Raw genomic sequence first — 57,671 nt, forward strand, 5'->3', positions numbered from 1 at the left:
TATTATCCCGGTAAGCAAAGCAATCAGCCGCTCAAGGTATATGTGATTTTTCAGGAGGATGAGGCACGTATTCTACTGGAGAAATTTAAGAAAGAGACCGGTCAGTCCTACGAGGTCATTCGGATGTCGGGTGGAGAGGCGAGTTATCATCTGTTGCAGATGAATAAGACGGGTATTGATGTCGTCCTCGGGGGACCGGCTGACCTTCATGAGCAGCTTAAGAAGAATGGGAAATTAATTCGATATTCATCGCGTATGGTTGATAAGATACCTGGAATATACAAAGATAAGGACGGTTACTGGACCGGAATGTATATGGGTGCACTGGCCATCGGTGTGAACGAGCAAGTATGGAAGCAGGATCCTTTGCTTGCGACTTTAGCGCTGCCGGAGCGATATGAAGACCTGCTAAGGCCAGAGCTCAAGGGGAAAATAGAAATTCCCGATCCCGAAACTTCTGGAACGGGATATACATTACTAGCTTCACTTGCGCAGGAGCGCGGTGAGGAGAAGGCTGTTGAACTTATGCACGCACTAAAGATACAAAGTTCGTCGACGACATTCTCCGGAATTAGCTCTGCACAGCGACTTGCAGTAGGAGAGGTCGCTGCGGTCGTTAGCTTCATGGGAGATCAGCTTCGCTTCACGAATTCAGGATATGCCATTTATTCTTCTATCCCTCCGCAGGCAGGTTGGGAGATTGGGGCTGTATCCATCTTGAAGAGTGGAGATAATAAGGCTGCTGCGAAGCAACTCGTGGATTTCGTGCTGTCGAGCGATGCACAGACAGATTACATGAATTCAGCTTTCTCTTTACCTGTGCTTCCCAACATTAAGGTCCATCCATTGCTTGCTTCTGTTAAGCTGGAAAAGTTGCTGACGACATACCGCTTCGACATCGCTGCTGAGCACCGGGATACCCTGCTCTCAAGGTGGCGCGTCGTGAATGAACATTAGAGCTGCGATTGTAAATGTAAGAGTGATAAGAAGCAAAAACTCCAGTACCCTTTCGGTCTGGAGTTTTTGCTTCTTTCTTATTATAGTGCTTCTTTAATCACTTTCTTGTAATAAAAGACGGATAGTATTCCGAAGATGGAGTACAGTGCTGTATACAGTATCATCACTATTATCATCGGTGTCCACAGCTCATTACCAAATAAGAACCCTCCCGACTGAACTGCAAAGTAACTATGAAGTAACCCAACGACCAACGGAATTCCGAAATTAAAAAGTTGTTTCACTTGGATCCCTTTTAACAAATCGCCTTGCGTGAAACCGAGCTTTCTAAGAATGGTATAGTTGGACTTCTCATCTTCACATTCATCCATTTGTTTGAAGTACAGAATACATCCGGATGTAATTAGAAAGGTTAGTCCCAGGAAAGCCACGATAAACATGATCAGTCCCATGTTTTGTTTCTGTTGGGTCATCATTTCAAGTTGAGAATCATAATCCTTATTCTTACTGAAACCCAGTTCGCGGAAAATGTCATCTGCTTTTTTAATATTAGAGCGATCTTTCAAGTCAATTCCGATATAAATCGAGGACTTTTTTTGAATGGATGGATTGATGTCATTCTTCAATCGTTCGAATACCGTTTTGTCTACAATAGCAACGGGTATGCCGCCATCCGTGAAATACCATGAGACAACCGTATCCTTGTTTAAACCAATAAATTGTTGCGGAATGACCTCGTGTTGACCCTTCAATTCAATGGATCCAGTTTTTTTCAGAGACATAAATTTCTGTAGCATATTACTATATCCCGTAAGGAGGGTTTCGTTCGCAGACACCTGAATACCTTCAACGGAATCTTCACTAATCACAGGCAGAGCCACGCTTTTCGTATCTATATTCAATCCTTCCGTGAGTCTATCTATTACGTTCTCCATATTTACATTGACCTGAATGACATCAATCACTGTTTCGGTATACAACATTTTATTGGCGGTTAAGGCTGCTTTGAATTTCGTTGCATCTTGGATATTGGTCATTGCAAAATCTGCTGGGACAGAGGTTTTGGCTGTTTGTTCTGCAGAGTAGTATGAGATGTAACTTAAGGATAATAAACCAATGGCAAGTGCAGATACGGTCGTAATAATGGTTAGCAATACGGCATTCGATTTCATTCGAAACATAATGGAGGAGAGGGACAATACTTCATTAATGTTTAAGTAACCATTTTTATTTTTTCGTATGATATTAAATACGAAACGGACAGACCCCTTATAGAAAAGATACGTTCCAATGATGACGGATGCCAGAATAACGATCATAGCAACAAATAGTTCGTTCATCTTGGTGAAGTCGCCACTAAATAATTTCGATGAAATATAATAGCCTAGTAGGATCAACAGGATGCCAAGTAAGCCGATGATCATTTCAATAAAGGACACTTTTTTCACTTTGCCTTCGGTCACAGAAGTCACTCTGAACAATGAGAGAATACTCTGCCTTTTGATAAACAAATAATTCATCAACATGATAAAGAGATAGATTACGAAGAATACAATCAGTGTCTGAAAGAGTGCTTCATAAGAAAAATGTAGTCTTGCTATACCTTCGACGCCGATCGTTTTAAATAGAGCCATGATAATTAATTTCGAAACAGAAAATCCGAGAAAGATCCCAACCATCAATGATCCGAAATACAGGATGAAGTTCTCAGCGCTCAGGATTCGAAATATTCTGTTCTTGGTCATCCCAATTAATTGAAATAAGCCAATTTCTTTACTACGTCTCTTAATAAAGATGTTATTTGCATATAAAAGAAAGATAGAAACGATAGCCACAAGTAAGACGGATGCTGCTTTAATCGCAGCGGCTCCTTTTACAGACCCTTTGGTAGCATCCATAGAGGGATCGAATTGCAATGTGACGAATGCGAAGTAGAGGGCGGAGCTAAAGATTAAGGCAAATACATACAGGTAATAATTTTTCAGATTCTTCCTCAGATTACGAAACATGAGTTGATTAATACTCATTCTGCACCCCGCCTAACACACCTTGGGTTTTCATAATGTCCTTAAAGAACGTCTGTCTTGTTTCTTCACCTTTATTTAACTGCGTATAGATTTGTCCATCTTTTATAAAGATCACTCGACTGCAATAACTAGCGGCCACCGGATCATGAGTAACCATAACAATCGTTGCTTTTCGTTTCTGATTGAGTTCACTTAGTTTGTTCAACAGGTCGGAGGCGGATTTAGAATCAAGGGCACCCGTCGGTTCATCGGCAAAAATAATGCTAGGTTCGTGAATAAAAGCTCGTGCAGCTGAGGTGCGTTGTTTCTGACCCCCGGAAATTTCATTTGGATATTTATTCTTCAGATCAGCAATCCCCAGTTCAGTCGCTAGAGTCTGGAATCGTTGATCAGCTTCTTTCTTAGGTGTCTTTGTAATCGATAATGGGAGAAGGATATTTTCCTTAACGGTCAGCGTATCTAATAAGTTATATTCCTGAAAAATAAAACCTAAATGATTCTTACGGAATTCAGCCAATTGCTTTTCCTTCATGCCGGAAATCTCTTTGCCTTCAATCTTAATCGAACCATCGCTGATCTTATCTATCGAGGAAAGGACGTTAAGTAATGTCGTCTTTCCTGAACCAGATGCACCCATGATACTAACAAATTCCCCTTCTTCAATGCTCATATCCAGACCACTTAATACAGATTGTTTGTTGAATTTGTTGCCATAACTCTTATGGATTTTAGTTGCTTCTAGAATAACCATCTTGACACACTCCCTTTTGCTTTCTCAATAACCTTAGTATAAAAGGGTTTGCCTTATCTATCCTGCGATTGAGCGAACAAAACAACGAAGCATGTGACATTGTTGTCACACGCTTGTGATACGTACGAATTCATTTTTTTGTGGAAAAGTTAATGTTACGATCGTACCGATTTCAAGTGCTGATTCCACATGGATATGTATGAGTAATGACTGTGCTGCTTTCTTGGCTAAGTATAGCCCCATGCCTGTTGCAGCAGTGTCTTGATGCATGGTTGTGGATGTAAATCCTCTATCAAAAATACGTGATAGATCCTTGGGGTCAATACCGCGCCCACAATCTTTCACTTCAAGGATAGTCTGATCCTCATGCTGATAACTGCTAATCGTGATATCGGAGGCTTGGCTATATTTCACGGCATTTGTTAAGAGTTGACGTAAGATAAAAGCCAGCCATTTGGCATCACTAAGCACTTCTGCTACTTGTATGTCGATATCAAACCCGATGCCTTTGTGGATACACCATGATTGTAACGTCTTAATTTCATCGAAAATAATCACTTCTAAATCGGTAAGTTCAATATACAAATCATTCTCAATAAAGGGTATACGTCTTTGATGGAGCTGTTGGTCAAGCAGGAGATGGATTCGAAGCCACTCATAGGTTAGATGAGTCTTCATGGTCTCGTCGTCTATGCGGTCAATCATTAAATGCATGGCTGTAAGTGGCGTTTTCACTTCATGAATCCAAGCGAGCAAGTCATCTTTCTCTTGCTCTAACGTCATAAGATTATGTGAAGCCGTCTGTCTTAGCAGTTCGGTTTGGTTCGTCATACTGGTTTCAATGATTTGTTCAAAGGGACTTTCGGGTCCTGCTATACTCGTTAAATCAAGATTGTTATCCCGTGCTTCTAGACTTCTATAAAATTTCGTCTCTTTACTGTAGCGAATAACGAAGAAGATCGAAAAAAGGATCATCGATAAAAAGACTAAATAGAGCATGGACTCTAGGGGGATCGTCGGATCAACGAAAGTGACAAATAGGATCAATAGTTGCTGTGCTATAAATAGCATGATCCAGCTGCGTCTTTCCGTGACATACTTTTTAATCATATCCATTTGCCTCTTCGAAAGCCATATAACCTTGTCCAACTTTCGTTTCAATGAAAGATCCTAATCCAATCTCATCAAGTCTCTTTCGTAGACGATTAACGTTGACGGTGAGGGTATTATCACTAACAAAACGTTTGTCATCCCACAAGCTATTGATTAACTCCTCACGGCTTACGATCTTATTTTTCTGCTCGATGAGCATTTTTAATACGAAAATTTCATTCTTCGTCAGTTCAATCGATCCAGTGTCATTGGTGACTATATTTCGTTCATAATCGACCGTTGCACCGCACCATGTCTTGAGCTCGATGACGTCCGTATTGTAATTGTATACGCGTCGAAGTGTCGCTTGTACTTTGGCAATGAGTACATCGAAATGAAAAGGCTTCTGGATATAATCATCTGCCCCAAGCTGCATAGCCATGACGATATCTGTCGGGTGATCACGAGAGGATAAGAATATAATTGGAATGTTTGAATGAGACCGGATCATTCTACACCAATGAAAGCCATCGAATTTAGGCAACTGAATGTCTATAACGACTAAGTCAGGTTTGATTTCTGTGAATTCTTGAATCACTTTACTGAAATCGGAAATCCCATACACATCATAGGACCATTGCGATAATCTATCTTTGATCTCATGAAATAACGTAGTGTCATCTTCAACTAATAGGAGTTTAAACAATTGGGTTCACCACACTTTTAGATTATTTTACAATAATTGTATAGGAAAACCTGTGTGTAAGCTAGGTAAGGTATTGAGAATATGAGAAGAAGTCCATGACTGTCAATTATTAGCGGATATGATCGTTATGATTGTCGAATTGTTGAGAAATTGTATAGAACGTTCTGCTTTAATGGATAAGTATGGAAAAGTCAGAAGGGTTTGTACAAAAGTGATGTTTCATGTTGTTCAATAAAGTGAATTAAAGGGGAGTAAGTGATGAGGAATCAAGATGTAGGTATACAAGTTAGAAGACAAGATTGGGGTAAGAAATTGACCATGCTTATGTTGGCTCTTCTCATAGCTACAGGGCAATGGATGATCGGGTTATCTCCAGCAGAGGCGGCAGTTGAGGCAAGTGGATCCACTTACTTTACCGACACGGATAATTGGGGCGGTGGCGCCGGATCATCCACAGCTGACGATGATATGGATATCAGTATTAAAAATCAAAATAAAACGACAGCGGATAATTACGCCAAGTATCCTGTCGAATTCAAAATCACGAATGTGGATAGGCTTCCGACAAAGAGCGCACAGTTGTTGATTCGTGCGAATGATGTGGATGAGTATATTGAAAAGGTACCGGGGAATGGAGAATGGGATCGTGTCTATTTCTCCTCGAATCCTTCTGATATAGCACTCGGCGCATCGTATACGCCTTGGCAGACAACTTCTACATGGACTAAGAATATTCAAGATTCGAAGGTTGGCGTTAATGGCCAAGATTATATGAAGGAGATTACCGAAGGGGCTTATCTTGGTGCACTCTCGGGTCAGGACTCAAGTTGGAACACGTCCGTTCTGACATTCAAACCAGACGAATGGAAGCGAATTGCATTAGGAGATAATTATGTCGGTGTGTCAATTCATCACTATTATCAAGATACACGCACAGGAACTGGATCCGCTCTAGCAAATACCAATTGGACTATGAAAGTGGACTGGGGCCAGCTTGTAATAGATGGTGGGATTCGCAAGACGGGTGAAATCACCGAAGCGGGCTTGAAGGTTGAGAATGGCAAAGTGACGATCGATACAAGCTTCATTCCTAAAGTGGCGGGTAACAACTTCGCTATGGAAGTAAACGTCATTGAGAAGACGCTTGTGAACGGACAAGTTGTGGAAAGAAACGTCGGTCTGGACAAGAAGTTTTTTGACAAGCCTACAGAAGGCCAAGAGGTAGATTGGAATAAGATTGTCCTTACCGACTCAGGTATCAATCCTTCTAAGGAATATGTAGTTAATATTATTTTGTTTGACGATCGTGGCAACGGGGTGGAACTTGAAAAATATACAAATCCCGGAGAAGCGCAGCATGTTGTTACATTCTCTACGCATGACCCGATTGTAAAGGACATCAGTAAGTCAGGACTGCGTTCAGATCCGACTGAGTTTACTGCGAAGGACTTCAAGGATAAATACTTGATGGTTAATGGGAATGCAGCTAATGGAGATAATCTCGAATCGGTGAAGATCATCACACTTCCTGATCCAACCAAAGGGGTATTGGAGCTTGATGGCAGTCTTGTTACTGCAGGTCAGAAGATCCCGGTTGGCGAGCTAGGTAAATTGGCCTTCGTTCCTGTAACTGGAGGGTTCGATGGTACAATCGATTTCTTATGGAATGGATATAACGGAACGATATTTGCACCAGCAGATGCGAAGGTTACGGTGAATAGTTCCCCAGAAGTGAAGGATATTAGCGTGTTTATGAAGATTGGGGATCCACTGTTCCCATTTACAGGCACGAATGACTTCATACCGAATTATGTAGATCCTGGTAGCGAACCTTTAGCCACCGTGAAGATTGTGACGTTGCCTGATCCGTTAAAGGGTAAGCTAGTCCTTGATGATGGCGCGGGTGGAGTAACAGATGTCACCGTGAATCAATTGATCGACGTTAGTGACCTAACGCACCTGAAATTCATCCCTATTCCAGGTGTAACGGGCGAAGTGACGTTCGAATGGAATGGTTCAGATGGCTTACAGTATGCAGTTAAAGATAAGACGATTACGATTACAATTAATACACCGCCTGTTGTAGGTATTGTCATGAAATCTGGTGTGGAAGGGTCAGCGATCGGATTCGCGGCTAATAATTTTGCGTTGGCGCCAGCCTATACAGACACAGATCTAGATGAACTGACCGAAGTAAGAATCGATCTACCATCAGACTTTGCGCTTAGCGGTAAGCTGGGGTATGCAACGGTAACCGGCACGGTTTATTACAAGCCGGGCGAATCAGTTACACTTAAAGTAGCAGAACTGAATAACTTAGTCTTCGAACCAGCGCTGGGATTGACCCCAGGAATCAATGTAGAATTCCCTTGGGTTGGATCCGACGGTATGCATTTCTCGGACAATCTAGGTAAGGTCATCATTTCATACAAAAAGCTACCGATCGCCGAGCCAAATGTATATAACGAAGAAGAAGGCGTATCATCCATTCTTATCGTTCTTGAAGGAAATAGCAGTGGCACCGTCACTGGGGTGACGTATGATAGCATCGTTACGGACCCGCTGAAGGGTGTTTTAACTCAAGATCCTACGGATCCCAATGGACTAACATGGACTTATATACCTAACATCGACTTTCAATTAGGAACGGACAGCTTCACATATACGGTACGAGACGAGAAGGGTAATGTTAGCGCACCCGTTGAAATTACTATTCACATTAATAAGGCGCTAGATGGATGGGTGGGTAACAAGGGACAAGGTGATCCTACGATTGTGAAAGCCATCCCAGGTCAACCCCTTAAGCTCTCCGCATTAAGTACACAATCAGCGGATGGGGTGACAGCGTTAATCTCTGGTGTAGAAGTGCCCTTAATGTTAATGAATTCGTCAACGTGGGCAACAGACGGATATAAGCAATGGGAGAATATGACGTTCATATTGCCATCTAACACGGCAACAGGACAACATACGGTGTCATTCGTTGCTGTAAATGGAACGGGTGACGTTCTACAGACAGAGTCAGCATCTAAGTTAATTGATAACAACTTCCAAGTTACGGGAGCAAGCCTATCACTTACGGCAAATCCAGAGAAAATAGTAGGCGATGGTCATTCAACAACTGATATAAAAGCTTTGCTGCTTGATGAGAATGGTGTTCCAATTGTAGGTGTTGAAGTTGTCTTTACTGCTCCTGAGGGTAGCTTTGTTGGACCGAACCATGCGGTGACGGATGCGGAAGGTAAAGCAACAGTAACGTATCAGTCTGCATCTAATACGGGTGTAAATGAAAAGGATATTATTATCCTAGCTACGGCCAACGATACAAATTTGGGATTAAATGCGCAGGCGGCTGTTAATATTACGTTCATGCCTGCATCGATTCATGGTGTAATCACGAAGGGTGACACCAATGTACCGGTGGCTGGTGTTGTTGTAAGAGTAACACTTGATCTCGATGGTGATGGTTTGATTACACCAGGAATTGACTTTGATGAGACAGTGATTACAAAGACTGACGGATCGTATGATATCGTTGTTCCGAAGGGCGACGCTGTTTATGAACTAGAAGTACAGCAAACGGTAAATATAGGTGGTGTAGACACGATTATTACCTATAAGCAGACGGCTAAGGTTGATAAGGTTTCTGGGGCCGGAGAAGAGGAATTCGATTCCGAGAAGACAATTACCGGTATCGTGTTATTCAAGCAACCGAGTGGTCAGTCTACCCTGCTTAATAACGATATCGTGAGCAAGTCGATTGTCTATTTGAAGAAATCCGATGGCAGTTATGTATCAAGCAATGGCGTACCAACAGCTTATTCACTGAATCAACAAGGTGTATTTCATGCAGATGGATTAGCACTTGGTGAATACGAACTAGAAGTACGCTACGAGATTGAGCTAGGTAAGCAGATCACGTTTAGTCGCAGTAAGGTAAGCGTTAAGGCTTCCGGGGAAATGAATATCACAGCAGCACTTGTTGATCCATATGGCACGATTACAGATGCTGTAACTCATCTGCCAATCGAAGGTGCTAAGGTAGTTCTTCATTATGCGAATACAGCAAGAAATAAAGCTAAAGGGTTGATACTGGGGGCAGCTGTCACATTGCCAGCACTTGTTGGGTTCGAGCCAAATAACAATGCTAGCCCGGATCAGTTGAGTGACATTCATGGTTTCTATGCCTATATGGTGTATCCAGAAACAGATTATTATGTGGTTGTGACGAAGACTGGCTATCATAACTACACGAGTCCGACATTGTCTGTTGAATGGGCTATTGTTAAACATGATGTGGCGTTATTACCAATCCAAACGTCAGTACCAAGTCCACCACACCATACGGAAGTACCAAGTACGTCGAACGAATCGAATATCTCCCTAAATCTTTCTTTGGATAAGAACAAAGTTAAAGAAGGTGGAGATTCTCAAATTACTGTAACCTACAAGAATGATTCTAATCATCCCATTTCGTCAGGAGAAATAAAAGTAACACTTCCTGCAGGCGTGATAGTTGTAGATCCGGCCGGGGGCACCGTTACGGGTAATACCATAGTATGGAAATTATCGAATTTGGCAACTGGACAAGTAGGTAATTACAAGCTAATTGTGAAATGGCCACTGCTGGACGGAGTAGAGAAAATCTATGATATTTCAGGTGTGTTCACCGCAAATAGTGCAAGTACGGGTGTGAGATCATCTGTAAAAATTAATGTGTTCTCAGATCGCTTCGGCGAGCTTAAACATTATCGATATATTCTAGGTTATCCTGACAAAGAGTTTAAGTTGAACAAATCGATGACTCGTGCAGAGGTTGCTGCGATTGTAGCGAGATTGACCGAGAATGTTGATATTGATTATGCATTGCCTTATAAGGACATTCGTCCAGGACATTGGGCAACGAATTACATTAGAATAGCAACAAAACATGGTTATTTCAGCGGTGGTAAAGATGGTCTATTCCGTCCAGATGCACCGATTACACGTGGAGAACTTGCCTCGGTTATGGCTCGTTTCTTGGAATTGGAGATCAGCAAGCCTACCAAGGCACATTTCTCGGATACTTCAGGACACTGGGCAGGGAATATGATCGAATCCTTGTATAATAGCAAGTTCCTAACCGGATATACGAACGGTACATTTAAACCGGACAATCATATTGTTCGTGTCGAAGCTGTAACGATGATTAACCGGATGTTGTATCGTGGTCCGTTACTAGGACTTACGCCATTATTTCCTGATGTACCCGTGAGTCATTGGGGCTTCGGAGATGTTCAAGAATCGACCGTCTCGCATGAATTCAAGCACAACGTAGATGGAAGTGAGACTTGGGTTCAATCCCTTAGTGACGATATGAAATAGCGTACTATGAATTGAAGAAGGGCCGTTTCATCGCCATGATTGGCACTGAAACGGCTCTTTTTGGTGTGTAGAAATTTATATACTGGGGTCGTTACTCAGGTGTGCGCAGGCATACCTGTTTTAAATAAGTAGAGAAGTTCTCAATATTCATCTGCATATGTCGATTGTTACCTTCGAGTTTGCTCATCATGACGCCGCCCTCCATGATGGAAAGGGTGAAGGTGGCAAGCGCATCAACATCGAGATCTGCTTTGAATTCTCCGCTGTCTATACCTTTAGATATAATCTCTTTCATGGCGTCTAGTGTGCTCTGTAGACCCTCTTGGGCTCGTTGACGTAGGCCTGGATGACTGTCATCGCTCTCAATAGCCGTGTTAAGAAGCGGGCATCCCCCAATAAAAGGTGGGTCATCAACCACATTTTCGTATACGTGTAAATTGGCTAACAGTTTACCGAAGGCTGTTTCCTGCTGATCAATTGCTTGTGTAAAATGGCTCCCCACGATGGTACCGGCATAGTTAAAAGCTTCAAGAGCAATCTCATCCTTACTTGCAAAATGGCGGTAAATACCGCCTTTTTTAATGCCTGTTATCTCTGTTATATCTGATAGGGATGTACCTGAATATCCCTTTTGGTTAAATAGCTCAGCGGCTTTAGCAATAATAAGTGTGCGGGTATTCTCGCCTTTTTGCATTGTCATCCCCCGTTACAATGAATTCTTACAATTATTATATCAAATGAAGTTGTCATATTGAAAAGTATAGCATATAATCAACAAAAAGAGACCGATCGGTATCTTTTTGTTGATGGCAAAGGGGAGGGGGAAAGCAATGAATGCAACATGGTTCAAAGAACCCAAGTATGCTTGGGTTGGGTTAGGATCGCTGTGGATTATAGGGTTTATTGGTGCGTTGACCCGTTTTAGCATGTCGTATTTTCAAGTAAACATATCTGAGGACTTAGACATCAGCAGGGGATTCATTTCGATGGCATGGTCAACGAATGCATTGATTACAGCCCTATGTGCACCTTTAGGGGGTTGGCTTGTAGATCGTTATGGTGCCAAAAAGGTGTTGTTGATAAGTTCAGTCATGGGCACATTGGGTACGGGTATTGTCGTGATAGGGGAACATCCCTCGATCTTCTTCATTGGATACGCCGTGATCTCTGGTCTGGCTGGTATTGGGACGACGACAACGTATTTGTTGATGTTTGAATGGTTCTCGCATCATCGGGCCAAAGCGATGGCGCTACTGACGAGCGCTAACTCTGTAGGTTTAGCGATTACTACTCCAATCTTCGTGTCGCAGAGCTGGCTGACATGGAAGGATGCCTTTTTGACCTCTTTTATCCTGAGTCTGCTTATTTCACTTCCTGTGATTTGGTTGGGTGTTAAGGGTCATCAGCAGAACAGCGCGAAGAAAGATCAAGTGGATGGGTCAATCGAAGTGGAAAATCACAATCACGATAAACAAGAAACAGTTGCTCCATCGCTCAAGAGGGCATCTCATCTGCCGATCTTTTTCTTAGTCGGAATCGCATTATTCACCTGTGGCATCAACATGGGTACCGTCGAGATGAACTTGGTCGCCATCCATCAGTTGGCTAATGTCTCTCCCAGCATGATCGCTCTATCGATGAGTATACTTGGCATCCTAGAAATTGTAGGGTCGGTTACCTTCGGATTCTTACTGGATCGATTCAATAAGTTGGTCATGATGGCTATGTTGTTTGGCATACGCATTATGGGCTTTGCTATCCTCTTTATGCATGTGGGGTGGTCACCGATTCTGTTTGCGATTGCATTCGGCATGACCTATTTAAGCGTAATTCCAGGAGGCATTCTTATCTTCAATGAGTATGCGGAAGGTAAAGGGAAACAAACGGGTTTTCTATTCGTCTTCCATCAGGCAGGTAGTATTATGGGCACATTAATCGGAGGATTATCATTCGATTATTTTAAAAACTATCAGGTTTTAATCGGATTTGATGTCGTGATCTGTATCCTCGTCACATTGGGTTTTGTAGCCTTATTTATTTTTCGAAGACGAAGTCACCGACTTCACAATGTTCATAATGCGAAAGTTTCTGTTTGAGGAATCAAGTTCAGGTGTAACTTCATCTTGCTTATTTACATAATAGTCAATAATTGAAACAAAACTAATCAGCCTCGTTGTCGTACCAATAGATGAACTTATCAAACAACGAGGTGATGACAACATGACGATAAAAAAGGGTGCAATGCTACTTCTACTACTTACAGCTATGCTCTCTTCAGCCCCGATTCATGCGGACACGTTGCCGCAGACTCACGTGAAGGCCATCTATCTCGATGACCACAAGCTTCAACTTGAAGTCGAACCGCTACTCGTAAATGATACGGTGCTCGTTCCGATGCGCGAGCTATTTGAAGCTCAGGGAGCTAAGGTTTCATGGAATAGCGATACCCACACGGTTAAGGCAACCAAGGGAGATATGGTGTTAACCTATCGAATTGGGGAGCGCACAGCCTATAAGAATGGACAACCGCTAATTTTGAATGTTCCAGGCCAAATGAGTGACGGTTATACGATGATGCCACTGCGTTTTGTGAGCGAAGCTCTCGATAGCATTGTGAAGTGGGACGCGAGCACTCGGACGGTTCGAATCTTTTCTTCAGCTACAAATGCATTCGATACAAAGATTCTTTATGGGGTCAATTTGCGAAGCCAACCGGATTCCTCAAATGATTCCATCATCCGGGAAATGCTGCCCGTAGGCGAGAAGGTTCAAGTTATTCAGGAAGTTGACGCGATGTGGTTAGAAGTTCGGACTCGTGACAACAAGACGGGATACATCTCGGCGAAGCCCAAATATAGCGATTACACGAGTGCGTCACTCGCGGATCGTCAAGCCGACGAGTTGATCGCTTACGGTGAGAAGTTCCTGAATAGACCGTACGAATTTGGTGCTGCAACCGATCAGACGCTTACATTTGACTGTTCTTCTTTTGTCAGTCGCTTGTTTAAGGACAAGCTGTCGATCGATCTTCCACGTGTCTCTTATAATCAAGCCAAAGAGGGCAAGCAAGTTGGGATTAACGATTTGCGTAAGGGGGATTTGTTGTTCTTCAGTGCACGAGGACTCGACATTGGCCACGTTGCGATCTATGTAGGGAATAATCGAATGTTACATACGTATTCGAAGGAACTTGGCGTTCATTATGAAACGTTAGATGACAAATGGATGAAACGATTTGTAACAGCACGCAGGTTGTTTTAGGGTAAGCAGATGCATTATACAATTATCCTAAAAAAAGAAGCGTTAGGACAACATCATTGTCCTAGACGCTTCTTTTTTCATGTTGGGTGACAGAATACGCCAAATATTTTTGGTGACGTTCGGAAGATAACATTCTTGCAGCACTAGACTTGGAGTATTCCCCTATTAAAGACCCTTCTGGAATGTGATGCATCAATTGGAGTTAAAATAACCCTCTTAATCGATGGTTATCTTTGCTATTCCAATCATGACCAGTGCGTTGGGCGAGTGAGCGATGGCGGTAACTTCGTATCGGTATTTCCTTTTGCCCCGTTGACCTGGAATTGTGTGAGAAAGATACTTCCGGTGAGGTCGGCATCGCGGATGTCAGCGTCTCGGAAATCAGCACCAATGAGGTCAGCGTATCTTAGGTTCGCGCCTCTGAGGTCAGCGGCAATCAGGTAAGCTCCTCTCAAATTGGCGGCTCTAAGATTGGCTCCTTTGAGGTTGGCCCCAATGAGATCAGCTCCTCGACCGAGATTTTTCTGGCGCCCTGAGGAGTTCTTCTGCTTGCGCTCGGCTTCTGCTCGAACAAGTTCACTGGTCTGTAGGAGTAGTACATTGATTTCTGCTCGGTGTGCTATCATGTCCAGTTCCATGAGGGAATCGGGAGTGAGGCGCGTGAGACGCTCCGTCTCCTCGAACGCTGTGCTCACCTCACTGTGAATCGATCGGGCTGCGTGCAATGTCATGGCTTCACTCAAGTACCAGAGCAACTCATGAAGTTGCCGCATGATCGATAACACATCGAACATTTGCATTGCGGTTCCTGGCGCTTGCCGCCAGTCTTGTCCGCCGTAAGTAACTTGGGAAACCTTTTGCCCTGCTCCGAAGCAGTCAAATACAGTGCAACCTCGAAAACCCTGCTGTCTGAGGGTTGTGTGAATACCGCAGCGGAAGTCGGGTTGCAGGTTGTGGCAGGGTTGACCTGCGTCTTTGTCTATCGCGAAGTCTACTGAAGCTGCGAAGGGTAGCGCGGCACAACACAAGCCGAAGCAGTTCTCGCAGTCAGCCTGCAGACTATGGCGAGGCCAGTCTTGGTAAGATTCTGAATATTCGTGATTCTCAGACAATATGAGTTCTCCTTTTGGCTTCATCGTTATTAATTATTATAGATTAGTGCTGAACATTTCACCTGTCAATATTTGTATATATTTAAGAAGCCACTCCATTCATTTATACGGAGTGGCTTCATTTTTATAATTCTTTTGAAATAATCGGATCTCTGCGCAATAGAGGTTTACATGCTATTGAAATACTGAGAAAAAGGTAGGTTATAGAGAGTATAGTCAATCCATTCACGGTATCAGGAGCAGTCGTTAATTGATAAAGTGAGGCGTTCCACTCGCGTACGGAATGTACGAATATATGTAATACGATACGCCGATTAGCAGCAGACCATTTAACACCCAACACACGAGAATTGTGGGAAGAGTTGGTCTTTGGAAGGAGTATCTTGATTTCTTATTCAGCCATGAGCGAAAATTCGGTAACCACATGAGAAGTATCATGATGGTAAACAACGTGCTAACCATTAAGATTCCTTTATTAATAGGCGTAATTGCAGGGAAATTCTGTTTGGATAGATATGTTGGAGAATTACCCTCTAGGATGCGAGAAATGTTGAAGTTGGTATGATCTGTGATATCTTGCTTAGTGTTAGATAAGAGCGCAAAACCGTATGATCTATTCGGAAAAATAATTAAGTTAGCAGTAAACCCTGGCAAACCGCCCTTCTTCTCGATGGTATTCGGGGAGACCTCCCAACCGAATCCAAACCCTGTAGATTGATCGTAAATAGCTGGTGTATGCATTTCAAGTAAGGTCTCTGATCGAAGAACGGAAGAATTACCTTCGGATGAGCGACCTAGCAGAAAAGAAATATATTTACCGAAATCCTCGGCATTCGTTGTTAACCCAGCAGAACCTAAAGTTGCATAGGATAATTGCTCGTGAAAGGGTTGAATATTTCCCCAGATGTACCGATGACCAGTAGCTGAATTTGGCAATATATCACCAAGGGCATAGACCGTTCGAGTCATTCCAAGTGGCTTGAACACATGTTGACTCATATATTCGGGAAAAGATTGTTTTGTAACCTTCTCTAAGAGTAACTGCAGCAAATCATAATTCATGTTGGTATATTCATATGTTGTGCCCGGTGTGGCAACGAGTTGAACATTGTGAAGCTTACGCTCTATTTGGGATGCAATATGATCAGGATCAGAACCTTCAACATCATGCGTATTCAGTCGACTTGGAAGTCCACTTGTGTGATTGAGTAGATCTTTTATGGTGATACGCGAAGAGAGGGAGATGTCTTTGGTTGCAAACCAGGGTAGGTATTGCGTCACAGGAGCATCTAATTTCACGAGCCCCTGATCACGAAGTTGCATGATGGCTAATGAAGTGAACACCTTGGAGATCGATCCGATGTGAAAATTAGTTGTTGGATCAACACGTTCGGTGCTTCCCCATTCACTTCGTCCATATCCCTTAACATATGCATTGCCGTTCTCATCCGCAAGCACGAATGCCATCCCCGGAATATTGAAGCGGGTCATATTCTCTTCAATTTCTTTATCGATTGTGTGTGCCGTTTCTGGTAGTAGTGTAGTTGATCCATAGGCGTTCGAGGTAGGTAAGAGACAATAGAGTAACATGAGGGTTAAGACAAGTGAACTTCGAATGATGCATCCTCCCAACGATTTCATTGATATGTAAATGGGAGCATTGTTAACTTCTATTAAATCAAATTTTGTATAAAAAAGGAAATGTTTAATGATCTTCCTATTACAGGAGCCGCCCACAATCGCATCATATCATGCCCAAAAAACCACGCCAGAATCAGTAGACGTGGTTTACCTTGATATAAATGCGAAACGTTCATTATTAAATACCGTTATTTGTTTGATGTGGTCTCGATTGCATTCTTAACTGTTGTCGCAAGAGATGTGATGTCACCAGTACTTTGAAAATGAAGGTAAAGAATCTGCGGTTGTTCGCCTATTTGGTGGTTATGTAGGGCGGTTACCTGAATGTTCCCTTTTCGAAGTGCATCAATGACAGGATTTACTTCCTCGCCGAGAAGCGCAAATTCACCTACAACAGCTGTGGTATCTCCAACTTGTTCAAAGTTTACACCGAATGAAAGTCCAATCGCTTCTGGAGACAACTTCACGCCCATGTTGGTAACATGAAGATTGGTTCGGGGAATCTCCAATTTACATATCCGATTCTCCTGTTTTATACTAGCTCCGTTAAATAAGGTCTTAAGGACTTTACAATGATCATTCTCTGCTGCGAAGGTTGTGACAGCTGGCATGATCAACAATAAGATGATCATTAAGAAGGGTACTATTTTCTTCACCTAACCGACCTCCTAATTCGTGTGTATTCTATATATTGTTGTACTAAACCTTATTGGCTATTCATCTACATTTCGCGCCACACCATGCAAAAAAAACCACGCCATGATGAGGAGTGGTTATCTAGGTTCATTAAAGTTTCATTAAATCATCTTACATAATATGGTCTGATAATGTTCGAATTCTTTCGTTTCATTAATCTGCGGGCACATTTTCAAAGATAACAGGGCGCTTTCAATTAAGAAAATCCGTGGTTCCTTATGGTTCATGATTTCCTCTTGAATGAAGAATAATAACTTAAGATAGCTAGCTTGGTTAAGGTTATTTGCTGTGAATACTTTTTCAATAACTTTTTTCAAACTGAGCGTTGCAAAAGAAAATTCATTATTAAAAAAATCATTATAGTCTGAATTTGGCAACAGGGTATGTATTTTATCCGGTGAGAAGAGTTGAAGTCCCTTAGCACTTACATCTTCTAGAATCGTTGTTATACACGCCATACAATAATCGATAATTTGTTTTACGGAAATGGGTTCATTCATAGCATGACTTGTTTGATGGATATTTGGCAGTAGTGCTGCAAATAGTATGGCACAATCCAATAAATAAGGTTTCTTATCCTCAGGGAATATATTAATGAAGCGATCATGTACCCAGTTTAGAAATAAGAATTTGGATTGTTTAATAAATAGGATCAAATCTGGATCATTTGAGACGATAGCATCCTCTATGAGTTGCAACATTCTATTTTTTTGATTCGATTCCATCGTGAGATAAATTTGTTGGGTAAATATATGTATATCGTCCAATTCTTCTCCAATAAGCAAGGCATCTCGGTCTTCTTTAACCTGGCTGTAAATGAACGTGAATACAGCTTTAAAGAGCTCGCCTTTAGAAGGAAAGTAATTATAAAAAGAACCTTTTGAAATTCCGCTATGATTCAAAATATCCTGAATAGATGTTGCATGATATCCTTTTTCAATAAATAATTCATGCGCTTTATGAACAACATGTTCTTTTCGCTTATTCATCGCTATGCCCCTTTAACTGGACTCATATTCTAGATTAGACTAGCTTATTTCCACTTCTATTACAATGGAATCCGACGGATTGTATAATCAAATGCGACGGGGCATGATAATGCTTAAGTTCAATCCGCCTTGTAAAAGAGGAAATAAAAGTGTATCATATATCTCACTGTAACTCGAGTCCAAAATTGTACTAATGGTATTATTTACGGTCGTGAACACAATTATAGGAGGTTACGAATCTAGAAAGAATGGGAGAAGATAACATAATGAAAGAACAACAAGCTAAAAGTAAAGCGTCTTATGGCGTTTTAGCCATTCTTATGATTGGTGCATTCGTTGCATTGCTAAGCAATACACTGCTTAATATAGCCTTGCCATCGCTCATGACAGAATTTGATGTGAGTGCTTCAACAGTACAGTGGTTAATGACGGGGTATATGTTAGTTAATGGTGTTATGATACCTTCAACGGCCTTTTTAATTCAAAAATATACGGCTAGACGTCTGTTCCTAATTGCGATTGGATTATTTGCAATAGGTACACTAATCGGTGGATTTGCACCGAGCTTCTCTATTCTGTTGACGGCTAGAATGATTCAAGCCTCAGGGGCAGCAATCATGATGCCACTATTGATGAACGTATTATTTACGACATTCCCACCTGAAAAGCGTGGATCTGCAATGGGGATGTTCGGGTTAGTCATGATCTTTGCACCGGCCATCGGACCAACACTATCGGGATGGATTATTCAGCACTATCGGTGGCCAGTACTATTCCATATCATCTCACCAATCGCAATATTAGTGTTCATATTAGCTTTATTCAAACTGCATGATAAGAAAGAAAAAGTTGAGATTAAGTTAGATGTTCTTTCCATTATCTTATCCGCTATCGGATTTGGAGGAATTCTATACGGGTTCAGTTCGGCTGGGAATAAAGGATGGGATTCACCGGTTGTGTATTCTACACTCATTATCGGGGCAATTGCATTGGTTCTATTCATTACACGTCAATTCAAATTGAAACAACCAATGCTCGACTTCAGAGTGTATAAATATCCTATGTTCGCCTTATCATCAGCGATTTCAGTTACATTGAATATGGCGATGTTCTCAGCTATGATGTTGATGCCGATTTACCTACAAAGCATTAGACAGATCTCACCACTCGATTCCGGTTTACTTATGTTACCTGGAGCATTAATTATGGGTGTTATGTCTCCAATCACAGGTAAAATATTTGATAAATTTGGAGCAAGAGTATTATCGATCATCGGTTTAGCAATTGTGATCATTACAACGTACTTCTTCAGTAAATTGACGATTACTACAGAATACATGACATTGATGACGTTGTATTCCGTGAGAATGTTCGGTATATCTATGGTCATGATGCCAGTTATGACGAATGGTTTGAATTCTATTCCGTCCAAATATACGCCGCATGGTACAGCCATGAATAGTACCATTTCACAAGTATCAGGGGCTATTGGAGGTGCGTTGCTGGTTACCATCATGTCCACTCGCACAGCGACACATGCGAAAGCTATAGGGGAAGCGGCGATGAGTAAACTAACGACACAACCTTCAGAAACTGTTGCTGCAGAAATGAAACAACAGATTATATCGCAGGCTACTATAGCAGGAATCAATGATGCATTCTTAGTATCTGCCTTTGTAGCGGGGGTTGCCTTAGTTCTTGCCTTCTTTATCAAAAGAAGTAGACCAGCGGAGCAACCTAAACAAGAGAAAGTGGTTGGTTAGTAAGTGTAGTTCATTATCCTCGATCTTTCTAGAGAAGAGGGGTATAAGAAAAGGCACTCAATCCATTGGATTGAGTGCCTTTTTCTGTGTGTTTAGGAATGATTTGGGTTCACCATAAAGAAGCTATGATTGAAATAATACTGAAAGTCCATAATACAGCGGTAATTAGGGGGAGAAACGGATGATCCTTTTGTTTGCGGGCATATAAGTAGACGCAAAAAATCAATAAAACGACGGGTATGAACAACAGGGTGTTAAGCATGTATGAGTAATGGCCGGAATGAGTATGTTCCATTGTCATTGTGGCTAGATGTTTAGGAAATAGATGAAATACACTTTCTAGGATATGAACGACTAAGCTTAACAACACAGCACCCAATGAAATCCATAACATCAATTTATTCTTCTTAATCATTTTCGGATTCCTCCATGTAAACGCCACTTGCGTTAGTGTCACAACAGTTACAATTAAACACTATCCTTTGAAATTAATCCATTTTTGCAATGAGCAATCTCCCCTTTATTTTATTTTTCCAAAACTCTAACGCAATAAATTATCATTTCGGTACTATTAAAGTGTATGCGACATCCTCTTTATAAGAAAGCGTATTCCGATATTGTCATTAAATAGGGAGGTGGTATCACGATGAAATTGAAAGCTAAGTCGGCCCATCTGATCATGGATACGTAAGAAGTAAACCTATTTTTCTAGGAGGTTCAATTTATGAGTAATCTTACTAAAGTCATTCATTTAAAGGTCTGAACCGTTTCCTTAATCATAAGTCATCCATTCAGGGGAGAGATCTGAATGAGGTTAGTATCATTGGGATTAACATGTTGTTTGATCTACAAATAGATATTTATTTCAACTCATTTCAATCAGGATATCCAATAAAACATCTGATTTTATTAATTTAATATACTATCAATTTGATAATATTATGTGGAATGCGCCCCTTCTATTTTTGTTGACAATTAATAAAGAAGTACTTACTATGATACTTATTGTGAATGATAATCATTTTCATTTAGAATTGAAATATATGCTAATTTGCTTGTTTTGTAGGCGGGATTTCTATAGCCCACGAACTCGTAAATCGAGTGAGCTTGATATAAGAAAGGGAGGATACTGAAATATGACGGCTCTTAATGTAGACCGAATAGCAACGGGTTATTCAAACAAGCTTATTATTAATGATTTAAGTGTTTCTATTCCTGAGAACAAGATAACGACAATCATTGGTCCGAATGGTTGTGGGAAATCGACTTTATTGAAAGCTATTTCACGTGTGTTGAAAACGAAGAGTGGTGCGGTCTACCTCGACGGACGTGCAATCCATCAATTAGAAACGAGAGAAGTTGCAAAGAGGATGGCAATTTTGCCACAAACGGCATCAGCACCTGAGGGATTAACTGTTTTTGAACTCATATCTTATGGTCGTTTTCCGCATCAGAAGGGGTTCGGCACATTAAAAAAAGAAGATTATAAATTTATTTATTGGGCGCTTGATGTAACTGGATTAAATGAGTTTAAGGATCGTCCGATTGAAGCATTATCTGGTGGACAAAGACAGCGCGTGTGGATTGCGATGGCGCTCGCGCAAGGTACTGAAATACTTATTCTTGATGAGCCAACTACCTATTTGGACTTAGCACATCAACTGGACATTTTACTCCTTTTACAACGACTAAAGGTGGAGGAGGGTCGGACAATTGTCATGGTACTTCACGACTTGAATCACGCCTCGCGCTTCTCTGATTATATGATTGCTATGAAGGATGGCACATTGATCATAGAGGGGACACCAGAAGAAGTAATGACTTGTCCTAATTTAGAAAATGTATTTAATATAGATGCCAGCATGGCAACCTGTCCATTTAGCAATAATCCGATATGTCTATCCTATCAATTATTTCAGAAAAACAGATAATTTACTTTCTTAATCGTGAACTAAGAGAAAGTTTGGTATGAAGGAGGAAGTGTATGTCTACTCGAGCAGAAGTTTCTGCCGACATAGAAGTGTTAACAGAAACAAACAAACAATCTCGACCCATTGTGGCAATAATAATTTTATTTGGAGGCATTTTTGCATTACTTGTATCCATTGCTCTATCCATTTCATTTGGGGCTGCGGACATTAAGTTAGCAACGGTGTGGACAGCTGTGTTTCATTTCAATCCTGATTTAACACCTCATCAAATTATTCGAGAAATACGTATGCCACGTGTTCTTGGAGCTGCGATGGTGGGCTCATGTTTTGCTGTGGCGGGTGCGCTTATGCAAGGGATGACAAGGAATCCGCTGGCTGACTCGGGTCTATTAGGTCTTAATGCGGGTGCAGCTTTTATGCTGGCACTATGTTTTGCCTTTTTCCCAGGATTACCGTTTATGTACCTCATTATGTATTCCTTTTTGGGTGCGGGGTTAGGTGCTGCCATTGTGTATGGAATCGGTTCGATGTCACGTGGTGGTCTGACACCTATGCGTCTTGTACTTGCTGGCGCAGCGGTAAGTGCATTATTAGGTGCGCTTAGCGAAGGAATCGCTCTTTATTTTCGGATTGGTCAGGATTTAGCGTTTTGGTACGCAGGCGGTGTATCTGGTACAAAATGGATCAATCTTCAAGTAATGTCCCCATGGATCATTGTTGCAATGATAGGGGCAATCATTATTTCTAAGTCTATCACCTTATTGAGTCTTGGAGATGAAGTGGCGATTGGGCTTGGTCAAAAAACAAAGACCATTAAAGTGTTTGGGATGCTCATCGTACTCGTGTTGGCTGGATCTGCTGTTTCGGTTGTTGGTGCGGTTGGTTTTGTAGGATTGATTGTACCTCACCTTACCCGTCTAATTATCGGTCATGATTATCGCTGGATTATTCCTTGCTCTATCGTAATTGGTGCGCTCTTGGTCGTGTTGGCTGATCTCGCAGCTAGAATGATTAACCCTCCATATGAGACGCCTATTGGAGCGTTGATTGCTTTAATTGGGGTCCCATTCTTCCTGTATCTTGCACGAAGAGGAGGTAGAGAGCTGTGAAGGAAATCGTATTTGTCTCCAAAGATCAACATAGGGCAAAGACTCGAAACCTTGTTATCATCGGTATTCTTGCGCTGCTTATTGTCATTACTTTCGTGATCAGTATGAATACGGGATTTATTAGGTTAACGCCGCTTGAAGTCATTCGAACGCTATTTGGCTATGGGACAGAGAAGCAACACCTTATTTTATTTGAATTTCGATTACCACGGATTGTTATTTCAGTATTAGTAGGAATGGGACTTGCAGTATCTGGTTGTGTTTTGCAAGGGATATCTCGTAATGCGTTGGCTGATCCCGGAATATTGGGCATTAACGCAGGGGCAGGTCTCGCTGTTATGTTATACATATCCTTTTTTCCAACGACTACATCCGTCCCTATCTTTTTCCTGCCGGTATTGGCATTCTCTGGTGCAGGTATAACAGCGATTATTATTTATTCGTTAGCTTATAAACGTAATGAAGGAATTTCGCCAATGAGGTTGATCCTTACGGGTGTAGCGGTAGCAGCTGGGATTAGTTCAATCATGATTGTGTTAACACTTCGGCTGAGTCCGGAGAATTATCAATTTCTTGCCACTTGGTTAGCAGGTAGTATTTGGGGCTCGAATTGGAAATTTGTCCTTGCCTTATTACCATGGACAATCGTACTCATTCCATTTGTATTCTCCAAAGCCCGTGTATTGAATGTGTTTAATTTAGGTGATATAACGGCTATGGGACTAGGCGCATCGATCGAGAAAGAGCGGCGTGTATTACTTGCTGCAGCTGTTGGACTAGCAGGAGCAAGTGTATCTATAAGTGGTGGAATCGGTTTTGTAGGACTGATTGGGCCCCATTTGGCACGCCAGTTAGTTGGATCAAGGCATCAATTTCTAATCCCAGCAGCTGCATTGTCGGGAGGATTATTAGTTCTTATCGCGGATACATTGGGTCGATGGATCTTACAGCCATCAGAGATTCCAGCCGGAATTGTCGTGGCAGTGATAGGCGCACCATACTTCCTTTACCTGCTGTCGCGCTTGAAAGATTGATTTATTCTATTCCGCAAATGCGGTATAAATGGACTTAGAAAGAGATGACTCGGGAATTATTCCTGGGTCATCTTTTTATTATCTTAGAAAAATCCGTAAGACCGCCACTTTATCCGTCCAATGGTAGCGAGGAATAAAAGGAAATCGTACGATAACAGTGGACATTAATGATAATTGTTATCAATTGGAGAAGGGAGGATAGATATGTTTATTTTGAAAAAGAGGATGTTTACTTTGTTAGCTGTAATGATGTCGTTGCTAATTGGCTGTTCAGCTGAGAAAGGAATAGAAGGCTCCGTAGGAGTAGCAAAAAATAGTACAGAGGATCATGCGAAGATCAAGGTTGTTAAAGATAAGCTTGGGGAAGTGGAAATTCCAACTAACCCACTGCGAATAGCAGACGTCTCGGGATCGACAGAGGAATTACTCTTTTTCGGGTTTAAGCCCGTTGTTAGTTCAAATACAGATATAGAGAACCCGAATGCATTTTCACCCGTTATTATCAATCAACTGGAACCAGATACCGTGAATGCTGGTTGGTATGCTTCAGAAATTAATATAGAAGCGGTGGCGTCCGCGAATCCTGATTTAATCATTGCAGGGGCAAGGCATGAAAAATTAGTTGATCAATTGAAAAAAATTGCTCCTACGGTAATGGTTCCGTATGATTTTAACGCTTTTCAAGATCGTTTTGAATTTATCGCGGGTATTTTTGACAAGGAAACAGAGATGGACGCTTGGTTTACAGACTATGAAAAGACAGCAAAGGATTGGTCAGAAAAAATTAGAACAATTACGAAAGATGGAACCTTTGCCATTATTGAGGCAACCCCGAAAGAGATCAGGATTTACGCGGCTACAGGCGTAGCGGATATGATTTTTAATGACATGTTGCTTCCAAAGACGGAAGGAACACCTGAACCTGATGCGTGGGGGGGGAAGGTGACCAGTGTTGAGGAACTAGCATCTTTTGATCCTGACCATATTATTTTAATGGTTGATAGTACGCAGACCATAGTGGATGACAATAATGTATGGGCTAGCATGAAGGCTGTTAAAAACAATCATGTTTATCGAATGACGAGTGCTAAGAACTATAATTATGCCTTTACGGCAATGGGTAAAAGGGAACTTATTGATGAGTTAGGTGAAATGATAGTGAAGGAGTAATGGCAAGTCTGTGCAATTGACCGAAAGGGGGAGTAAGTAATGTTTAATAAAAAGGAACTATCGTGGATATTAAATCTAGCAGTCCCTCAACGTCGGAAGTTATTATTTTCTTGCATCTATGCCGTTATGAGTGCCTTGTTTACTCTTGTTCCTTTTGTGATCATATATCACTTATCGATTCATTGGTTGAATGGGATATTAGATTCATCTACTGTATGGAAACTTGTGATATATGCCTTGATTGCCGTTATTCTTCGATTTGTTTTTCTTGGTCTATCCTCTTTGCTTTCACATATTGCGGCTTATAATCTGTTATACGACATTCGTACGCATTTAACGAATAAGCTAGGACGCTTACCCATGGGTTTTTTTAATCAACAGCAAGCTGGGAAATTGAAAAAAATAGTCATCGATGATGTGGAGAAGGTAGAACAGCTCATTGCGCATCATTTACCCGATTTCATCGTCTCGATTATTACGCCAATTTGTGTGTTTGTGTATCTGTTGACAGTGGACTGGCGGATGGCACTGATTACTTTATTGCCAATTCCTTGTGCGGTTTTTATACAAGTGAAGCGCGCGAATAGTGGTGCAGGGGAGGATATGGAGAAGTATCATCAGCATCTGGAGAGAATGAATGGCACGATGATTGAATACATCCTTACAATGCCAATTATTAAAGCTTTCAATTTGACTGTTCAATCATTTTCTAGCTATCAAAACTCCGTAGAAGACTATACACAGCTTTGGAAGCGACTATCACGTAAAAAAGTGCCTACGTATGTTTTGTACACGGCGTTTATAGAATCAGGTCTTATTTTTATACTGCCAATTAGTTTGTTGTTCTTTCAAAGAGGTAGCCTGACGATACCAGAAGTGTTACTTTTTCTAATGCTTGGGGTTGGTTTGACAGCGCCCATGAAGCAACTATCAACTTTTAGCCATACGGTGCAAAATACGGTATTAGGTATTAAGAAAATGAATAAAATTCTAATGGCAAAGGAGCTGAGTGAAGCGAGAGCAGATGTGTCGGTTATTCCACAACAATATCCCATTGTTTTTGACAAAGTGAGTTTTTCTTATGGGGATCGTATGATTTTACAAGATGTAACGATGACAATGAAAGCGGGAACGGTGACTGCTCTTGTTGGACCATCAGGGGCTGGAAAGTCAACGATAGCCCAGCTTATTGCTCGTTTTTGGGAAGTGGAAAAGGGTGGATTGTTTATCGGAAGCATCTCTATCAGGGACATTCCACAAGAGACCTTAATGAATCTTATTTCATATGTATTTCAAGATGTCTCGATGATGAATGATACGTTGCTGGCTAATATTTGTATGGGGAACCAGGCAGCGAGCTTAGAAGAAATCATTCAGGCGGCGAAAATAGCGCAAGCTCACGATTTTATTTCTGCATTGCCAAATGGTTATGATACAAAGATTGGTCATGGCGGCATTCATTTGAGTGGTGGCGAACGACAGAGAATCGCAATTGCACGCGCAATTGTTAGAAATGCACCGGTGCTTATTTTAGACGAGGCAACTGCGTATGCGGATTCTGAGAATGAGTCACATATTCAAGCGGGAATTAGTCATCTGCTCCAAGATAAAACGGTAGTAATCATCGCACATCGACTGTCGACCATTACAGACGTGGACAACATTATTGTCCTAGATGCAGGACGCGTTGTTGCTCAAGGAACTCATGATGTATTACTGCAGCATTGTTCACTGTATCAGCAGATGTGGCATGCGTACATGGAAGTGGATCAATGGACGCTAGCGGGGAAGGCGTGAGGATGAGATGCAAAGAACGATACAAGCCATTTTACATGTTGACCGATCTTTATGGATAAACAAAGCGTTGTTATATATATGTGTAGAGATGATAAGTTCAGTAGCTCCATATGTATTATTGTATTGGGTCATTTATTCATTGTTTCATGCATCGATAGGTCTGGAATGGATAGTGTTTTGGACAATAGGTCTTATCGCCTTTTTTATTTTGCAACTTGTATTTTCGATGCTTGCACAGAGGCGTGTTCAAAATGAGGGATCGCAATCTATACAGCGACTTCGTCTGCGATTAGGTGAACACTTACGAAAGTTGCCGATGGGCTTTTTTAAAAAGAAAAATCAAGGCGATATTAGCCAAGCATTATTAACAAATGTAGACGAAGTGGAACTTGTTATGACGCATATTCTCCCGCAAATGATTGGTTCGATCGTGCTGTGTTTGCTAAACGGTCTGCTGTTAGTATGGATTGACTGGCGTCTAGCTCTCGTTGTCTTGATCTCGGTGCCTCTTGCAGTACCACTTTTATTGTGGTCGCAAAAAGTAATGAGGAAACGCAGTAAAATACGGCATGAGTCTTTTGCGACAGCTAGCGGTCACCTACAGGAATATATAGAAAATATTCAATTACTGAAAGCCTATCAAGTAACAGGGGCAAAATTTAAAAGGTTAGATCAAGCATTGGCACGATTTAGGGATGATAGCATTCGAGTGGAGGCATTTGCATCACCCATTCTCTATCTGTATGCGGCTACAATTGAAATCTGTTTTATAGTGTTATTACTTGCAGGTAATTATTTACTGATAGAGAGTCGGCTTGAAGTATCTATATTTGTTATTTTTTTAATCATTAGTTTGCAATTTTTTAAAGCCTTTCGTTCAGTTGGAACTTATATGGGACAACTGCGTTTTATGGTTCATGCAGGTGAACGTATCAAGGATGTGCTGGAAGAAATGCCACTGGCAGAGCCAGAACAGCAGATTATCCCGCTTAATAATTCGATTACCTTTGACCATGTTCATTTTGGATATGGAAATAAGTCTATCTTAAAAGATGTGAGTTTTTATGTTCCAGATAGAGGACTCGTAGCCTTAGTGGGGCCGTCAGGATCAGGTAAGTCTACGATTTTAAGCTTGATTGTCCGCTTTTGGGATGTGAATCAAGGGAGCGTACAGATTGGAAATACAGATATCACAGACATAAGCAGTAATGAATTATTAAGCAGGATAAGTTACGTCTTTCAAGATGTGCAATTATTTAATGATACCGTGACAGAGAATATTCTTATGGGTAATCGAGATGCTTCATTTGAACAAGTGGTTGAGGCCGCCCAATTAGCCCAGTGCCATTCCTTTATTGAAAAGTTGCCCCATGGTTATGACACTGTTGTCGGAACAGGAGGAATCCATTTATCAGGTGGGGAAAAACAGCGACTTTCGATTGCACGAGCATTTTTGAAAGAGGCCCCTATACTATTGCTAGATGAGGTGACTGCCTCACTCGATTCGGAAAATGAAAAGCTGGTTCAGCGTGCAATTAGTAAGTTGGCACAAAAGAAAACGGTCGTTGTCATAGCTCATCGTTTGAAGACGATTCAGTCAGCTGATCACATTATCGTATTAAGTGATGGGGGAATAGAGGAGCAAGGTACTCATCAGATGCTGGTAAATGGCCAAGGGTTGTACCAACATCTTTGGCAGGAGCAGCAAGCTGCAGGTGGTTGGAAGGTTAAATAATGGGGGGAGAGAAAATGACTAAACAGTCTGATGAGATGAAACAAAATTTTTGGGTGTTTGTTCTGATAGGTATGCTTTTGATTGTTACGACAACGGGTTTTTCAAGAATGTCCTATGGGGTTATATTGCCATTTATGCAGGAAGGTTTGTCTTTGTCTACATCTGAATCAGGGTTATTAGGAACAATCTTATTCTTAGGTTATTTGCTTACGGTCGGTTTATCAGGTGTTCTAACCGTGCGGCGTGGAGCGAAAAAAGTACTTCTCTTAGGTGGTTGGCTAGTTGTTGCGGGTTTATGTGGCCTTGTGTTTGTATCGAACTTTTGGTGGGCATCTGTGAGTTTCTTTATCGCTGGCGCTGGTAGTGCACTTGTGTATACGCCGCTACTATCGATAGCGATTGGCTTGTTCCCAGAAAAAAGGGGAGCGGTTATGGGTCTATTAATGAGTGGGGCGGGTATTGGTATGTTATTATCTGGGGCACTTGTACCATTCATGTTGCAACAGTTTCCAACACTTGGCTGGCGCGGAGCTTGGTTGGTATTTGCAGCTATGACAGTAGTTGTTATGCTACTCGCATCGTTTATTTTAAAAGATCCACATGCATCTGTATCATCTGAAAAGGATGGGATGCGGGAGAAGACGAATGTTTGGCGAAGTAAGGAACTTTATATGATCGCGGGGCTTTATTTTGCTGTTGGAATTGTCTATTTGATTCCGAATTTATATCAATCGAGTTATATGATTGAACTCGGGATTTCCAATAAGGTGGTAGGAACTATATATTCTATTGCGGGTATCTGCTCGATCGGCGGAGCTCCATTATGGGGAATACTCGCCGATCGAATGGGTGTTAAGAAAGCGTTGTTTGCAGCATTAATATTGTCTGTAGTTGGAGATATCATTCCGATTGAATGGGGTAGTATAGCAGGTTTTATCGTATCCTCTGTCATTTGGGGTTCTTCGCTTGGTGGAGTTCTTGTACTGATTCAGATGAAGGCTAGCCAACAAGTGTCATCACAATACGTTGCAGCGGCAATTGGTTTTGTTTCGGTCTTTTATGCGATTGGTCAAATGATGGGACCTGGATTAGCGGGCTGGCTGATTGAATATGCCGGTGGCTATGCGACGGCTTATTGGTTCGGAGCTATTATCTTCTTTCTATGTACACTACTTACTATGATGCTCAAACCAGAAGGGGTGAATCTTAAAAAAGTGCATACCGACATCCACTAGCTACGAGGTTATTCGGTCTCGGATCTTTGTATCATCAATTAAATAGCAAAAAAATTAATTCTTTGCTATAATTTCCGGTGATATTGAAAATCATTCTCAGTAAAGGGTGTGGGAATTTGAGGCGGTGATCGAGATAACTAACTTCCATCAGAACTTTAATCAGTTTTTTGATAAATTAGAAGTAGCAAGGAAAAAAGAGATGCCAGTAGATCTTATGACATTCCGATCAGGTATTGGAGAAGGATCGATTAATCGTTTGATTCCACGTTCTGATTTAGAAGTGGTAATATCGGATTATTCTATTTATCAAGATTATCAAATGAATATGTCTACTATGCGACCCATGATTGAGCTTAGCTATTGTATGGAAGGTGTTAGAGGGGTTCATATATCGGGTTCAGATCATGAAATTGTTTCAGGCACATGCTCTCTTCAGTTTATAGAACAAGTGGGGGCGAACTTTACATTTAATAAGAACGAATCCTATCAAATGATGGGGATTGGAATTCCGGTTTCAACCTTCAATCATTTTATGCAAGAAGTATGCGGTGAAAGCGGAAATTCGATTAACTTTTCACATATCCTTGGGGAAAAGTCATATCGAATGTTTCAAGAAAAAATTGACCCTTCCGCATCTATCATTGTAAAGCGAATGTTGGATGCGGTGGAAGAGAAGAGAATGACCAATCTGGAGTTAGAATGCAATGCATTACAACTTTTATCGATGTCATTTCGGTCTTTCCTGTTTGATAAAGATCCAAAGCCATCGGAATTCTCCAAAAGTGATGTGGCGAAGATCCGACAAGCTCGAGCCATTATCATCGAGTGTATGACGGAGCCACCTACATTGACTGAATTATCCTGTTCAATAGATTTAAACGACTATAAATTGAAAAAGGGTTTCAAGGAGATGTATGATACAACCGTGTTTGGTTATTTACGGGAGAAACGACTAGAGAAAGCCCATCTTTTATTGCAAGGTGGCAAGATGAATGTAAATGAAGCTTCCTGTGCTGTTGGCTATTCTAATCCTAGTTATTTTGCTGAAGCGTTCAGGGACAAATTTGGAGTTAATCCTGGAGAATTTATAAGAGGGCTTACTCGCTAACTAAAAAAATGCTGGGAGATTGATTTTGATTATTATCCCCTTTAAGTAGACACTCAAAACTGCATGTATCATGTGGAAAATAGTGAACTTGAAGGGGATATTTTATGGTTGAAAAAGGACAAGTATTTTGACTGGAAACTATCTTTTAAAGTACCGAGATATTGGTGAATAATTAAAGCTCTAACATTTTTCTTATCCCTCTAACCAGTATCCCTAATCCGTCTACTGGTAGATGCCCGATGGAAGGCCTTGTAAGATTATAAATGATAATTCTTATCAATTATAATTATAAGGAGATAAAAGAATGAGAAATAGAAAGTGGTTTGGATTGATTTTACTAGTAGGTATTATTTCGTTAGTAGTAGGTTGTGCGGATAATTCAAAAATGAAAAATGCCGTAGAAAAAACAGAAAAGGCACCTGCTCAGGTAAGCGAGGAAGTAGTTAATAATGCTTCTTTTCCAAGAACGATTAAACATATGGAAGGGGAAACGGTTATTAAAGAAAAACCTCTTAAAATAGCTACCCCGTACATTTCATTTGTCGATTATTTAGCTGTTTTAGATGAATATCCTATAGCTGGACAAGGGATTGAAATAATTGAAAGAAACTTTCCCTATTTAAGCAAGATGATTGAAGGGAAAGATATTATCGATCTTGGACAAGAAGTGAGTTTGGAGAGACTGTTAGCGTCAGAGCCTGATTTGATTATCGCAGCAAATGATATGGCAGATAAATATGAACAATTATCACAAATTGCACCGACCGTCATTTTCCCGGAGGCTGGGGATTGGCGCAAGACATTGATTGAAATTGCTAAAGTAATCGGTAAAGAGGATAAAGCGGATACTGTACTTGCAGAATTCGACCGCAAATCAGCAAAATACAAGGAACAACTAGCTTTTAGAAGTGGCGAGTCTGTCATGTTTGCAATGTACAGTGGAAAAGAGCAATTTGTCCTCTGGGAAGAGAAACGATTCGATGCCTTTTATATCGGGTTAGGTTTAAAGCCGACAGAGGGTGCTGAAATAGGTGGGCGATTGACGTTAGAAGGAGTGGTAGATCTAAACCCGGATCACTTGTTTATAGTTAACAATTGGCAAGAACCCATTGAAGGGGGAGTGAAGGAAGACTTAAAAGATAATAAAGTATGGCAGAGCTTGAGTGCAGTCCAAAAAGACCAAGTCTATTATTTGGAAGACCCTTCATTGCCAGGACCGTTGGCACTTGCCAAAATTAAGGGAATTGATGAGGTAATGGAAGCGATGGGAAAGAAATAGAGTCGAGCTGAAAGGATAGGGAATAACCGAGCGAGAGATATACTGCTTGGTTATTCTCTATGTAGAGAAGAGAGAGAGATAAAGTTTACGAACGAGTAGGTCTATGGCTTCTAAGCATAGGATACGACTGAAGGGTATGTTATTTGTATTGACCCTGTAAAGCAAATCTGATAATGTGAATGATAATGAAAATCATTATCATTAAATAAGGAGGTTTATAATGTTTAAAAATAAATCTATCATTTTTTGTCTGCTATTGGTTATGTTAGCGGTCATGATTACGGCTTGTGGTAGTAAGGGGGATCAATCTTCTGAAAGTAATAAAAGCAGCGAAGTAGTGAAGGTAGAAGAGGTTGTAAGTGAACAACCCCAAACACGAACAGTAAAAACGGTTAACGGAGATATTGTAATACCAGCAAATGCTAAAAGAATTGTGGTAGATAGCTATTTACCAACGTTGCTCTTATTAGATGTAAAACCTGTAGGTGCAACGCAAGTAGATATTGAAAACGTACATATCCAGAATCTCAACGCTAATATTGAAAGTACCGGTGAGAATTCTTTCGAGAAGATATTGGCATTACAGCCCGATTTAATTATTAGTTCGGATATAGAGAAGAGTTCATTTGAGAAGTTTTCCAAAATGGCTCCAACCATTATTATTCCCTATGAAACATATAGTGATGTCCACGAAGAGGTAAGGACTATTGGGCAGATGCTTGGAAAGGACAAGGAAGCAGAGAAATGGCTAGCTATGTTTGATGAGAAAATTCAACAACAGAGAGAGAGAATTCAAGCGGTAATGGCTGAAGGAGAAACAGTCTCCATCTTTGGCGCATTTGGAAAGGACTCATATATCTATGGCGATGGTATTTATAAGGGTGGGCAAGCCATTTATAAACAACTTCAGTTAACTCCATCAAAGCGTATTAAAAAAGAGTTAATCGATGCTGGGGAGTCAAACAAACAAGTATCCTTCGAAGTGCTAACTGATTATGCTGGCGATTATATCTTTTTTGATATATCAAACGGTGGTTCGTTAGATAAAAAAGATCCTGTTTGGCAATCTATTGATGCGGTCAAAAAGGAAAATGTATTTTATCTCGATGGAAAACGATTCTGGCCATATGATCCGATTGCTGTGCTAGCTCAAGCAGAAGAAGTAGCTGATATGCTTGTTGCTAAGAAAAAAGGTCAGAAATAGGATTAGAACTCACCTATCATATAAGTTCATTTTGTCCAAAAAATCATACATGTTTGTCCATTTCTTCAGAGTTAGGTGATAGGCTATACTCATTTAATGAGAATGATTATTAATATCGATAATAGTGGATGTGGAATAAAGACACTATTCAATAAATAGGTTAGGAGTCGATACATATTGTTAAAACGTTTCTTCTCTTACTATAAACCCTATCGAAGGCTATTCATCTTGGACTTTTCCTGTGCGATTATAGCAGCATTATTGGAACTTGCCTTTCCGTTAGCTGTCCATCGTGTAGTGGATGATTTATTGCCTAGCTCGAACTGGAGTTGGATCTTATGGGGATGTGCTTCGTTATTAGGAATTTATATTATTAGTTCGGCTCTCCATTATGTTGTCACTTACTGGGGACATAAGCTAGGCATTAATATAGAGTCCGATATGCGAAAAGATCTTTTCACTCATGTACAGAAGTTATCGTTCCGCTTTTTTGATAATAATAAAACAGGTCATTTAGTGTCCAGAATGACAAATGATTTGATGGATATTGGTGAAATCGCACATCATGGACCTGAGGATTTATTTATCGCAATTATGACGCTCTTAGGTGCATTTGGAATCATGTTATCGATAAATTGGCAATTAGCTGTACTTACGTTTATTGTTGTACCTCTTATTATCTGTCTTTCCTTGTATTTCAGTAAAAAGATGTCTATAGCATTTAAACGTTTCTTTGCAGATATCGCTGATTTCAATGCACGTGTTGAAAACAATGTGAGCGGTATGCGCGTCGTGCAAGCATTTGCAAATGAAGAACATGAAATTGCTCAATTCAATGAGAATAACGAACGTTTTCGAGATTCAAAATTGATTGCCTATCGAATTATGGCTTGGAATTCTTCTATTAGCTATATTCTTATGAAAATCGTCTCGTTGTTTGTTCTGGTGTGCGGTACATGGTTTGTAATTAATAAACAGATGACATACGGAGAGTTTCTTGCTTTTGTTCTACTATCGAATGTATTTCTAGGACCGATTCAACAGATTAATGCGGTTATTGAAATGTATCCAAAGGGAGTTGCTGGATTTAAGCGTTATGTAGAGATGCTTGAGACAGAGCCTGATGTGGCGGATGCTCCGAACGCAATAGCTGTCTCGCATTTAGAAGGGAATATAAAGTTCGAAGACGTGTCGTTTGGTTATGAAGGCAAAGAGAATGTGTTAGAGAATATTAATCTAACGATTCGTGCAGGTGAAACCGTAGCACTTGTTGGACCATCAGGTGCTGGGAAAACGACGATTTGTAGTCTCTTACCTCGGTTTTATGATATAAACAGCGGATCATTAATGATTGATGGGATTGAGATCCGACAAATCACACTTGAATCCCTTCGCTCTCAGATCGGGATTGTTCAACAAGATGTCTTCCTATTTGACGGGACGATTCGCGAGAATATCGCTTATGGTAAGTTAGGTGCTTCGGAAGAAAATATATGGGAAGCTGCTAGAAGAGCGCAGTTGGAAGAAGTCATCATGTCCCAATCTGAAGGAATGGATACATTGATTGGTGAGCGAGGCGTCAAACTGTCTGGTGGACAGAAACAACGGCTTTCCATTGCTCGAATGTTCCTTAAAAACCCATCTATTCTGATCTTAGATGAAGCAACATCTGCACTGGATACAGAAACAGAGGTAGCGATACAACAGGCCTTAACGGAACTATCAGAAGGCCGTACTACACTAGTTATTGCACATAGGTTAGCTACGATTAAGAATGCAGACCGCATTGTTGTCGTAACGGAGGATGGCATTGTTGAGCAAGGAAGCCACCATGAATTATTAGCTGTAGAAGGAGCTTATAACAGACTTCACCAAGCACAATTTGGGGTCTGATAAATATCATTATTGTTTGAGGGGGGATTCAAGTTGTATTCACGACAAAAAAATCATAGGCCACAGAAATTAGGGTTAGTTATCCCGTTAATGTTTCTACTGATTGTATTAGTTCTTTCCGCGTGCGGAGGGACAGAGACAAAGACAGCTTCAAATAGCGAAACGGCGGAGCAACCGAGAACAGAAGAGAACTCAAGTACTAACACGAGCAGCGCTGTGAAAACCGTTACCACATTAAAAGGTGAGATTGAGGTTCCTGTCAAACCGCAACGTATTGTTGCAGAGGAGTACCTTGGTAGTATGATTGCCTTAGGTGTTATTCCGGTTGGAGCGCCAGAACTGACCATTAAAAACTATTATTTTAAAGATAAGCTTGTCGGGGTTTCGGATATCGGAACGTACGGAAAGCCATCTGTCGAAAAGACACTTGCTCTGAACCCAGATCTCATTATTACTGGTAATGGAGACAACTACGAGGCATTAAGCAAAATCGCACCCACCATTGTTATTCCTTATGGAGATTTGAAAGGCGTTCATGAGGAGTTAACTTATTTCGGTGAGCTACTTGATAAGGAAGAAGAAGCGAAGACTTGGCTACTCCAATACGACCAGCGTATTGCCGAGGCGAAGGCCAAGGTGGATATCGCAATTGCTACTGATGCTAGTTTTTCCATTATGGAGGATGGTGGTAAGTCGACTTGGGTATACGGTGATAATTTTGGTCGTGGTGGCCAACCCATATATCAGGCGCTTGGACGTAAGCCTCCAAGCGTAGTTGCCAGTGAAATTATGGAGAAGCAATGGGCAGAACTCTCTGAGGAAATGATAGAGAAATACGCTGGCGATTATATTATTATGACTTCGAATGAACGAACGATCGAAGACTTCCAGAAGGACCCGATTTGGGGAAGTGTTCCAGCAGTTAAGAATGGACATATCTATGTATGGCCGGAAGAACGCTCTTGGTATTATGATCCGATTGCCGTCCTTGCTCAAATTGAAGAACTAACGACTTGGCTCACCAGTCTCGACAAATAGAAAGGAGCATTCATAATGAATTCAGAACAGCTGTATGATGTAACAATTATTGGTGGCGGCCCAGCAGGACTTTTTTCTGCTTTCTATAGTGGTTTAAGAGAAATGAAAACAAAAATTATTGAATTCCAACCTTTTTTAGGAGGAAAAGTGCATGTCTATCCAGAGAAAATGATTTGGGATATAGGGGGACTCCTACCTACTACAGGAGAACGACTGATTGAACAAATAATTCAGCAAGGGACAACATTTGAGCCCGAGGTGGTATTAGGTGAAAAAGTGACGTCCATTAACAAAGATGAAGATGGGAACTTTGTTATCCAGACATCTGCAAACCGCCAACATTTGTCCAAAACAGTTATTTTAGCTGTTGGTGGGGGTATTTTGAACCCAACAAAACTAGAAATTGAAGGCGCTGAACGATTTGAGGTTTCCAATTTGCACTATACAGTGAAATCTCTCGCACGTTTCAAAGGGAAAACTGTATTGATTTCCGGTGGTGGCAATACGGCTGTTGACTGGGCAAATGAATTGGAACCAATTGCGAAAAAAGTCTATTTGACCTATCGGAAAGACATGTTGAAGGGACATGAGGCAGAAGTTACGCGCCTATTCAATAGTTCTGTTGAATGTTTATTGAATACATCGATTGAAAAGCTTATTGCCGCAGATGACCACGAGACCATTGAAAAAGTAGAGTTGCTTAGCAGTGAGAATGGAAATAAGATTCAACTGTCTGTTGATGAAGTGATCATAAATCATGGCTACGAACGGGATAAAGAGTTGACGGCGAATAGCGGATTGAATATTGAAATGGCAAATGAATACGGTATTGCCGGTAGTCCCATGAGTGAAACATCTGTGCCAGGGATCTATGCTGCAGGAGATATTTTGAATCACGAAGGTAAACTTCACTTAATCGCAGGGGCGTTTCAAGATGCGGCAAATGCTGTGAATAAAGCGAAGCAATATATTATGCCAGAAGCGTATGGTCATGGGATGGTTTCTTCCCATAATGACGTCTTTAAAGATAAAAATCGTGAATTAGTGAAACATTTGTTTGCAGCGAAATCTAACCTGTCATCATAAAATATTATCATTTTAATACTATTATAGGATGAAAACACCCTCTGGATAGGAGGGCATGCTCTGACGTTCCCATTCTATAATGAGGTAATGTCACGTAACTTAATCTGCATTTTATCTAATAATTGATCTAACATGAGGCGTTCGGTAGGCGTCAATACAGAAAGCATATGTTCCGCTACTTCTCCAACTTCACCCATAAATTTAGAAGTGTGCTGTTCACTCTTCTCCGTTGGTGTTATAAGGAAGCTACGGCGATCTTTCTGATTAAGGGTACGTATGACATAATCCTGTTTCTCTAGGCTGTCGAGTATACGAGTAAGCTTGCTGAAGTTCATTCCTGGCAAGGCCTGACCGATTTCCTTGACCATTAGTGGGCCGTTGTGGGAAAGAATTCGGATGACGTTCGTCTCCTCGGGCGAACATGCCGTTTCATCTTCGAATAACTGCTTCTTTCGACTCATCGTGTCACTTAAGACTACAATGAAATCAAGCACCGTTTGTATATGTTGTTGATCCGAGTTCTGTTGCATGGAGTCGTCCTTTCATTCACGATGCTCATCAAAGACTAATCGTATTCATTTAATATATTATCAATATGATATTACTTTACATACGAAGTAGTTATTTGTCAATGTGGATCAAGTGGGATGAGTGGATATTTAATATATACACTTGCTGTTGTCATGGGCTCGATCATCTCTGACTAAGATGATCGAGTTTTTTGCATTTTACTACTGACCAATCCGCGCATGATGAGCTTCACTTTTTTCATCATATCTATTGTTATTCAGAGCGACGTCAGTATAATGAGGTAATACGGTGATTAGCTAAAGTGATAGAGTGTATTGAAAGTACATAAGCAGCCAAATGAGGGGTAGACAAATGAAACGTATAGCAATTATAGGTAGCAGTGGCGGGAATTTATTTAATCTGGGGGGCAAAGACCCCGAGAAGTTAATTGGAGAAATCGTTACACAAAGTAAGAGTGCAGGCCTAGAGATTGGCATGGTGCAATTTATTGCAGCAGCGGAATCGATGGACATAGCAAAAGAGAGTACGACAGCAGCATTATATGGATGGGATTCGGGAGAGAATCGTCTTAGAAATCTTTCCGAGGGATTATTGAAAGATACGAACGAGGCAGCAGTAGGCGTTGATGCTGAAATCGCAGCCCTTATCCGTTCTGGTCTCATTGATGGCGTAATTGCGATGAGTGCTGACCCTAATGATGCGAATAAACAAACCATAATAGCGGCGGCAGAGAAAGGGATACCACTTGTGGGTACAGGGGGAACATCGATGGCTCTGATTAGTTCCAAAGGTGCGAACGTGATTGCGGCATCGGGAACGACAGGAACCACGAACCGTACAAGAGCGGTATCCTTTATACAATCGTTGTGTAAATATTGGGGAATGAAATATTACCCTATTCTTGGTTCCTCACTATCATCACAAGCTTCAGCATCCAGCAAGCCTTGGAAGAACATCAATCTCAAAGGGATTATGCAATCGTCTTTGCCTGGGTTCATTGCGATGGCTATTGTACTTGCGTTTAGCCAAATTCCTATGTTTAAAGGATTAAGTGAAGTATTCGATATTATGCTCAAAGCATTACCAGTTGTTCTAGCGGTCATTGCCGCGAAGCAAATCTCTGATCTAGATGAAGTGTCCATTGTTGCGGGTGTTATTGCAGGGGCACTTTCAATTGAGGGAGGTATCATAGGCGGGATTATTGGTGGTATCGGGGCAGGACTTCTTGTTCAGTACTTGTTCGTCAAATGTGTGCAGTGGCGTTTCCCGATGACGACGGTAAATATTGTGGCTGGTGGTCTAGCAGGTCTCATATCTGGGCTTATCGTCTACTTCTTGATTGCTCCATTTGCACTACAGTTGGGTGAGTTCATTAAGGATATCATTAACATGGCTATATCATTCAATCCAATTATAGCGGGAATTATTGCGGGTCTCTTGATCTGGCCGGCCATTCTTGGGGGTGTATATCATGCCGCTATTCTACCCATCGTGCTCCTTGAGATGGAGAAGACGGGGAATAGTTTCTTGGGTGCTATTGATATGGTTGGGTTGGTGATGGTATCGGCAGGTATTACTTTAGCTAATATCATTGCCCCTAGAGACCGAGGAGAAGCGGCAGTAGCTACACCAGGTTTCTTAATTAATATGGGATTCGGAACTTTTGTTGAGGCGGCCTACCCATTCATGTTTTCTAATAAAATGGTCTTTGCAGGGGCGATTGTTGCTTCTGGTGTAGGAGGGGGACTTGTGGGCGTATTTAACGTTCGAGGTACCGCTTATGTTCCTTCATTTATGGGGCCATTGTTATCTAATAACTGGATTGGATTTACCATCTCGATGTTGGTTGCCTTGCTTCTAGCCCTACTTATTACGTTGGTAGCTAACAAAACAGTCAAGAACCAGAATCAAATAAAGAAGAATATATAGTTGAAATGATTCATAACAGAATCGATAATCCCGGTCGCACTTGGTTTGACATTCCGTCATTCGAGTGCGACTCTTTTAGTTGTCCTGCCTCACATGTATCTAGGTTGTTAAACACGCCGCGCTAAAGAAGGAAATATATACATATGGCAAGAATCTAACTAATTCTATTCATTATTCCGATGATAATAGTCTAAGGACATAAGACATAAGACATAAGACATAGGACAAAAGGACTGAGTATATGAGATTTAACAGTTTATATTCGAATAAGAGAATTGTTTATTTCATTGTTGTTTCATGTATTGTGCTAAGTGCTCTGATGAGCGTCAAACTATTGATATCTTATTATTGGATTGGTAAATCAGCGCAAACCACGCTTGCTAAGCAATATATAGAAATAGCTAAAGATATTGCAGAAGGTTTAGATAAAGATGTGTACCAGAATTTTCTAGTGTCTAAACAAGACGATGAGAATCGTAAACAAATAAAACAGTATTTAGAAGAATACCACAAACGAATCAAAGCTTTATATGTATATGTATTAATGCTTGATGATTCAGATATTTCAAAAGTCATGGTGTCAGCAATTCCTCCAAATACGGCTGATTTACCCATAGCAGAGCCCTGTACAGTTCCTGTTGCTCAAGTAAGGCAGGCTAAGAAAGGACAGAGCTATTATACACATATTATAAAAGATGAACATCATGGTTCTTACTTATCGGTCGGAGTACCATTGTACAGTAATGAAGGGAATATGCTTGGTGTTGTCGCTATTGATGTTGGGGTTAAGGAGTTAAAGCAAGTATTTGACCAAGTTCTTAAGAGTAATCTCTTCATATTTGTCATTGATATTTTATTTGCTGTTGTACTATTACTTGTTGCGTACTTCTTATACCAGTGGTATAAACTTCGTTTGAAACAGGATTTGAAAGAATCAGAAAAAATGTATATCTCAGAGCTTAGAAGAGTAACAGATGCCATTAAATCAAGTAGACATGATATGCTCAATCATCTTCAGGTTCTAAGCGGATTAATGGACATGCAGTTGCATGAAAAAGCGAGAAATTATCTAAAACAACTTGCTATTGAATCCAAAATGGTAGATATGTCGTTACGTATCAAAAATCCAATTTTGATGGTTATTTTTCAAAGTAAGTGGGAATTTGCCCAATCTAAAGGGATACCTATGTACTTCGAGACGAATGAGCATGACTATAGTAGGTTGGAGTCTATGGACTTGGCTAGAATTTACGCTAATCTTTTGGATAATGCGATTGAAGCAACGACGGCTTATATGGGTGACCAACCTAAACAGATCCGCGTTATTTGTAACACAGTTGGAGAGAAATACGTATTTGCAGTGGAGAACACGGCTCATCTTACGGCTAAAGAGCAAAAGTGTCTATTTCAAAATGGCTATACAACAAAGAAAAATACAGATGAACTAAGCGGTAATGGATTAATGATTATTAAAAGAACTGTTGAAATATATAAGGGTGATATTTATTTTCAGTATGACAAGGATATGGTTACGATTAAGATAACGATTTAGGGAATAGATATCAGAATAAATATCGCATTTATGATGTAGTCTCTATATAAAAAGAAAAGACTTCCTGAAATTTCAGGAAGTCTATTTAAGCGTTCAAGGTTTACTTGAAAAGATGCAGAGGGATCTGTACTTTTCGGTAACATTCGCTAAAGTTAAACTCATAAGTAGGGCAGTGATATAATCTTTACGCTGGACATTATGAAATTTGTGGAGGATCTTATCATGAAGATAGAATTAGAACTAGTTTCGGTTGAAGATAAACAAATACTACTAAATATTATGCAGTTCTATATTTACGAATTCAGCAAATACATGAATATTATTAGGTTAGAAGAAGATGGTCTTTACGCACCATTTGATCTTGATGAATACTGGACAAATCCGAGTAAGCATCCATTTTTTATAAAAGTCGATGAAGAATTTGCAGGGTTTGTGCTGGTGAATTCTGATGAGTCGTCCGTTAACAGCATTGCAGAGTTTTTCGTAATGAGAAAGTTCGTGGGCAGAGGTGTAGGGAGAACGGTAGCCAATAGCATATTTGATATGTACCAAGGGGAATGGGTCGTTACACAATCGGAAAAGAATTACCCAGCACAGGCTTTTTGGAGAAGTACAATTTCTAAATATACAGCAGGAAATTTCAGTGAGCGATACGACGAACGTAGAAGGTCGGTTCAACAATTTATATCAAAGAAACCACAGTAGAATTTCTGGAGGAGGGTGCAGTAGGTATGAACAAAACGGATCGGTTGTTAGCCATCGTACTTGAACTGCAACGTAAAGGGGTTAGAAGAGCTGAGGATCTTGCGGCAAAGTTCGAGACGAGTACGAGGACGATATATCGGGATATTCAAGCCTTAAGTGAGGCAGGAGTTCCTATAATAGGTGCACCCGGGTTAGGATATTCTTTGATGGAGGGGTATTTCTTACCCCCGGTGAGCTTCACAGCGGAAGAAGCGGTAGCGTTGTTGATTGGCGGGGACTTTGTCGAGCAGAAATTTGATGTTGAATATGGTGCCAAGGCGCAAAGTGCCAGTGGGAAAATCGAAGCCATATTACCAGAGAGTGTTCGTAGAGAAACGTCCCGAGTGCGCTCGACCATTAGATTGCTTGCCACAAATGATATGCGAGTGGGGGTACGAGAGAAACAATACATAGAACCCTTGCGTCGAGCGATATTGGAAGAGCGGAAGGTGAGATTCCATTACTCGAAGAACATGCCTGAAGCCGATGGAAATCGTCATAGCGTCCGTGATGTTGCTCCTTATGGACTTGTGATTGTTCATGGTTCATGGACATTGATTGCGCAATGTGATTTGCGGCAAGATCTTCGCCAATTCCGATTATCTCGGATGAATGATTTGAGTGTTCTAGAAGACCGATTCACATATCCGGTTGATTTCAATTTGCATAATCATAGGCCTGCGGAAGATCGACATGTACTCGTGCGTATTCAAGCAAATCCGGACATCGCGGATAAAGTGAAGGGATCGAGCAACTATTACATGGAATCATTTGAAGATCATGAGGATGGTCTGTATGTTACGTGTCGTGTCCGTCAGCCCGAAGAATTACTGCAATGGGTGTTAGGATGGGGAGCGGACGTTGTCGTATTGGAGCCTGAATCGCTTAGGGATCGGGTTCGTGAAGAAGCTGAGAAGATGGTTAGACGCTACTGACATACTGTTGTCAGTAGCACTTCTGTATAGTGAGACTATATTGATGAGAAGGAGTTAACTACACATATGAATACAACGGAAGCTTTGGCGCATTTTGAAGAAAGCGCGAATTATTACCTGCAAGAATTGAATGGTTATAGTATAGAGCAGTTGGTAAGTCAACCGGGTGAGAACGAGTGGTCGATGGGGCAAATGATTCAACATCTGATTAACTCTTCGATTAATATGTCTCTTCGTAATATTGATTATTGCTTGACGCAAGATGACAATTCTGTTGTTTCCACAGGGGAGAAAACAGAAGCGGGGCAAGCGCTAATGGATCAGGGCGGTTTCCCACCTATACGTATTCAGGTCCCAGCTTCACCGCAATATACACCTGGACAACCGGAAAGTAAAGAACAGCTTGTCCAAGGGCTGAACACTGTGATAAGTAGGATGAAAGAGGTAGAATCAACGCTTGAACAAGCGCCCCTGCACAATACCATTGCCCATCCTCGATTCGGTGGGTTAAATGCGAAAGAATGGTTTATGCTCGTTGAGATGCACTTCCGTCACCATTTACTACAATGGGACCGTTTGAAACAAAGTTTGTAAGCATACACATATGTCCCTCGCGAAACATACCCCATTCGATTACGAATGGGGCTTCTTTTAATTATTCTTATTTCTTCGTATCCAATTTCAAGAGTGCAGGACTGTCGATAAAAGTAGCTGTATTGAAGAGTAAGTGACTTGGTAGGGTGAGGTTTATACCATAATGAAACTATGATTCAAAATAGAAAATACTGGGTTAAATCAATACTATGAGTGCATTAATTGTTAACGGTTATTAAAAAAATTAGAACGAGGAGATGTTAATTATGAACAAAATAACAAAGAAAACCGTATTTGTATGGACAACCGCATTAGGTTTAACTTTTTCGTCAATGGGAATGGTATCTGCTAGTAGTATTAATGATATTAAAGGTCACTGGGCAGAGGGTGTCATTACAAGTTGGAATGAGCGAGACTTAGTATCTGGGTATGAAGATGGAACATTTCGACCAGAAGATAAGGTGAACCGTGAGGAGTTTACCGCATTGGTGAATAGGTCATTTGGTTTAATGGGAGCGCAAACCGTTGGATTCGCAGATGTGAAACAGACGGACTGGTCGTATGAAGATATAGGGGTTGCAAAGAAAGCTGGATATGTCTCAGGATACCCCGATGGAACATTTAGGCCTAAGAATGAAATGACTCGTCAAGAAGTGGCGGTGATTATTGCGAATCTATTAGATTTGAATCAATCAGGTACAGTTGAATCACTTGCAGATGGGAAAGGTATTGCTGCTTGGAGTAAGAGAGCTATTAGTGCAGTCATAGATAACGAAATTATGGCGGGATACCCTAATGGAACATTTGGACCAGTGCGATCAACTACACGAGCTGAAGCTATTGCTATCATTGACAAAGCGCTATTTTTCAAAACTCAACGAGACCATTTAGCTCCAGGACCAGCACTAGTAACAACACCGGCACCAACAACGCCAAACACCAACAGCACCATCCCAACCAACGCTAAGTAAAGTTAAGGTAGCGCCTGGGCGGGATTTCAAGATAAACCCTCCATCAAGAGGAGTGCTTCCGATAGAACTAGAATATGCCTACGTATAAAGAGGAATAGAGCTTTTAGAAGTGGATTCTAGAGGTTCTTTTTTCTGTTATTTAATTTCGTGGTGTAAAATAGACTTCATCAGTGCACTCGAATTTAACTATTCAGCAATTGAAAAGGAGGATTATGATGATCACAACAATTAAACGTAAGTCCATAGCACGGTCTATTATGGGTATTTCTATAGTCGTTCTACTTGCAGGCTGTGCCGCGGATAGTAAGTCCAATACAGGTACAGATCAGCCAGATACGCAACAACAAGAAGATGTGAATAAACCATCCAAGAATGCTAGTACCGAGGGCAATACAGGAACAACGATCCCGGTAAAAGAAGAAAACACTAAATTAATTAAAGAGATTTACGAACTCAGTAAGGAAGGCAAAGTACCTGGGGCTGATTTTGTTTCGGGAGTAGATCTTATTGATGAAGTTCACGCGTCATGGGGAGAACCTGATAAAGCAGTAGGGGCGGGTGATCCTTATGAGGCATACAGTCCAGGTGCAGGTAGAGGTTCATTTGCCTTTGGTATTGGACGTGGTGAAGTGATCTATGATGTTCGTTCCTTTGGTTCAAGCGAGGGTTCAAAGGTGCAATTTAATCAAATTTCTTTGGCAGATATTACACAAACATTAGGGTCCCCAAGCGAAACACGTACCAATGGAAATGACGATATTCTCGTCTATAAGGTTGGAGAATATGAATTGAAATTCGTAGGTCCATACGATAAACAAGTGCTCCACCATATCTCTGTGTATTCACCAAAAGCGGCAGCACCTATGGGTGGGAAATAGGCAACATCGAATACTTGAGTTATGTTCGACAGACATTCATGATTCAATAGTAAAAGATAATCCCCATTCCTCTTGGAGTGGGGATTTGTTGATATGGATTTATAATCCAGGTGTTGTTGACTGAATGGACACATATTGCAGAAATGAGAGGATAAGGTCACCCCGAAAGATGTAGTAAGGTACCCTGAATGTTATACTAAACAAAAGAGTTCTGGAAGTTAGAATGGTTAGAATCGGGGAGAGATCAGTATGGATAACACGAACATCGAAGAATTGACCAAGAAGGCGGAAGCGTTCATCGAACTTCTGTATGCCGAGTTGGATAAGTCGGAAGAAGAGACGGAGAACCGTCTTATTTCTGTTCGCGAACAAATAAATAACTTGGGTAGTTATCTTCATACAGAGGAAGAGCTGGTACATGGAGCTCGAATGGCGTGGCGTCATAATAGTCGCTGCATCGGTCGTCTGTTCTGGGACAAGCTTGAGGTGATCGACGCACGTCAAGCGGAAAACGAGGATCAGATAGCGGAAGCTTTGTTGCAACACGTGGAAAGAGCAAATAATGGTGGTCGTATTCGCCCTGTATTAACGGTATTCCGTAGTGCCGAAGACGAATCGCAGCGTATCCGTGTGTGGAACCATCAACTGATTCGTTATGCCGGTTATCCAAGCATCGATGGGTCTGCGCGTTCAGGAGATCCAGCGTCTGATCACTTCACCCGTGTATGTCAGCAACTTGGATGGCAAGGAACAGGTGGGAATTACGATGTGTTACCGCTTGTTGTCGGTATCGGGGATGGAGAACCCCGCTTGTTTCCCATACCTACAGACTTGATTCAGGAGGTACACTTAAGTCATCCCGAGATTGAACGGTTTCCTGAGCTTCAGCTTCGCTGGTATTCTGTACCCATCATTTCGGATATGCAGCTTGAGATTGGCGGCATTTTGTACACGGCTGCTCCATTTAATGGTTGGTATATGGAGACTGAAATTGGCTCACGTAATCTAGGTGATACCGGACGCTATAACCTTCTACCAGAAGTTGCAGATCTAATGGGTCTAGATCGCTCCACGAACACGACGTTGTGGAAGGACCGAGCACTTCTGGAGCTGAACCGTGCGGTGCTTCATTCGTTCAAGCAAGCAGGAGTCAGCATTGTCGACCATCATACGGCAGCAGATCAATTCGTTCGCTTTCAACAACAAGAAGAGGAACGGGGACGTGAGGTATCAAGCCGTTGGTCGTGGCTTATTCCGCCGATGTCACCGTCCGCTACGCCAATCTGGCACGATCAATCTTTGATGGAGCTTGACCTGAGTCCGCAATTTCTTTATCAAAGTCCTGCCTATCAAGGTTGGCTAGAAGCGTTGGATGGTCCACTGAAATCGGCTGATAGCGAGCTTATCTCTCCTTCATGTGACAGTGATAGCAAGGAGACGACTACGGTCTCGTTGCCTGAAATGGCGTGTCCTTTTCACCATAAGATGTAAGTCATGAGCTTGCGCAGCTGTAATTTTACAGGTATACCACAGGCTCTTCTTCAGCTAATAACTTACGTGTAGCTAATGTTCGAATGCTGAAGGCCATGCAGAATTGAGCAGCGTAATAAGTTGTCATGATGAACACACCTGAGAAAGCAATATCGGACACAAATAGGTTCCATGACAAAATAGAGTCTGAGATCGCAAACAAAATACTTCCGATGATTGCCCATAGGTGACCTGTCATAATCGCAGACCACATCATCAAGGAAATCACGCTAACATACAGAAGAACAGGAATGATCAAGGATTCGTTGCTGTCTCGAATCAATGCATGAACAAGCTCCCAACCCATGAATGAAGCATACACGGCAATCGGAACAATGCTAGCAAATCGAAGCTTCGAGAAGTGCCACTTACTGAGGAATCCCGTCATATAGAATAGATGCCCAACAAGAAATGCAGATAATCCAACGACGAACCAACTGAGTAGGCCATCGCCTAACATACAGAAGAACAATCCGGTTAATAGCAATAAATGATGGCGCTTTCTAATTCTAGGAATTTGAAAGTATGCATACATGATAATGAGCCACATCGGAATTAACTTGAACAGCATTTTGAGCGCGTGTGGATCCGATGGAATAACGAAAATGTAGAGTGTACTCATAAGTACAATAAGGACAGGTAATAGATACTTCTTCAAAGTATGTGCTCCTTTTTCATTCAAATGAAGGCTATTGTCCAATATATCACAATTCCTCTAACTTTATTTGAAGTTAGAGGTTTTTTTGATCTGGATATGATTCTACTAGCAATATCGACGATATTCCCTACGCTATTCTTAATGAACTGTGAGTTGAATCATATGATCATAGTTCTTGCTATAGTACTGTAAAAGGTAATCTTTAAATCAATATAACCAAAGATTCGTAGTCATATCATGAAAGAGGTGTTCATATTGGAGCTTCCGATATTACAATTTGGCCATATTAAATCAAGAGTACCCATCATGCAGGGGGGGATGGGTGTCGGAATTTCCTTGAGTGGTCTAGCCGCGGCTGTAGCTAATGCGGGTGGGATCGGCACCATTTCAGGTACAGGCATCACGATAGAAGAATTAAGATTACATATTCGCAAAGCGCGAGAAGAGTCCAAGGAACGAATGGGATATATCGGAGTTAATGTTTTGTTTGCTGTTAAAGATTTCGCTGAAAAAATGCAGGCGGCCTTAGAAGAAAAGGTGGATTTCATCATTTCCGGAGCGGGTATATCAAGAGATATGTATGCATGGGGTAAAGCGCATAATACACCGGTCATTTCAATTGTCTCATCTGCCAAAGTAGCAAGACTATCTGAGAGATTAGGGGCTTCTGCTGTGGTTGTGGAAGGATTCGAAGCGGGAGGTCACTTGGGAACAGATCGGCCATTATTTGATATACTCCCGGAGGTTGTGGAGGCTGTTAATATTCCGGTTATCGCAGCAGGTGGCATCATGACAGGAGAAGATATCGCTAAGGCGATGGGATTAGGTGCATCTGGTGTTCAGATCGGAACACATTTTGTAGCTAGTCACGAATGTGACGCCCCAGAAGCTTTCAAACAGATGTATGTGAATACCAAGCAGGACGATACGATCTTAGTTAAGACTACGGTGGGATTACACGGAAGAGCGATAAAGAATCGATTGACAGATCTTATAAGCAACGAGGAGACGAAATTGCGCATAAAGAAATGCCATAAATGCCTGAAGATATGCTCGTTTCGTTTCTGCACTATGGAGGCCTTGAATAACGCCATTATTGGCGATGTAGAGAATGGGCTGATTTTTGCCGGTTCAAGGGTGCATGAGATCAAAGAAATTAGAAGTGTTCAACAAATTATAGATAAGCTTATGGATGAATATGAAGAAGTAAGATAATGAAGCAGCGCTAGTATCAAGCGAGTCTAATGACAGCACCTACGTTTTGATGTAGGTGTTTTTGTGTTGCATTCATCGGATGTGCTATCCAAATTTTCCTTTGGCTAATCCAGCAGATCATCGGTTACGTTAATAGTAGAATGTTGTGTATGATAAGATATTTTCAATAAATGGATATCTAAAATATAAGTATTTTACTACTAAACGTTTTAATGTTAAGATGTTATGGTATTGGACAATAAGGAGATGATTTATTAAGCGGATTTGGATTATGATGCGTCCTTCAACATCTTGTTCTACAGGACAAACCATGGATTTCACCCGACTATAAAGGAGACTACTTTGGGACAAACCGATATTTTTAAGTTGATACGTTCAGGAGAATTGTTTACGAATGAAGCGATTATTCGCTGGATGAAGTCTTTTGATTACAATATAGGGATTTCCCCGGTTCTCGTGTTAACTGAATTGAAATTAAGGGGTACCCAAAAACATACTACTTTATCGAAGAAGTTGGGATACTCACCGGGTGCAATAACCAGTATTGCAGATCGCCTCATTAAATTAGGTCTTGCGGAGCGGAAGTATAACGAGAATGATCGACGGAATGTGTTTCTATCGATTACAGACAAGGGTTTAGAGGTACAGCAACAAGCGATTCAAAAAGGGCGAGAACTGCATGTTGAATTGTTCAAGGTACTTAGCGAGGAAGAAGTGCAGCAGCTCATCAATATCTATGCGAAGTTATTAAAGAACTTTGATCATAATGAAGAATAATGATAGTTTTCAATTCATAATTTATCTTATTTAAAAACACAACAAAGGGGTCGACATAAATGGCAATGGGAAGAGTAGAAGGAAAAGTTGCATTAGTTACTGGAGGAGCATCAGGTATTGGTTTGGCAACATCGGTATTATTGGCTAAAGAAGGCGCAAAAGTCGTTATCGGTGATTACAATCTCGATGCTGCGAAAGAAGTCGCACAGGATATTAAAAACCAAGGTTTCGAAGCTACAGCAATATTCTTGGATGCTTCTAAAGAAGAATCGATCAAAGAAGCTGTTGAATTCACAGTGAAAGAATACGGTACAATTACGATTCTTTATAACAACGTGGGTTCAAGTAATTTGAGAAAAGACCTTGATGTCGTTAACATCGATTTGGATGAATGGGATCGTCTTATGAATGTAAACGTGAAGAGTGTTCTATTAGGAAGCCGCTTCGCAATTCCACATATGATCAAAGCAGGTGGAGGTTCTATTATTAATACGGCATCCATGGCTGCGTTCGCTTCAGACTCTGTACGTTCCGCATATGGTGCTTCTAAAGCAGCCGTTGTGCAGCTTACGAAATATATCGCTACACAGTATGGTAAAGATAATATTCGTTGTAACGGCGTTGCACCAGGTCTAATCTTGACGCCAGCAGCTAAGAATAATATGTCAGAAGCTTTATTGGATATGTTCATGAAATATAATGCTCTACCTTATCATGGTGAAGCTGATGATATCGGTAATACGGTTCTATTCTTGGCTTCTGATGAATCTAAATTCATCACAGGACAGACGATTCAAGTTGAGGGCGGACATTATCTTGCTAACCCAACGATTCCAGATTTCAAAGAACTTATGGCGCAAACGCAATCTAAATAATTATAGTTCATGACAAGCTTAGGGCTTCATTGCCTTAGGCTTTTTTGTCGTGGATAATTTTATTATTAGTCATTGATTAGCATTCGTTTCGCTGACATAATTGAAGTCAGAATCATGTAACACTAGAAAATTTCTATGAAAATAGACTAGGGGAGAAACAATGAAAATTGATCGCTTATTGGCGATGACAATATTGCTGCTCAACCGTGAACGAGTTAGTGCTAAGGAGTTAGCTGATCGCTTTGAAGTTTCAACCAAGACGATTTACAGAGATATGGAGACATTGAATCAATCAGGTATTCCTATTGTGGCACATCAAGGGACATCGGGTGGATTCGAGATTATGGAGCGATATACGATTGCTCGCCAGTTCCTAACCCTTAACGAAATCAACACGATGGTCTCTGTAGTCAAAGGAATCACTGGGATTGTGGATGACAGTAAGTTTGCTAGTCTTCTTGAGAAGGTTAAGGCGCTACTTAGTAGATCTGACACTATAAGCACCGAACAATCCACAGCGGGAATTATCTTTGATTTCAACCCATGGGGACAGAGTCCTGCTGAACGAGATAAAGTGAATACATTGAAACAGGCGATAGAGGAAACACGCAAGGTAAGCATTCAATATTTGAACATGAATGGACAAGAGAGTAAGAGAGTTGTTGAGCCATCGGCATTAATTCTCAAAGGATATGTGTGGTATCTGCATGCATACTGCACACTACGGCAGGATTTCAGGGTGTTTCGGTTATCTCGTATCCATGAGTTGCGGACGTTAATGGAGCAGAGTGTGCGCCGTGAGACGCCATCCTTAGATGGTTACGTATGGGAGGCGGAGTGGTCGACGGATGTTAGGCATGAGATGATACTAAACTTTCATCGTAAAGTTCGTTATCGTATCGTTGATTCTTTTGATCCGGAGATGGTCTCTGTACTCGAAGATGGGTCCATTCAAGTGATGGGTGAGTTTGCGGAAGATGATTGGTTCTACGGCATGATCTTGAGTTATGGTGAACATGTCAAAGTACAGCATCCGGCTTGTGTAGCGGAGGAAGTCGTGCGACGGGCACAAAGAATTATGGAGCGGTATATTAACGTAGACAGATAGGTGTCCACTTTTCCAACGTATAATCAATTTATATTCAAGGAAAAGAGGGCGAATCATGAATACTTTTACTGTTCAACAACCGCAAATCACAATAACTGGTGTGAGTGTGCGTACGACGAATGCTGAAGAATTAGGACCGAATGGACAATTATCGAAGCTATGGGATACATACTTTCAGAGTAACTTGGGATCACAGAAGGGGATCAATAACCCTCATCTTATCTATGCCTTATACACCGATTATGAAAGTGATGCATCGGGCGCATATACCGTTGTAATAGGGCATGAAGTGGGTGAGGATGGCCTTGCTGATAACAACGATCATCCTATGGTCATACCAGAGAGTAAGTATCTCGTCTTTACGACAAACAAGGGTCCAGTGTATGAAGTGGTCGCGCAATGCTGGGGAGAGATTTGGTCTTATTTCAAAGAATCAGAGGAAGTAAGAACCTTCACTGGAGATTATGAGCTTTATGATGCTGGGAACTTTGACCCAACCCATGCGGTAGTGCAAATTTATATTGCGATTCAATAATGATTTAAAATAAGGCAAAGACCCAGCTTCTACACCGAAGCTGGGTCTTCATATTGTTGCATGATATAACTAGGATCACACCTTAACTTCCTTACGCTCTACGATATAACACGCTATTCCAAGAATTAGACCTAGACCAACAAGGATTGCCCCAACCCAAGGAAGCGATGTAATGGCTAGATGTGTAATGACCCAACCACCAATGAAAGCTCCTGATGCATTCCCTAGATTACCCGCTGAATGGCTAGAGGTAGAAGCAAGTGCGGGCGCGTCCTGAGCCAAGCTCATAATCCGCACCTGAAGTCCCGGCATGACTGCAAAGGAAGCAACACCCCACAAGAAAATCGTCGCTACGGCAGCAATGGGACTATGAACCGTGAAGGTGAAGATCGTTAAGATGATGGCTACCGAGAAGTAAAGCCCCAATATGGACGGCATCAATTTCCAGTCCGCAAGCTTACCACCCAAGATATTGCCGATGGTCACACCACAGCCGAATAGAACGAGAATCCAAGTTACACTATGTTCAGCAAATCCGCTGACCTCTTGAAGCAGTGGGTTAATATACGTAAATACCGTGAATAAACTGGCGTTACCTAATGCTCCAATTAGTAGATATAGAAGTAACTTCGGTTTGGCCAAAGCAGATATTTGCTGTTTGATACTGGCCGGTTTATCTTGGCGGATTTGTGGAATAAAGATAATGATACCAATCAGTGCTATTACACCCATGATTGCAATAGCGCCAAATGATGACCTCCAACCCATATGTTGTCCTATAAAAGTACCAAGTGGTACACCAACAATATTTGCTATGGTTAAGCCAGCCATCATAATGGATACAGCTCCGGCTCGCTTATTCGGCTGGACTAGATTGGATGCAATGACTGCTCCGACGCCAAAGAAAGTCCCATGAGTTAATGCTGTAATCAAGCGAGCTGCCATTAACACGGCATAACTCGGAGCAACGACAGAGATAACATTGCCAAGAATGAATAATACCATGAGCAGACATAGGAGCTTCTTTTGTGGAATTCGCTGGGTAAGGAGCGTTAATATAGGCGCACCAACAGCTACCCCGAGGGCGTACATCGTAATCAGTTGTCCTGCTGTTGGAATGCTAACATTTAAATCCTGAGCCACATTGGGTAGAAGACCCATAATGACAAATTCAGTCATACCAATGGCAAAAGCACCAACGGTAAGAGATAGGATAGAAATGGGAAACGGCTCTTTTTTTAACGCTGATTTCTTAGGAAAGCTTTGAGTTAAATCCATGCTGTAACGTTCAACCTTTCTTCTGTATGTATTGAAGCTTCATCTCATGATGATGTAGATTCGACAAATTGTGATATATCTTAATTATTTAGGTTTATGTATATATTATCAAGGGAAATATTTAAGTAGAACGGTCGGGTGAATCGTAAGGTAGTTGTGCATGGTTTTATACTGGGATATGTGATAGAATTTACACCTATATAGAATGAGGAAGTGAGCTATAATGATAAACATAATCGTTCCAGAACCACATGTTAGCATAACTAAACAGATTAATCCTGAGCTAAGTAATATTTACGGATTTACTGACTTTCACCTGATTCCGAGAGACATGGGTGGTATCTTTATGTTCTACAACGATCAAGATGAATTGTTGTTCGTAGGTAAAGCGAGAAAGCTTAGACCAAGAATTAAGAAACATTTTGAAGATACGGTTTCCGTAATCAAGATGAATAGAGATGAAGTTACTAAAATTGATGTGTGTCTCATCGGTGATCCTGTTCATAGAGAAATCTATGAAACGTATATCATTAATGAATACAAAGCCAAATACAATATAGACAAAGTATTATATAAATAAATGGATGAATTTAGAAGCAATAAGTGTCGTCAAGTGTGACTGCTTGTTGCTTTTTTGGTCGCTATAAAGCGGCAGAGCTTAATTGATCTTATATAAAATAAAGGCGCTTACATTTTGTTGTTGACGGATGCCATAACCATGAATTATTATAGGGTCATAATAAAAAAACGAATTCACTTGGTGTGTTACCGTTAATATTAATGGGCATGAGCCAAGGAAAGCGAACCTAGAAGTAATAGGTCCCTTTCCTTGGCTCATTTTAATGTTTATTTAAAAATTCCCGTTATGTAGAGTGAGTTAAATGGACGGGGATAGTGTAATAGTAAATGTAGCACACTAAAGAATAGACATCCGTTAATCCGGATTAGGAGGAATACTTATGTTTTGGAAAAAGAAAAAAGAAGAGAACGTTGTTGTTGATATTTACGCTCCTGTAACAGGTAATGCGGTTGCACTTACTAAGGTCCCTGATGAGGCGTTTGCCGGTGGCCATATGGGTCGCGGGGTCGCTATTGAACCGACAGAAGGAAAGCTCATCGCTCCGTTTGACGGAACGGTTGCTCATATCATTAAATCCAAACATGCGATCATGTTGGAGCATCCCGCGGGGTTGCAATTCCTATTCCATATTGGCGTAAACACGGTATCTCTCAAGGGTGAAGGTTTTATCTCTCACGTAGCTACTGGAGATAAGGTTAAGGCAGGACAAGTATTAATTGAATTCGACATCGAGAAGATCAAAGCGGCAGGTTATCCCGTCATTACCCCGATTATTGTAACGAACGTGGATGATGTGACAAGCGACTTAGAATTAATCACCGGACCTGTTCAAGCAGGTAGTAGCGTCATTTTGAAGGCGGTTATAAAGTCATAGCATTATAAAAAGGAAAGGATGATTCATTCATGTTAGCATTTCTCCAAAAAATCGGTAAGTCGCTGATGCTTCCAGTTGCTACATTACCGGCTGCAGCCATCCTAATGCGTTTCGGTAACGTCGATTACATTAAGGATTTTCACATGGGGGACAGTGTAGGGGGTTTCTTAAATACTTACGTTGCACCGTTTCTGAATGCGGGCGGAGGTACGATATTCGATAACCTCCCGCTAATCTTCGCAGTTGGGGTTGCAATTGGATTGGCAGGCGATGCTGTAGCAGCATTATCAGCAGTAATCGGGTATATGATCTTGGCTAAAGTACTTCTAATTGTACCAGGAATATTCCCTGAATTAATGCAATCAGCTGATACTAAATTGAACATGGGTGTTCTCGGCGGTATCTTGGTAGGTTGTATCGCAGCAGGTCTTTATAAGAAATATCATAAAATCAAGCTACCAGACTGGCTCGGATTCTTCGGTGGAAAACGTTTCGTACCTATGGCTACAGCGTTCACAATGGTCGTTGTAGGTCTGGTATGTGGTCTTGTATGGGGTCCTGTTCAAGCGGCTCTTGATACATTCGGTGGCTGGGTTACAGGTCTCGGTGGAGTAGGATCTGCCATTCATATGGTTGCTAACCGTCTCTTAGTACCATTTGGCCTTCATCATATCATTAACTCAATCGTTTGGTTCCAAATTGGTGATTTCGTAAATGCTGCTGGCGATGTCGTTCATGGTGACTTAACTCGCTTCTTCGCTAAGGATCCCTCAGCAGGTATGTTTATGACAGGATTCTTCCCAGTCATGATGTTCGGTCTTCCAGCTGCTGCATTTGCCATTATTCATACGGCTAAGCCAGAAAGACGCAAAGCAATTGGATCTATCTTTATCGGTGCAGCATTTGCTTCATTCTTGACTGGTATTACTGAGCCTTTAGAATTTGCCTTTATGTTTGTTGCACCTTTACTTTACGGTGTGCATGTTGTTTTATCAGGTGCTGTTGCTTTTATATCTTATGCAATGGGTATGAAGCTCGGCTTTGGTTTCTCGGCAGGTTTCCTCGATTATGCAATCAACTATCAACTAGCTACGAAGCCATTGCTATTGATACCAATTGGTCTAGTAACCGCAGTGGTGTATTATGTGGTATTCCGCTTCCTAATTGTGAAGTTTAACCTCAAAACACCGGGTCGTGAGGATGAAGTTGTTGAGCTTGAAGGTTCAGCTTCCGGTGCCATATCTGGGGACAGCCGCGCTGCTAAAATCTTGTCCCAACTAGGCGGATCTAGCAACATTGAGTCCGTTGATGCTTGTATTACACGTCTTCGTCTCATCGTTAAAGATGAGAAAGTAGTTAACGACGCTGGTCTTAAGCAACTTGGTGCTGCTGGCGTTATGAGACTTGGAAAAGGCGCAGTTCAAGTCGTATTCGGTCCACAATCCGAAACGATCAAGGACGAAATTAATGACATTTTGTAGTAAATATAGCTAGTAAATAGACTTAGTCTAACTAATGGTTATGAATAACAAACGTGGTGATCGCTCCTAGTTGGGAGTAATCACCACGTTTTTTCTCGTGAATGAAATAATCAGAAATGATGGATGGTGCGATTATGTGTAATTTTATAAGGGGGAATAACTTGTTATTGATCATAAATGGTATATAATGACATATATTGGTACTGTAAATGAAAAATGGGTACCAAGCGGAGGAGAGTATGTGAAGGATAGAATCATTAATGGCACTATAGTCTTGATTCAACAAAAGGGCTTTACCTTTACCCTTAGTGATGTAGCTAAGCAGGTTGCGATTAGTAAACGAACAATTTATGAGCACTTTACATCCAAAGACGACATCGTCGAGCATATTGTGAACAGACTTATTTTAGAGATTAAGGAAAGAGAACAAAGCATTGCAGAAGATGAACAGCTTGATGTGCTACAAAAGATCGAGCAGATGTTAGTGTGCATCCCGGAGGAGTTCGCAGGATTGGATATGAGGTTGTTATCAGAATTACAGAATGCCCATTATTCGCAGTGGCAAATTCTCGATTCCTTCTTAAAGGAGGAATGGACCATCATGTTGGAATTAATGAAGCAAGGGATAGAACAGGGCGTAATCCGGAA

At 41.2% G+C, this 57,671-nt stretch carries 48 protein-coding genes (2 of these 48 cut by a window edge); 35 read left to right on the plus strand and 13 right to left on the minus strand.

All coding sequences use genetic code 11. The annotated features are described in order from the left end of the window. A protein-coding gene (locus tag BW961_RS16835) for an extracellular solute-binding protein (RefSeq protein WP_068588780.1) crosses the window boundary here: on the plus strand, positions 1–957 show its 3' portion. The gene continues 60 nt to the left of window position 1, outside the view; 957 of the gene's 1,017 nt are visible here — the last part of the coding sequence; its start codon lies beyond the left edge, outside the window; the stop codon is at positions 955–957. An 80-nt stretch (positions 958–1,037) separates the two neighbouring features. On the opposite strand, the gene BW961_RS16840 is transcribed toward BW961_RS16835, so the two are convergent. The 4 genes from BW961_RS16840 to BW961_RS16855 all read right to left on the minus strand — a co-directional run bounded on the left by BW961_RS16840 (position 1,038) and on the right by BW961_RS16855 (position 5,533). After that, positions 1,038–2,984 carry an ABC transporter permease gene (locus BW961_RS16840; protein ID WP_068588777.1) on the minus strand — a complete coding sequence of 649 codons (1,947 nt, stop codon included), beginning with the start codon at positions 2,982–2,984 and terminating at the stop codon, positions 1,038–1,040. After that, entirely contained in the window at positions 2,974–3,735 is a 762-nt protein-coding gene (locus BW961_RS16845) for an ABC transporter ATP-binding protein (protein ID WP_068588774.1), read from the minus strand. The genes BW961_RS16840 and BW961_RS16845 overlap by 11 nt, the downstream gene beginning before the upstream one ends. 105 nt (positions 3,736–3,840) lie before the next feature. Further along, complete coding sequence (locus tag BW961_RS16850; RefSeq protein ID WP_068588772.1) at positions 3,841–4,845, minus strand: sensor histidine kinase; 1,005 nt, start codon at positions 4,843–4,845, stop codon at positions 3,841–3,843. Continuing rightward, a complete protein-coding gene (locus BW961_RS16855; RefSeq protein ID WP_068588768.1) occupies positions 4,838–5,533 on the minus strand; it encodes a response regulator transcription factor in 696 nt (231 codons plus the stop codon). Before BW961_RS16855 ends, BW961_RS16850 begins: the two co-directional genes overlap by 8 nt. Before the next feature lie 258 nt (positions 5,534–5,791). Between BW961_RS16855 and BW961_RS16860 the strand changes: the two genes are divergently transcribed. Further along, positions 5,792–10,897: an S-layer homology domain-containing protein gene (locus BW961_RS16860; protein WP_068588766.1), complete on the plus strand. Its 5,106-nt coding sequence runs from the start codon at positions 5,792–5,794 to the stop codon at positions 10,895–10,897. Between the two features lie 91 nt (positions 10,898–10,988). Here BW961_RS16860 and BW961_RS16865 read toward each other — a convergent pair whose 3' ends face one another. Next, a complete protein-coding gene (locus BW961_RS16865; RefSeq protein WP_068588763.1) occupies positions 10,989–11,591 on the minus strand; it encodes a TetR/AcrR family transcriptional regulator in 603 nt (200 codons plus the stop codon). Positions 11,592–11,727: 136 nt separating this feature from the next. Here BW961_RS16865 and BW961_RS16870 point away from each other — a divergent pair, with 136 nt between their 5' ends. Together BW961_RS16870 and BW961_RS16875 are read left to right on the plus strand one after the other, a co-directional pair. After that, complete coding sequence (locus BW961_RS16870) at positions 11,728–12,993, plus strand: MFS transporter (RefSeq protein ID WP_068588760.1); 1,266 nt, start codon at positions 11,728–11,730, stop codon at positions 12,991–12,993. Between the two features lie 124 nt (positions 12,994–13,117). Beyond that, positions 13,118–14,158, plus strand: coding sequence for a stalk domain-containing protein (locus BW961_RS16875; protein WP_068588757.1), 1,041 nt, complete (start codon positions 13,118–13,120; stop codon positions 14,156–14,158). 245 nt (positions 14,159–14,403) lie between these two features. Here BW961_RS16875 and BW961_RS16880 read toward each other — a convergent pair whose 3' ends face one another. From BW961_RS16880 to BW961_RS16895, 4 genes are all read right to left on the minus strand, one after another. After that, a complete protein-coding gene (locus BW961_RS16880; RefSeq protein WP_068588755.1) occupies positions 14,404–15,270 on the minus strand; it encodes a pentapeptide repeat-containing protein in 867 nt (288 codons plus the stop codon). A gap of 246 nt (positions 15,271–15,516) precedes the next feature. Next, positions 15,517–16,860, minus strand: a complete 1,344-nt coding sequence (locus BW961_RS16885) for a serine hydrolase domain-containing protein (RefSeq protein ID WP_068588752.1) — start codon at positions 16,858–16,860, stop codon at positions 15,517–15,519. A gap of 239 nt (positions 16,861–17,099) precedes the next feature. Next, positions 17,100–17,567: a DUF1259 domain-containing protein gene (locus BW961_RS16890; protein WP_068588749.1), complete on the minus strand. Its 468-nt coding sequence runs from the start codon at positions 17,565–17,567 to the stop codon at positions 17,100–17,102. A gap of 141 nt (positions 17,568–17,708) precedes the next feature. Beyond that, positions 17,709–18,596, minus strand: coding sequence for a TetR/AcrR family transcriptional regulator (locus BW961_RS16895; protein ID WP_068588746.1), 888 nt, complete (start codon positions 18,594–18,596; stop codon positions 17,709–17,711). A gap of 266 nt (positions 18,597–18,862) precedes the next feature. Here BW961_RS16895 and BW961_RS16900 point away from each other — a divergent pair, with 266 nt between their 5' ends. Then, positions 18,863–20,359: a DHA2 family efflux MFS transporter permease subunit gene (locus BW961_RS16900; protein WP_068589063.1), complete on the plus strand. Its 1,497-nt coding sequence runs from the start codon at positions 18,863–18,865 to the stop codon at positions 20,357–20,359. A gap of 109 nt (positions 20,360–20,468) precedes the next feature. Here BW961_RS16900 and BW961_RS16905 read toward each other — a convergent pair whose 3' ends face one another. Then, a complete protein-coding gene (locus BW961_RS16905) occupies positions 20,469–20,774 on the minus strand; it encodes a hypothetical protein (protein WP_068588743.1) in 306 nt (101 codons plus the stop codon). Between the two features lie 721 nt (positions 20,775–21,495). Here BW961_RS16905 and BW961_RS16910 point away from each other — a divergent pair. The 13 genes from BW961_RS16910 to BW961_RS16970 all read left to right on the plus strand — a co-directional run bounded on the left by BW961_RS16910 (position 21,496) and on the right by BW961_RS16970 (position 37,978). After that, positions 21,496–22,290, plus strand: a complete 795-nt coding sequence (locus BW961_RS16910; RefSeq protein ID WP_068588738.1) for an ABC transporter ATP-binding protein — start codon at positions 21,496–21,498, stop codon at positions 22,288–22,290. A gap of 53 nt (positions 22,291–22,343) precedes the next feature. Further along, positions 22,344–23,399 carry a FecCD family ABC transporter permease gene (locus BW961_RS16915; RefSeq protein WP_068588735.1) on the plus strand — a complete coding sequence of 352 codons (1,056 nt, stop codon included), beginning with the start codon at positions 22,344–22,346 and terminating at the stop codon, positions 23,397–23,399. A gap of 5 nt (positions 23,400–23,404) precedes the next feature. Continuing rightward, positions 23,405–24,433 (plus strand): FecCD family ABC transporter permease, encoded by a 1,029-nt coding sequence (locus BW961_RS16920; RefSeq protein ID WP_068589059.1) that lies wholly within the window; start codon positions 23,405–23,407, stop codon positions 24,431–24,433. 204 nt (positions 24,434–24,637) lie between these two features. Beyond that, positions 24,638–25,603 (plus strand): ABC transporter substrate-binding protein, encoded by a 966-nt coding sequence (locus BW961_RS16925; protein ID WP_068588732.1) that lies wholly within the window; start codon positions 24,638–24,640, stop codon positions 25,601–25,603. Between the two features lie 39 nt (positions 25,604–25,642). Further along, positions 25,643–27,400, plus strand: coding sequence for an ABC transporter ATP-binding protein (locus tag BW961_RS16930; protein WP_068588730.1), 1,758 nt, complete (start codon positions 25,643–25,645; stop codon positions 27,398–27,400). 7 nt (positions 27,401–27,407) lie between these two features. Next, on the plus strand, positions 27,408–29,135 hold the full coding sequence (locus BW961_RS16935; protein ID WP_068588727.1) for an ABC transporter ATP-binding protein: 1,728 nt from the start codon (positions 27,408–27,410) through the stop codon (positions 29,133–29,135). Positions 29,136–29,149: 14 nt separating this feature from the next. Next, a complete protein-coding gene (locus BW961_RS16940) occupies positions 29,150–30,370 on the plus strand; it encodes an MFS transporter (RefSeq protein WP_068589057.1) in 1,221 nt (406 codons plus the stop codon). Between the two features lie 124 nt (positions 30,371–30,494). Then, positions 30,495–31,478: an AraC family transcriptional regulator gene (locus BW961_RS16945; protein WP_326110634.1), complete on the plus strand. Its 984-nt coding sequence runs from the start codon at positions 30,495–30,497 to the stop codon at positions 31,476–31,478. A gap of 304 nt (positions 31,479–31,782) precedes the next feature. Beyond that, complete coding sequence (locus BW961_RS16950; protein WP_068588725.1) at positions 31,783–32,757, plus strand: ABC transporter substrate-binding protein; 975 nt, start codon at positions 31,783–31,785, stop codon at positions 32,755–32,757. A gap of 220 nt (positions 32,758–32,977) precedes the next feature. Then, complete coding sequence (locus tag BW961_RS16955) at positions 32,978–33,961, plus strand: ABC transporter substrate-binding protein (RefSeq protein ID WP_068588721.1); 984 nt, start codon at positions 32,978–32,980, stop codon at positions 33,959–33,961. Between the two features lie 177 nt (positions 33,962–34,138). Further along, the gene (locus BW961_RS16960) at positions 34,139–35,854 is read left to right on the plus strand and encodes an ABC transporter ATP-binding protein (RefSeq protein ID WP_068588718.1); all 1,716 of its coding nucleotides are present in this window, start codon (positions 34,139–34,141) and stop codon (positions 35,852–35,854) included. 33 nt (positions 35,855–35,887) lie between these two features. Next, on the plus strand, positions 35,888–36,892 hold the full coding sequence (locus tag BW961_RS16965; protein WP_326110635.1) for an ABC transporter substrate-binding protein: 1,005 nt from the start codon (positions 35,888–35,890) through the stop codon (positions 36,890–36,892). Between the two features lie 15 nt (positions 36,893–36,907). After that, on the plus strand, positions 36,908–37,978 hold the full coding sequence (locus BW961_RS16970; protein ID WP_068588715.1) for an NAD(P)/FAD-dependent oxidoreductase: 1,071 nt from the start codon (positions 36,908–36,910) through the stop codon (positions 37,976–37,978). Between the two features lie 74 nt (positions 37,979–38,052). Here the strand turns inward: BW961_RS16970 and BW961_RS16975 are convergent, their stop codons facing one another. Further along, entirely contained in the window at positions 38,053–38,508 is a 456-nt protein-coding gene (locus tag BW961_RS16975) for a MarR family winged helix-turn-helix transcriptional regulator (protein WP_068588713.1), read from the minus strand. Positions 38,509–38,860: 352 nt separating this feature from the next. Here BW961_RS16975 and BW961_RS16980 point away from each other — a divergent pair, with 352 nt between their 5' ends. The 8 genes from BW961_RS16980 to BW961_RS17015 all read left to right on the plus strand — a co-directional run bounded on the left by BW961_RS16980 (position 38,861) and on the right by BW961_RS17015 (position 47,603). Next, on the plus strand, positions 38,861–40,438 hold the full coding sequence (locus BW961_RS16980; protein WP_068588708.1) for a PTS sugar transporter: 1,578 nt from the start codon (positions 38,861–38,863) through the stop codon (positions 40,436–40,438). 241 nt (positions 40,439–40,679) lie between these two features. Beyond that, a complete protein-coding gene (locus tag BW961_RS16985; RefSeq protein ID WP_068588706.1) occupies positions 40,680–41,990 on the plus strand; it encodes a GHKL domain-containing protein in 1,311 nt (436 codons plus the stop codon). A gap of 222 nt (positions 41,991–42,212) precedes the next feature. Further along, entirely contained in the window at positions 42,213–42,695 is a 483-nt protein-coding gene (locus tag BW961_RS16990; RefSeq protein ID WP_068588703.1) for a GNAT family N-acetyltransferase, read from the plus strand. 26 nt (positions 42,696–42,721) lie between these two features. Beyond that, a complete protein-coding gene (locus BW961_RS16995) occupies positions 42,722–43,669 on the plus strand; it encodes a helix-turn-helix transcriptional regulator (RefSeq protein ID WP_068588700.1) in 948 nt (315 codons plus the stop codon). 66 nt (positions 43,670–43,735) lie between these two features. Then, complete coding sequence (locus BW961_RS17000) at positions 43,736–44,263, plus strand: DinB family protein (RefSeq protein WP_068588697.1); 528 nt, start codon at positions 43,736–43,738, stop codon at positions 44,261–44,263. A 266-nt stretch (positions 44,264–44,529) separates the two neighbouring features. Beyond that, positions 44,530–45,234 carry an S-layer homology domain-containing protein gene (locus tag BW961_RS17005; protein ID WP_068588694.1) on the plus strand — a complete coding sequence of 235 codons (705 nt, stop codon included), beginning with the start codon at positions 44,530–44,532 and terminating at the stop codon, positions 45,232–45,234. Between the two features lie 212 nt (positions 45,235–45,446). Further along, on the plus strand, positions 45,447–46,112 hold the full coding sequence (locus BW961_RS17010) for a YjgB family protein (RefSeq protein ID WP_082867586.1): 666 nt from the start codon (positions 45,447–45,449) through the stop codon (positions 46,110–46,112). Between the two features lie 249 nt (positions 46,113–46,361). Beyond that, on the plus strand, positions 46,362–47,603 hold the full coding sequence (locus BW961_RS17015; protein ID WP_068588688.1) for a nitric oxide synthase oxygenase: 1,242 nt from the start codon (positions 46,362–46,364) through the stop codon (positions 47,601–47,603). Positions 47,604–47,628: 25 nt separating this feature from the next. Here the strand turns inward: BW961_RS17015 and BW961_RS17020 are convergent, their stop codons facing one another. Then, positions 47,629–48,300 (minus strand): lysoplasmalogenase, encoded by a 672-nt coding sequence (locus BW961_RS17020; protein WP_068588685.1) that lies wholly within the window; start codon positions 48,298–48,300, stop codon positions 47,629–47,631. Between the two features lie 237 nt (positions 48,301–48,537). Between BW961_RS17020 and BW961_RS17025 the strand changes: the two genes are divergently transcribed. The 5 genes from BW961_RS17025 (at position 48,538) to BW961_RS17045 (ending at position 52,810) form a co-directional block, all read left to right on the plus strand. Then, positions 48,538–49,515, plus strand: coding sequence for an NAD(P)H-dependent flavin oxidoreductase (locus BW961_RS17025; protein ID WP_068588682.1), 978 nt, complete (start codon positions 48,538–48,540; stop codon positions 49,513–49,515). A 342-nt stretch (positions 49,516–49,857) separates the two neighbouring features. Further along, complete coding sequence (locus BW961_RS17030) at positions 49,858–50,292, plus strand: MarR family winged helix-turn-helix transcriptional regulator (protein WP_068588679.1); 435 nt, start codon at positions 49,858–49,860, stop codon at positions 50,290–50,292. Positions 50,293–50,357: 65 nt separating this feature from the next. Further along, positions 50,358–51,167: an SDR family NAD(P)-dependent oxidoreductase gene (locus tag BW961_RS17035; RefSeq protein WP_068589047.1), complete on the plus strand. Its 810-nt coding sequence runs from the start codon at positions 50,358–50,360 to the stop codon at positions 51,165–51,167. A 160-nt stretch (positions 51,168–51,327) separates the two neighbouring features. Then, positions 51,328–52,275 carry a helix-turn-helix transcriptional regulator gene (locus BW961_RS17040; protein WP_068588675.1) on the plus strand — a complete coding sequence of 316 codons (948 nt, stop codon included), beginning with the start codon at positions 51,328–51,330 and terminating at the stop codon, positions 52,273–52,275. 55 nt (positions 52,276–52,330) lie between these two features. Then, positions 52,331–52,810 carry a GyrI-like domain-containing protein gene (locus BW961_RS17045; protein WP_068588667.1) on the plus strand — a complete coding sequence of 160 codons (480 nt, stop codon included), beginning with the start codon at positions 52,331–52,333 and terminating at the stop codon, positions 52,808–52,810. 75 nt (positions 52,811–52,885) lie between these two features. On the opposite strand, the gene BW961_RS17050 is transcribed toward BW961_RS17045, so the two are convergent. Continuing rightward, on the minus strand, positions 52,886–54,088 hold the full coding sequence (locus tag BW961_RS17050) for an MFS transporter (protein WP_068588664.1): 1,203 nt from the start codon (positions 54,086–54,088) through the stop codon (positions 52,886–52,888). Between the two features lie 223 nt (positions 54,089–54,311). Here BW961_RS17050 and BW961_RS17055 point away from each other — a divergent pair, with 223 nt between their 5' ends. From BW961_RS17055 to BW961_RS17070, 4 genes are all read left to right on the plus strand, one after another. Then, complete coding sequence (locus tag BW961_RS17055; RefSeq protein ID WP_068588662.1) at positions 54,312–54,668, plus strand: nucleotide excision repair endonuclease; 357 nt, start codon at positions 54,312–54,314, stop codon at positions 54,666–54,668. A 379-nt stretch (positions 54,669–55,047) separates the two neighbouring features. Then, on the plus strand, positions 55,048–55,542 hold the full coding sequence (locus tag BW961_RS17060; protein WP_139331672.1) for a PTS sugar transporter subunit IIA: 495 nt from the start codon (positions 55,048–55,050) through the stop codon (positions 55,540–55,542). Positions 55,543–55,571: 29 nt separating this feature from the next. Then, the gene (locus tag BW961_RS17065; protein WP_068588655.1) at positions 55,572–57,023 is read left to right on the plus strand and encodes a PTS transporter subunit EIIC; all 1,452 of its coding nucleotides are present in this window, start codon (positions 55,572–55,574) and stop codon (positions 57,021–57,023) included. 241 nt (positions 57,024–57,264) lie between these two features. Next, positions 57,265–57,671, plus strand: partial view of a TetR/AcrR family transcriptional regulator gene (locus BW961_RS17070; RefSeq protein ID WP_068589044.1) — the 5' portion only. It continues 163 nt past the right edge of the window; the window shows 407 of its 570 coding nt (coding positions 1–407); the start codon lies at positions 57,265–57,267; the stop codon falls past the right edge of the window.

This window comes from Paenibacillus macquariensis, from assembly GCF_900156375.1.
In the GTDB taxonomy this organism is placed as follows: domain Bacteria; phylum Bacillota; class Bacilli; order Paenibacillales; family Paenibacillaceae; genus Paenibacillus_AQ; species Paenibacillus_AQ macquariensis.

Bases quoted from the DNA above. Each gene is read 5' to 3' on its own strand.
- BW961_RS17010 (WP_082867586.1), top strand. From the start codon at position 45,447: ATGATGATCACAACAATTAAACGTAAGTCCATAGCACGGTCTATTATG.
- BW961_RS16865 (WP_068588763.1), bottom strand. From the start codon at position 11,591: ATGCAAAAAGGCGAGAATACCCGCACACTTATTATTGCTAAAGCCGCT.
- BW961_RS16925 (WP_068588732.1), top strand. From the start codon at position 24,638: ATGTTTATTTTGAAAAAGAGGATGTTTACTTTGTTAGCTGTAATGATG.
- BW961_RS16955 (WP_068588721.1), top strand. From the start codon at position 32,978: ATGTTTAAAAATAAATCTATCATTTTTTGTCTGCTATTGGTTATGTTA.
- BW961_RS16840 (WP_068588777.1), bottom strand. From the start codon at position 2,984: ATGAGTATTAATCAACTCATGTTTCGTAATCTGAGGAAGAATCTGAAA.
- BW961_RS16995 (WP_068588700.1), top strand. From the start codon at position 42,722: ATGAACAAAACGGATCGGTTGTTAGCCATCGTACTTGAACTGCAACGT.
- BW961_RS16885 (WP_068588752.1), bottom strand. From the start codon at position 16,860: ATGTTACTCTATTGTCTCTTACCTACCTCGAACGCCTATGGATCAACT.
- BW961_RS16850 (WP_068588772.1), bottom strand. From the start codon at position 4,845: ATGATTAAAAAGTATGTCACGGAAAGACGCAGCTGGATCATGCTATTT.
- BW961_RS16985 (WP_068588706.1), top strand. From the start codon at position 40,680: ATGAGATTTAACAGTTTATATTCGAATAAGAGAATTGTTTATTTCATT.
- BW961_RS17060 (WP_139331672.1), top strand. From the start codon at position 55,048: ATGTTTTGGAAAAAGAAAAAAGAAGAGAACGTTGTTGTTGATATTTAC.
- BW961_RS17025 (WP_068588682.1), top strand. From the start codon at position 48,538: ATGAAAGAGGTGTTCATATTGGAGCTTCCGATATTACAATTTGGCCAT.
- BW961_RS16950 (WP_068588725.1), top strand. From the start codon at position 31,783: ATGAGAAATAGAAAGTGGTTTGGATTGATTTTACTAGTAGGTATTATT.
- BW961_RS16875 (WP_068588757.1), top strand. From the start codon at position 13,118: ATGACGATAAAAAAGGGTGCAATGCTACTTCTACTACTTACAGCTATG.
- BW961_RS16895 (WP_068588746.1), bottom strand. From the start codon at position 18,596: ATGAATAAGCGAAAAGAACATGTTGTTCATAAAGCGCATGAATTATTT.
- BW961_RS16975 (WP_068588713.1), bottom strand. From the start codon at position 38,508: ATGCAACAGAACTCGGATCAACAACATATACAAACGGTGCTTGATTTC.
- BW961_RS17045 (WP_068588667.1), top strand. From the start codon at position 52,331: ATGAATACTTTTACTGTTCAACAACCGCAAATCACAATAACTGGTGTG.
- BW961_RS16910 (WP_068588738.1), top strand. From the start codon at position 21,496: ATGACGGCTCTTAATGTAGACCGAATAGCAACGGGTTATTCAAACAAG.
- BW961_RS16980 (WP_068588708.1), top strand. From the start codon at position 38,861: ATGAAACGTATAGCAATTATAGGTAGCAGTGGCGGGAATTTATTTAAT.
- BW961_RS16930 (WP_068588730.1), top strand. From the start codon at position 25,643: ATGTTTAATAAAAAGGAACTATCGTGGATATTAAATCTAGCAGTCCCT.
- BW961_RS17065 (WP_068588655.1), top strand. From the start codon at position 55,572: ATGTTAGCATTTCTCCAAAAAATCGGTAAGTCGCTGATGCTTCCAGTT.
- BW961_RS16860 (WP_068588766.1), top strand. From the start codon at position 5,792: ATGAGGAATCAAGATGTAGGTATACAAGTTAGAAGACAAGATTGGGGT.
- BW961_RS17035 (WP_068589047.1), top strand. From the start codon at position 50,358: ATGGGAAGAGTAGAAGGAAAAGTTGCATTAGTTACTGGAGGAGCATCA.
- BW961_RS16900 (WP_068589063.1), top strand. From the start codon at position 18,863: ATGAAAGAACAACAAGCTAAAAGTAAAGCGTCTTATGGCGTTTTAGCC.
- BW961_RS16905 (WP_068588743.1), bottom strand. From the start codon at position 20,774: ATGATTAAGAAGAATAAATTGATGTTATGGATTTCATTGGGTGCTGTG.
- BW961_RS17000 (WP_068588697.1), top strand. From the start codon at position 43,736: ATGAATACAACGGAAGCTTTGGCGCATTTTGAAGAAAGCGCGAATTAT.
- BW961_RS16915 (WP_068588735.1), top strand. From the start codon at position 22,344: ATGTCTACTCGAGCAGAAGTTTCTGCCGACATAGAAGTGTTAACAGAA.
- BW961_RS16990 (WP_068588703.1), top strand. From the start codon at position 42,213: ATGAAGATAGAATTAGAACTAGTTTCGGTTGAAGATAAACAAATACTA.
- BW961_RS16940 (WP_068589057.1), top strand. From the start codon at position 29,150: ATGACTAAACAGTCTGATGAGATGAAACAAAATTTTTGGGTGTTTGTT.
- BW961_RS16970 (WP_068588715.1), top strand. From the start codon at position 36,908: ATGAATTCAGAACAGCTGTATGATGTAACAATTATTGGTGGCGGCCCA.
- BW961_RS17055 (WP_068588662.1), top strand. From the start codon at position 54,312: ATGATAAACATAATCGTTCCAGAACCACATGTTAGCATAACTAAACAG.
- BW961_RS16845 (WP_068588774.1), bottom strand. From the start codon at position 3,735: ATGGTTATTCTAGAAGCAACTAAAATCCATAAGAGTTATGGCAACAAA.
- BW961_RS17050 (WP_068588664.1), bottom strand. From the start codon at position 54,088: ATGGATTTAACTCAAAGCTTTCCTAAGAAATCAGCGTTAAAAAAAGAG.
- BW961_RS16935 (WP_068588727.1), top strand. From the start codon at position 27,408: ATGCAAAGAACGATACAAGCCATTTTACATGTTGACCGATCTTTATGG.
- BW961_RS17005 (WP_068588694.1), top strand. From the start codon at position 44,530: ATGAACAAAATAACAAAGAAAACCGTATTTGTATGGACAACCGCATTA.
- BW961_RS17040 (WP_068588675.1), top strand. From the start codon at position 51,328: ATGAAAATTGATCGCTTATTGGCGATGACAATATTGCTGCTCAACCGT.
- BW961_RS16870 (WP_068588760.1), top strand. From the start codon at position 11,728: ATGAATGCAACATGGTTCAAAGAACCCAAGTATGCTTGGGTTGGGTTA.
- BW961_RS17015 (WP_068588688.1), top strand. From the start codon at position 46,362: ATGGATAACACGAACATCGAAGAATTGACCAAGAAGGCGGAAGCGTTC.